Annotated in this window: 54 protein-coding genes and 1 riboswitch (2 of these 55 cut by a window edge); of the genes, 6 read left to right on the top strand and 48 right to left on the bottom strand. The window is 44.9% G+C overall.

Annotated elements, in window-relative coordinates; all coding sequences use genetic code 11:
* The 13 genes in view from ftsZ to mraZ are tightly spaced (at most 33 nt apart) and all read right to left on the bottom strand, a layout consistent with a single transcriptional unit that may run on beyond the window.
* A protein-coding gene (ftsZ, locus tag PO830_RS04835) for a cell division protein FtsZ (protein WP_272852399.1) crosses the window boundary here: on the bottom strand, positions 1 to 1,296 show its 5' portion. Its footprint begins 723 nt before the window's first position; only the first 1,296 of its 2,019 coding nucleotides appear in the window; the start codon lies at positions 1,294 to 1,296; its stop codon lies off the left edge, out of view.
* Between the two features lie 33 nt (positions 1,297 to 1,329).
* Entirely contained in the window at positions 1,330 to 2,658 is a 1,329-nt protein-coding gene (gene ftsA / locus PO830_RS04830; protein ID WP_272852398.1) for a cell division protein FtsA, read from the bottom strand.
* Between the two features lie 2 nt (positions 2,659 to 2,660).
* Complete coding sequence (locus tag PO830_RS04825; RefSeq protein ID WP_272852397.1) at positions 2,661 to 3,380, bottom strand: cell division protein FtsQ/DivIB; 720 nt, start codon at positions 3,378 to 3,380, stop codon at positions 2,661 to 2,663.
* Complete coding sequence (gene murC / locus PO830_RS04820) at positions 3,377 to 4,726, bottom strand: UDP-N-acetylmuramate--L-alanine ligase (RefSeq protein ID WP_272852396.1); 1,350 nt, start codon at positions 4,724 to 4,726, stop codon at positions 3,377 to 3,379. The genes PO830_RS04825 and murC overlap by 4 nt, the downstream gene beginning before the upstream one ends.
* Positions 4,723 to 5,817 carry an undecaprenyldiphospho-muramoylpentapeptide beta-N-acetylglucosaminyltransferase gene (murG, locus tag PO830_RS04815; RefSeq protein ID WP_272852395.1) on the bottom strand — a complete coding sequence of 365 codons (1,095 nt, stop codon included), beginning with the start codon at positions 5,815 to 5,817 and terminating at the stop codon, positions 4,723 to 4,725. The genes murC and murG overlap by 4 nt, the downstream gene beginning before the upstream one ends.
* Positions 5,804 to 7,000 carry an FtsW/RodA/SpoVE family cell cycle protein gene (locus tag PO830_RS04810; RefSeq protein ID WP_272852503.1) on the bottom strand — a complete coding sequence of 399 codons (1,197 nt, stop codon included), beginning with the start codon at positions 6,998 to 7,000 and terminating at the stop codon, positions 5,804 to 5,806. The genes murG and PO830_RS04810 overlap by 14 nt, the downstream gene beginning before the upstream one ends.
* Positions 7,001 to 7,009: 9 nt before the next feature.
* Positions 7,010 to 8,344: a UDP-N-acetylmuramoyl-L-alanine--D-glutamate ligase gene (gene murD / locus PO830_RS04805; RefSeq protein WP_272852394.1), complete on the bottom strand. Its 1,335-nt coding sequence runs from the start codon at positions 8,342 to 8,344 to the stop codon at positions 7,010 to 7,012.
* On the bottom strand, positions 8,345 to 9,577 hold the full coding sequence (mraY, locus tag PO830_RS04800; RefSeq protein WP_272852393.1) for a phospho-N-acetylmuramoyl-pentapeptide-transferase: 1,233 nt from the start codon (positions 9,575 to 9,577) through the stop codon (positions 8,345 to 8,347).
* Position 9,578: 1 nt separating this feature from the next.
* Positions 9,579 to 11,045: a UDP-N-acetylmuramoyl-L-alanyl-D-glutamate--2,6-diaminopimelate ligase gene (locus PO830_RS04795; RefSeq protein ID WP_272852392.1), complete on the bottom strand. Its 1,467-nt coding sequence runs from the start codon at positions 11,043 to 11,045 to the stop codon at positions 9,579 to 9,581.
* On the bottom strand, positions 11,042 to 13,039 hold the full coding sequence (locus PO830_RS04790) for a penicillin-binding protein (protein WP_272852391.1): 1,998 nt from the start codon (positions 13,037 to 13,039) through the stop codon (positions 11,042 to 11,044). Before PO830_RS04790 ends, PO830_RS04795 begins: the two co-directional genes overlap by 4 nt.
* Positions 13,040 to 13,043: 4 nt before the next feature.
* Positions 13,044 to 13,364 (bottom strand): FtsL-like putative cell division protein, encoded by a 321-nt coding sequence (locus PO830_RS04785; RefSeq protein ID WP_272852390.1) that lies wholly within the window; start codon positions 13,362 to 13,364, stop codon positions 13,044 to 13,046.
* Complete coding sequence (rsmH, locus tag PO830_RS04780) at positions 13,365 to 14,261, bottom strand: 16S rRNA (cytosine(1402)-N(4))-methyltransferase RsmH (RefSeq protein WP_272852502.1); 897 nt, start codon at positions 14,259 to 14,261, stop codon at positions 13,365 to 13,367. It abuts the gene before it with no gap.
* Positions 14,248 to 14,718 (bottom strand): division/cell wall cluster transcriptional repressor MraZ, encoded by a 471-nt coding sequence (mraZ, locus tag PO830_RS04775; protein ID WP_272852389.1) that lies wholly within the window; start codon positions 14,716 to 14,718, stop codon positions 14,248 to 14,250. Before mraZ ends, rsmH begins: the two co-directional genes overlap by 14 nt.
* Before the next feature lie 271 nt (positions 14,719 to 14,989).
* Here mraZ and PO830_RS04770 point away from each other — a divergent pair, with 271 nt between their 5' ends.
* Both PO830_RS04770 and yihA read left to right on the top strand, forming a co-directional pair.
* Complete coding sequence (locus PO830_RS04770; protein WP_272852388.1) at positions 14,990 to 15,754, top strand: alpha/beta fold hydrolase; 765 nt, start codon at positions 14,990 to 14,992, stop codon at positions 15,752 to 15,754.
* 9 nt (positions 15,755 to 15,763) lie between these two features.
* Positions 15,764 to 16,366 carry a ribosome biogenesis GTP-binding protein YihA/YsxC gene (gene yihA / locus PO830_RS04765; RefSeq protein WP_272852387.1) on the top strand — a complete coding sequence of 201 codons (603 nt, stop codon included), beginning with the start codon at positions 15,764 to 15,766 and terminating at the stop codon, positions 16,364 to 16,366.
* Here yihA and gldC read toward each other — a convergent pair.
* Both gldC and gldB read right to left on the bottom strand, forming a co-directional pair.
* On the bottom strand, positions 16,363 to 16,695 hold the full coding sequence (gldC, locus tag PO830_RS04760; RefSeq protein ID WP_272852386.1) for a gliding motility protein GldC: 333 nt from the start codon (positions 16,693 to 16,695) through the stop codon (positions 16,363 to 16,365). The genes yihA and gldC overlap by 4 nt on opposite strands.
* Position 16,696: 1 nt before the next feature.
* The gene (gene gldB / locus PO830_RS04755) at positions 16,697 to 17,677 is read right to left on the bottom strand and encodes a gliding motility lipoprotein GldB (RefSeq protein WP_442870048.1); all 981 of its coding nucleotides are present in this window, start codon (positions 17,675 to 17,677) and stop codon (positions 16,697 to 16,699) included.
* Between the two features lie 89 nt (positions 17,678 to 17,766).
* On the opposite strand from gldB, the gene nadE reads away from it, so the two are divergent.
* Positions 17,767 to 18,555: an NAD(+) synthase gene (gene nadE, locus PO830_RS04750; protein ID WP_272852384.1), complete on the top strand. Its 789-nt coding sequence runs from the start codon at positions 17,767 to 17,769 to the stop codon at positions 18,553 to 18,555.
* 166 nt (positions 18,556 to 18,721) lie between these two features.
* A complete protein-coding gene (locus PO830_RS04745) occupies positions 18,722 to 19,354 on the top strand; it encodes a response regulator transcription factor (protein WP_272852383.1) in 633 nt (210 codons plus the stop codon).
* Here the strand turns inward: PO830_RS04745 and dnaG are convergent, their stop codons facing one another.
* The 5 genes from dnaG to PO830_RS04720 form a co-directional block, all read right to left on the bottom strand.
* Entirely contained in the window at positions 19,355 to 21,325 is a 1,971-nt protein-coding gene (dnaG, locus tag PO830_RS04740) for a DNA primase (protein WP_272852382.1), read from the bottom strand. It lies immediately after the preceding gene.
* An 85-nt stretch (positions 21,326 to 21,410) separates the two neighbouring features.
* Positions 21,411 to 22,469, bottom strand: coding sequence for a hypothetical protein (locus PO830_RS04735; protein ID WP_272852381.1), 1,059 nt, complete (start codon positions 22,467 to 22,469; stop codon positions 21,411 to 21,413).
* A gap of 48 nt (positions 22,470 to 22,517) precedes the next feature.
* Positions 22,518 to 23,309 carry a hypothetical protein gene (locus PO830_RS04730; protein ID WP_272852380.1) on the bottom strand — a complete coding sequence of 264 codons (792 nt, stop codon included), beginning with the start codon at positions 23,307 to 23,309 and terminating at the stop codon, positions 22,518 to 22,520.
* Positions 23,296 to 23,862 (bottom strand): RNA polymerase sigma factor, encoded by a 567-nt coding sequence (locus PO830_RS04725; protein ID WP_272852379.1) that lies wholly within the window; start codon positions 23,860 to 23,862, stop codon positions 23,296 to 23,298. The genes PO830_RS04730 and PO830_RS04725 overlap by 14 nt, the downstream gene beginning before the upstream one ends.
* Before the next feature lie 77 nt (positions 23,863 to 23,939).
* Entirely contained in the window at positions 23,940 to 24,917 is a 978-nt protein-coding gene (locus tag PO830_RS04720; RefSeq protein ID WP_272852378.1) for a polyprenyl synthetase family protein, read from the bottom strand.
* A gap of 98 nt (positions 24,918 to 25,015) precedes the next feature.
* Between PO830_RS04720 and PO830_RS04715 the strand changes: the two genes are divergently transcribed.
* The gene (locus PO830_RS04715) at positions 25,016 to 25,903 is read left to right on the top strand and encodes a T9SS-dependent choice-of-anchor J family protein (RefSeq protein ID WP_272852377.1); all 888 of its coding nucleotides are present in this window, start codon (positions 25,016 to 25,018) and stop codon (positions 25,901 to 25,903) included.
* A 50-nt stretch (positions 25,904 to 25,953) separates the two neighbouring features.
* On the opposite strand, the gene rlmN is transcribed toward PO830_RS04715, so the two are convergent.
* The 12 genes from rlmN to PO830_RS04655 all read right to left on the bottom strand — a co-directional run bounded on the left by rlmN (position 25,954) and on the right by PO830_RS04655 (position 39,097).
* The gene (rlmN, locus tag PO830_RS04710; RefSeq protein WP_272852376.1) at positions 25,954 to 26,994 is read right to left on the bottom strand and encodes a 23S rRNA (adenine(2503)-C(2))-methyltransferase RlmN; all 1,041 of its coding nucleotides are present in this window, start codon (positions 26,992 to 26,994) and stop codon (positions 25,954 to 25,956) included.
* 65 nt (positions 26,995 to 27,059) lie between these two features.
* Positions 27,060 to 28,727 (bottom strand): T9SS type A sorting domain-containing protein, encoded by a 1,668-nt coding sequence (locus PO830_RS04705; RefSeq protein ID WP_272852375.1) that lies wholly within the window; start codon positions 28,725 to 28,727, stop codon positions 27,060 to 27,062.
* Between the two features lie 129 nt (positions 28,728 to 28,856).
* A complete protein-coding gene (gene queA / locus PO830_RS04700; protein ID WP_272852501.1) occupies positions 28,857 to 29,906 on the bottom strand; it encodes a tRNA preQ1(34) S-adenosylmethionine ribosyltransferase-isomerase QueA in 1,050 nt (349 codons plus the stop codon).
* A gap of 81 nt (positions 29,907 to 29,987) precedes the next feature.
* The gene (locus PO830_RS04695; protein WP_272852374.1) at positions 29,988 to 31,223 is read right to left on the bottom strand and encodes a 3-phosphoshikimate 1-carboxyvinyltransferase; all 1,236 of its coding nucleotides are present in this window, start codon (positions 31,221 to 31,223) and stop codon (positions 29,988 to 29,990) included.
* A complete protein-coding gene (locus tag PO830_RS04690) occupies positions 31,220 to 31,462 on the bottom strand; it encodes a hypothetical protein (RefSeq protein ID WP_272852373.1) in 243 nt (80 codons plus the stop codon). The genes PO830_RS04695 and PO830_RS04690 overlap by 4 nt, the downstream gene beginning before the upstream one ends.
* Positions 31,462 to 31,788 (bottom strand): nucleotide pyrophosphohydrolase, encoded by a 327-nt coding sequence (locus tag PO830_RS04685; RefSeq protein WP_272852372.1) that lies wholly within the window; start codon positions 31,786 to 31,788, stop codon positions 31,462 to 31,464. The genes PO830_RS04690 and PO830_RS04685 overlap by 1 nt, the downstream gene beginning before the upstream one ends.
* A gap of 2 nt (positions 31,789 to 31,790) precedes the next feature.
* Positions 31,791 to 33,767: a DUF3857 domain-containing protein gene (locus PO830_RS04680; protein WP_272852371.1), complete on the bottom strand. Its 1,977-nt coding sequence runs from the start codon at positions 33,765 to 33,767 to the stop codon at positions 31,791 to 31,793.
* Positions 33,764 to 35,668 (bottom strand): DUF3857 domain-containing protein, encoded by a 1,905-nt coding sequence (locus tag PO830_RS04675; RefSeq protein ID WP_272852370.1) that lies wholly within the window; start codon positions 35,666 to 35,668, stop codon positions 33,764 to 33,766. The genes PO830_RS04680 and PO830_RS04675 overlap by 4 nt, the downstream gene beginning before the upstream one ends.
* Before the next feature lie 69 nt (positions 35,669 to 35,737).
* The gene (gene dtd / locus PO830_RS04670) at positions 35,738 to 36,190 is read right to left on the bottom strand and encodes a D-aminoacyl-tRNA deacylase (RefSeq protein ID WP_272852369.1); all 453 of its coding nucleotides are present in this window, start codon (positions 36,188 to 36,190) and stop codon (positions 35,738 to 35,740) included.
* Positions 36,187 to 37,137: a ribosome small subunit-dependent GTPase A gene (gene rsgA / locus PO830_RS04665; RefSeq protein ID WP_272852368.1), complete on the bottom strand. Its 951-nt coding sequence runs from the start codon at positions 37,135 to 37,137 to the stop codon at positions 36,187 to 36,189. The genes dtd and rsgA overlap by 4 nt, the downstream gene beginning before the upstream one ends.
* Before the next feature lie 21 nt (positions 37,138 to 37,158).
* The gene (locus PO830_RS04660) at positions 37,159 to 38,241 is read right to left on the bottom strand and encodes a bifunctional 3-deoxy-7-phosphoheptulonate synthase/chorismate mutase type II (RefSeq protein ID WP_272852367.1); all 1,083 of its coding nucleotides are present in this window, start codon (positions 38,239 to 38,241) and stop codon (positions 37,159 to 37,161) included.
* Positions 38,231 to 39,097, bottom strand: a complete 867-nt coding sequence (locus PO830_RS04655; RefSeq protein ID WP_272852366.1) for a prephenate dehydratase — start codon at positions 39,095 to 39,097, stop codon at positions 38,231 to 38,233. Before PO830_RS04655 ends, PO830_RS04660 begins: the two co-directional genes overlap by 11 nt.
* A 245-nt stretch (positions 39,098 to 39,342) precedes the next feature.
* On the opposite strand from PO830_RS04655, the gene gldA reads away from it, so the two are divergent.
* Positions 39,343 to 40,239: a gliding motility-associated ABC transporter ATP-binding subunit GldA gene (gene gldA / locus PO830_RS04650; protein ID WP_272852365.1), complete on the top strand. Its 897-nt coding sequence runs from the start codon at positions 39,343 to 39,345 to the stop codon at positions 40,237 to 40,239.
* Here gldA and PO830_RS04645 read toward each other — a convergent pair.
* The 16 genes from PO830_RS04645 to PO830_RS04575 form a co-directional block, all read right to left on the bottom strand.
* A complete protein-coding gene (locus PO830_RS04645) occupies positions 40,226 to 40,990 on the bottom strand; it encodes a head GIN domain-containing protein (RefSeq protein WP_272852364.1) in 765 nt (254 codons plus the stop codon). The two genes, gldA and PO830_RS04645, sit on opposite strands and share 14 nt — an antisense overlap.
* On the bottom strand, positions 40,987 to 42,102 hold the full coding sequence (locus tag PO830_RS04640) for an acyloxyacyl hydrolase (RefSeq protein ID WP_272852363.1): 1,116 nt from the start codon (positions 42,100 to 42,102) through the stop codon (positions 40,987 to 40,989). Before PO830_RS04640 ends, PO830_RS04645 begins: the two co-directional genes overlap by 4 nt.
* A gap of 25 nt (positions 42,103 to 42,127) precedes the next feature.
* Positions 42,128 to 42,871 carry a head GIN domain-containing protein gene (locus PO830_RS04635; protein WP_272852362.1) on the bottom strand — a complete coding sequence of 248 codons (744 nt, stop codon included), beginning with the start codon at positions 42,869 to 42,871 and terminating at the stop codon, positions 42,128 to 42,130.
* Between the two features lie 10 nt (positions 42,872 to 42,881).
* Complete coding sequence (locus PO830_RS04630; RefSeq protein WP_272852361.1) at positions 42,882 to 43,922, bottom strand: acyloxyacyl hydrolase; 1,041 nt, start codon at positions 43,920 to 43,922, stop codon at positions 42,882 to 42,884.
* Between the two features lie 68 nt (positions 43,923 to 43,990).
* Entirely contained in the window at positions 43,991 to 44,944 is a 954-nt protein-coding gene (locus tag PO830_RS04625; RefSeq protein WP_272852360.1) for a pyridoxal-phosphate dependent enzyme, read from the bottom strand.
* 17 nt (positions 44,945 to 44,961) lie between these two features.
* Complete coding sequence (locus PO830_RS04620) at positions 44,962 to 45,594, bottom strand: phosphoadenosine phosphosulfate reductase domain-containing protein (RefSeq protein WP_272852359.1); 633 nt, start codon at positions 45,592 to 45,594, stop codon at positions 44,962 to 44,964.
* Positions 45,595 to 45,671: 77 nt separating this feature from the next.
* Positions 45,672 to 46,082 (bottom strand): RrF2 family transcriptional regulator, encoded by a 411-nt coding sequence (locus tag PO830_RS04615; protein ID WP_272852358.1) that lies wholly within the window; start codon positions 46,080 to 46,082, stop codon positions 45,672 to 45,674.
* Positions 46,079 to 46,501 (bottom strand): OsmC family protein, encoded by a 423-nt coding sequence (locus tag PO830_RS04610; RefSeq protein WP_272852357.1) that lies wholly within the window; start codon positions 46,499 to 46,501, stop codon positions 46,079 to 46,081. The genes PO830_RS04615 and PO830_RS04610 overlap by 4 nt, the downstream gene beginning before the upstream one ends.
* Before the next feature lie 30 nt (positions 46,502 to 46,531).
* A complete protein-coding gene (gene metF / locus PO830_RS04605) occupies positions 46,532 to 47,488 on the bottom strand; it encodes a methylenetetrahydrofolate reductase [NAD(P)H] (RefSeq protein ID WP_272852356.1) in 957 nt (318 codons plus the stop codon).
* Positions 47,485 to 50,160 (bottom strand): methionine synthase, encoded by a 2,676-nt coding sequence (gene metH / locus PO830_RS04600; protein WP_272852355.1) that lies wholly within the window; start codon positions 50,158 to 50,160, stop codon positions 47,485 to 47,487. The genes metF and metH overlap by 4 nt, the downstream gene beginning before the upstream one ends.
* A complete protein-coding gene (locus PO830_RS04595) occupies positions 50,157 to 51,176 on the bottom strand; it encodes a homocysteine S-methyltransferase family protein (RefSeq protein WP_272852354.1) in 1,020 nt (339 codons plus the stop codon). The genes metH and PO830_RS04595 overlap by 4 nt, the downstream gene beginning before the upstream one ends.
* Positions 51,173 to 52,339, bottom strand: coding sequence for a trans-sulfuration enzyme family protein (locus PO830_RS04590; protein WP_272852353.1), 1,167 nt, complete (start codon positions 52,337 to 52,339; stop codon positions 51,173 to 51,175). The genes PO830_RS04595 and PO830_RS04590 overlap by 4 nt, the downstream gene beginning before the upstream one ends.
* Positions 52,340 to 52,342: 3 nt before the next feature.
* Positions 52,343 to 53,485 (bottom strand): aspartate kinase, encoded by a 1,143-nt coding sequence (locus PO830_RS14815; protein ID WP_336375861.1) that lies wholly within the window; start codon positions 53,483 to 53,485, stop codon positions 52,343 to 52,345.
* Entirely contained in the window at positions 53,463 to 54,461 is a 999-nt protein-coding gene (locus PO830_RS14810; RefSeq protein ID WP_336375860.1) for an alpha/beta fold hydrolase, read from the bottom strand. The genes PO830_RS14815 and PO830_RS14810 overlap by 23 nt, the downstream gene beginning before the upstream one ends.
* 65 nt (positions 54,462 to 54,526) lie before the next feature.
* Positions 54,527 to 55,819 (bottom strand): O-acetylhomoserine aminocarboxypropyltransferase/cysteine synthase family protein, encoded by a 1,293-nt coding sequence (locus PO830_RS04580; RefSeq protein WP_272852352.1) that lies wholly within the window; start codon positions 55,817 to 55,819, stop codon positions 54,527 to 54,529.
* 116 nt (positions 55,820 to 55,935) lie between these two features.
* A riboswitch (SAM riboswitch) is annotated at positions 55,936 to 56,045 on the bottom strand.
* A gap of 106 nt (positions 56,046 to 56,151) precedes the next feature.
* On the bottom strand, positions 56,152 to 57,671 hold the 3' portion of the coding sequence (locus PO830_RS04575) for a hypothetical protein (RefSeq protein WP_272852351.1). Its footprint extends 34 nt past the window's final position; the window shows 1,520 of its 1,554 coding nt (coding positions 35-1,554); the start codon falls outside the window, past its right edge — the gene reads right to left on this strand; the stop codon is at positions 56,152 to 56,154.

Below are 57,671 nucleotides of genomic sequence, written 5' to 3'. Positions count from 1 at the left end.
GATATCGATCACTTCTGAACTTACTTCAATATTCTTGATAAAATCGGTGGTAGGAATATAACCTTCAAACGGAAGTTCTTTCTGCTGTGGTTTTTTCGCTTCGGAAGCAGGTATCGCGGTCGCTTCGGGTTCTTCAAACAGGGTATGCCGAATCACGGGTTCCTTCTTTGGTGCTGCTTCAGAAGTAGACTTCTTCGGAAGCTCGACCGGAGTCGCACCCGGCTTTACACTCAGCTGCTGCTCGGCGCGCTGTTCTTCCTCTAAAGTGTGAATGATCTTCTTCGACTCGGTATTGACAATATCGTCTTGCTGTTCAGCATTAAAACCGGTAGCAATTACCGTAATAGAAATGGTACCTTCCAGCGATTCGTCTTCTCCAACTCCCATGATGATATTGGCGCTGTGTCCGGCTTCATCCTGAATATGGTCACTGATCTCTCCAATTTCATCAATGGTAATTTCTTCGGTTCCCGAAACGATAAGCAACAATACGTTTTGAGCTCCTTTGATTTTATTATCATTGAGTAACGGCGAATCCAAGGCTTTGGTGATCGCTTCTTTGGCCCGACTAGCTCCGCTGGCACTAGAACTTCCCATAATGGCCGTACCGCTGTTAGCAAGTACTGTTTTGGCATCCCGAAGGTCAATGTTTTGAGTGTAGTGATGTGTGATTACTTCAGCGATACCACGAGCAGCCGTGGCTAACACCTCATCTGCCTTTGAAAATCCGGCTTTAAAACCGAGGTTTCCGTAGACCTCACGCAGTTTATTGTTATTAATAACGATAAGGGAATCAACATTCTGACGGAGCTTCTCCACGCCTATTTGGGCTTGTTCAGAACGCGTTTTTCCTTCAAACTGAAACGGAATGGTCACGATGCCCACCGTTAGTATGTCCAACTCCTTCGCCATACGGGCAATAATTGGAGCCGCACCGGTACCGGTACCGCCGCCCATGCCCGCGGTGATAAAGATCATTTTGGTATTGGTGGTCAACATGTTCTTGATCTCTTCCATACTCTCTACTGCTGCCTGTTCTCCGATGGAAGGGTTGGCACCTGCTCCAAGTCCCTCAGTGAGGGATACCCCTAGTTGAATTCGGATGGGGACCGAACTGTTCTCTAAGGCCTGTGCGTCTGTATTGCAAATCACGAAATCGACACCCTTAATCCCTTGATTAAACATGTGATTGATCGCATTGCTTCCCCCGCCGCCTACGCCAATAACTTTAATGACGTTGCTTTGGTTCTTCGGCATGTCGAACGAAATATTGTCAAATTCTGTGTTGCTGCTCATATATATTCTATTTGTGAGGTTCGTTGTTTCTTTTTATTCTGCGTTGTCCAAAAACTCCTTGAACTTTTCCGCCCATTTATCAAAAAATCGCTTGCGTTCCTTCGGCGGCGCTTCAGTGGGTTCTTCTTCGGTTTCTTCCAACGTAGTTTCCGTGCTCGCTGATTCCTCCGCGACCATAGTATATTTGGTTTCCGATTTGGTTTGATTCCGAAGACTATTTAGTACCAATCCTACTGCCGTTGCGTACATCGGACTCGTGGTTTCGCTATCGCTGTCGCCCGCAAGATGCTCATTGGGATAGCCTACGCGGGTATCCATTCCCGTGATGTACTCCACCAATTGTTTTAAATGCTTCAACTGGGAGCCGCCTCCCGTAAGGACAATCCCTGCGATCAACTTTTTCTTCTGCTCTTCATGCCCGTAGTTCTTGATCTCCAAATACACCTGTTCAATGATCTCTACCACTCGGGCATGGATGATCTTTGATAAGTTTTTCAGGGTTATTTCTTTAGGTTCTCTGCCTCGTAATCCGGGAATGGAAACAATCTCGTTGTCTTTGTTCTCTCCCGGCCAGGCCGAACCAAACTTTATCTTCAATAGTTCTGCTTGTTTCTCAATAATGCTACACCCTTCTTTGATGTCTTCCGTGATCACATTGCCTCCAAAAGGAATAACCGCCGTATGCCGAATGATCCCGTCTTTGAAAATAGCCAGATCGGTGGTTCCGCCCCCAATATCAATCAACGCCACACCGGCCTCCTTTTCTTCCTGACTTAACACGGCGTGCGCCGAAGCCAGCGGTTCGAGGGTAATTCCGGAGAGTTCTAAACCCGAACTTTTCACGCAGCGACCAATATTTCGAATGGAAGACACCTGCCCCACAACCACGTGAAAATTGGCTTCGAGTCGGCCTCCGTACATTCCGATGGGTTCCTTGATTTCAGCCTGACCGTCCACTTTAAAATCTTGCGGTAGCACATGAATAATTTCTTCCCCAGGAAGCATCACCAATTTGTGTACCTGGTTGCACAAGCGGTCTATATCATCGCCATCAATCACCTCGTCGCTATTGGTTCGTGTGATATAGTCGCTGTGCTGCAAACTGCGAATATGCTGTCCTGCAATGCCTACCACCACTTCTGAAATTTCCATCCCCGAAGAGGTTTCAGCCTCCTGTACGGCTTGCTGAATTGACTGAATGGTTTGCGTGATATTGTTCACCACACCACGATGGACGCCCAGACTCTTGGATTTTCCAATGCCCAGAATTTCCATCTTACCGTATTCATTGCGCTTCCCTATCATGGCAACGATTTTAGTCGTTCCAATATCCAATCCTACTGCAATCTTGTCCTGTTCCATGATTATTCTTTTTTTGTGGCTACCACTTGATTTCCAAATTCTAGATGAATGTCTCTATAGCCGTGTAATACCTTCTTCTCTTTTGCTTTTTTATAAAAGGCTTTTAAGTTCTGAAACTTCTGCGCTCGCTCAGAGGCTTTTCCGAAGTAGACAATCCCGTCGTACTCCCGAAGTCGCAGCTTTATATGTCCCTTTTTGGCGACCTCCACTCCTACCACACTGCTCTTCAAAAATGGATCGTTTTCAATATCCAACAGCACCGCCGTCAGTTGCTCCAGATGCTCTTTTGCTGGTCCCGTGATCAACGGTACTCTGGCAGCATACACCGGGGAGAGCGGCATGATCGCCCCATCAGCATCCAGATAGACCTGCGGAGATCCGGCAATTCTACCAATCGGATTGCGTTGTGTGATCTGCACACCTACCCCTCCTTCGACATCCATAAAGACCTGCGCCCCTCTAATCATAGGGTGTTCCGACAAGCGGGACTCCATCTCTTTCAAAACTACCTTTTCTTTGGTGATGCCCGTAAGGCTGTCGTAATTTTGTATTAACAATTTATTAACGGCAGAACGCGTGATAAACGGCTCATTTTCATCCATAAACTCAATCGTAGGCCCTGTTAAATAACGTGCTGAATTCCGTTTTTGTGTAAAGCCGAACAATCCACCTATCAGAAGGATTGCGGTCACTACCAAAATGACGTGTTGATATCGTTTCATGCAATGCGTTTTTTAATGACATTTTTCACTTCAGCGCCAATATCTCCGGCCCCTACGATAAGCTGTACACGACAGCTAGAATAGCTCATCTGGTCTGCCATCGCTTGCTTCGTGATCAATCCCTTCTTTTCTGAAGAAATAAGCGCTAACAATCGCTCTGAAGAGACTCCGGCGATAGGCGCTTCTCTGGCAGGGTAGATAGGCAATAACAATACTTCATCAAACTGGGATAAGCTTTGGGCGAATTCGGCCTCAAAATCTCGGGTGCGGGAGAACAAATGAGGCTGAAATACAATCAATTTCTGATCTTCCGGAAACATCTCTGCCACCGCCTGAAAAAGCGCATTGAGTTCTGTAGGGTGATGCGCATAATCATCTATCACCACGAGATCTTCCCGCTTGATACGGTATGAAAATCTGCGTTGTACCCCTTGAAAACTAGCTAAAGCCTTGGGCAGCTGCTGGGTTGGGGAACCCGCTAACAACGCCATACCCAAGGCTGTAATTGCATTCTGTAGGTTGTGGTGTCCGGGGAGCGAAAACCGCAAGTCCCGAAAATGCGTTTGTGGTGTTTTCAAATCAAAAACATACACACCGTCTTCTATGCGAACATTCCTTGCTTCATAATCGGCTGACGCATCGATTGCTACGGTGTGTCCGCCAAGAGGAACTTCCACAGGATGTAACAATTGTTTTTTATCTGAAACCAAGTTTGAAAATTCATGAAAAGCCGATTCGATCTCTGCGCTTTCTCCGTAGATATCCAGATGATCTGCATCCATCGAAGTCACGCAAGCGATATTAGGATGAAGTTGTAAGAAGGATCGGTCGAATTCATCGGCTTCTACCACCGTGATCTCGCTTCCTTTGTGTATAAAATTAGAATCGTAGTTTTCAGCAATTCCTCCTAAAAAAGCGGTAACCGGCATATCACAGGCGGCCAACAAATGACCCAAAATGGCCGAAGTGGTGGTCTTCCCGTGCGTGCCGGCTACTGCCAAACATAAAGTGTGCTGTGTCACCTTTCCCAACAAAGCAGCCCGCTTCATCATCGCAACGCCGGCTTGCTGAAAATAGGTAAGTATGTTGTTCGAAGTTGGAATGGCTGGGGTATATACCACCAGCGTATCTGACGTATTCTCAATAGCCGCTGGAAGTTCAGAAACACGGTCTTCAAAGGTTATCTGTATTCCTTCTCGTTGCAGTGCATCCGTGAGTTCAGTGGCTGTTTTATCGTAGCCAAATACATCTTTGCCCTGCAACTTCATATAGCGCGCCAAGGCACTCATTCCGATTCCGCCAATGCCCACAAAGTAAACGGTTTGTATGTTTTGGAGTGCCTTCATTCTTTCGGCAGTAGTTTTACGATTTCGTCTACGATATGTTGCGTAGCTTCTGGCTTGGCCAGGCTTTTTATATTGCGTCCCAAGGCTTGGCTTCTCCCTTCAGTGTTGATCAGTTCCAACAGTTGGTGCTTAAAATTGGCGTGCGCCTCAGCTTCCGGAAGTACAATCGCAGCATCTTTGGAAGCTAGCGCTTCCGCGTTTTTTGTTTGATGGTCTTCCGCAACGTTGGGAGAGGGAATAAAAATGACCGGTTTTCCTACCAGGCACAGTTCGGAAACAGATAAGGCTCCCGCTCTCGAAATGATAATATCGGCGGCCGCGTACGCCAAGTCCATTCGATTTAAAAAAGCATGCACCTGCACTCCGTGTCTGCCCTTGTTTCCATAGGTCTCTTCATACAATTTGCCACATTGCCACACTAGCTGTAATCCCTGCTCTTTGAATACTTCGAGGTGCGCATCTATCAATTCATTGATCTTTTTAGCGCCTAGACTTCCGCCCAGAACTAAGACTGTCTTTTTGGTGCTATCGAGTCCAAAAAACGACAGTGCTTCGGTTCGTTTATTGGCTACGGAAAGCAAGTCCTTGCGCACCGGGTTTCCAGTGAGCACAACCTTTTCCGAAGGGAAGAAGCGATGCATCCCATCATAGGCTACACAAATTGTTTGCACGTTCTTGCTAAGCCATTTGTTGGTCACACCCGCATATCCATTTTGTTCTTGAATGAGACTGGGAATTCCATTCCCGGAAGCGACTTTTAACAAGGGAGCACTGGCATATCCGCCCGTTCCAATCGCCACATCGGGTTTGAATTTTTTGAGGATTCGTTTCGACTTTAATAAGCTCGCGATAAGCTTAAATGGAAACAGTAGGTTCCTGGCACTGAGCTTTCGCTGAATTCCAGAAATCCATAGACCCTCAATCGGGTATCCCGCCTGCGGCACTTTTTCCATCTCCATACGGTCTTGAGCTCCCACGAATTGAATATCCGATTCAGGAAAACGCGCTTTTAGCGCATCCGCAATGGCGATCGCCGGATATATATGTCCGCCGGTACCACCTCCTGATATGATGAATCTATAGGGTCTCACTTAAAATATCTAAGGGGTTTTCTATGGTTTCTGTTTCTTCTTCGATCACCGCTTGGCGCTTCGCACTGACGCTCAGCACCATTCCCAGGGCCAAACACGTCATCCAAATGGAGGTTCCTCCACTGCTAATCAACGGGAGCGTCTGACCGGTAACCGGAAAAAATTCTACGGCCACCGCCATATTGATCAAGGCCTGAAAGACAATAGGCAAACCGACGCCTATGACCAGCAGTTTTCCGAAGATGGAATCGGATTTATGTGCCACGATCACTAGTCGGAATAACAAGAGTAAATACAGCGCCATTAAAAAATACGCGCCAATCATTCCAAATTCTTCTACGATCACCGCGTAGATAAAATCGGATGACGACTGGGGTAAAAAGTTCTTCTGAACGCTCTTTCCGGGCCCTAGTCCGGTAATTCCACCAGAAGCGATGGCGATCTTGGCTTGCTTGATCTGGTAATCTGCTTCGGTATCTTCTCCATCGGCAAAGTTTTCCACACGATTGATCCAGGTATCTACCCGGTTGGGAAAAACACCGGGAAAGGCTTTCGCGGTAAGGACAAATAGGGTGAGCAAGATCAAGCCTGCACCGAGAACGATTCCGAGGTATTTTAAAGGATACCCGCCAATAAAAACCAGCATGACGACCATACAAAAGATGATGGCCGTGGTTGAAAAGTTCGCCGGAAGGATCAACGCCAATACTACAAATACGGGCAGCCAGAGCGGCAATAAGGTTTCTTTAAAGGAAACCTGCTTGTCTTTAATACGAGATAAGTAACGCGCTACATAGGTCAATAATACTACCGCGGCCAGTGTAGACGTTTGAAAAGTGACGCCAACGAAGGGCACCCGAATCCACCGACTCGCATTGGCGCCCTCTATGGTCGCTCCCTGCGATAATGTCACTAACAATAACACCACCACCACGGGCAGCACCAAAATGGAAAGTCCTTTGAAATAGTGAAACGGTATTTTATGTACTCCGTACATAATGGCAAACCCCAACAGAAGATGCGCAGCGTGTTTTAACAAATAGGGCAAGGTGCTTCCATCGCCATAGAGATAGGCCAAATTGCTACTGGCACTGTAGACGGGCAAAAAGGAAAACACTGCCAATAGCGCTGCTACCGCCCAGATGGCGCGATCTCCTTTTAGATTTTTGAACACTCCTTGCATCATTTCACTTTATAGGTGTCGTACTGCTTCTTTGAACTGCCGACCGCGGTCTTCGTAATTTTTAAATAGATCAAAACTGGCGCAGGCCGGACTCAACAGTACCGTCTCCCCACGCTCTGCCAATCGATAGGCGACTTGTACCGCCTCATGCATCGAATCGGTCTCAACCATCATATCGACCACATTTGAAAACTGCCGAATAATCTTTTCATTATCTACCCCAAGACAGATAATGGCTTTTACTTTTTCATTGACCAAGGGAAGCAGCGACGTGTAATCGTTGCCTTTATCAACTCCTCCTACAATCCATACGGTAGCGGTTTCCATACTGTCTAAGGCATAGAACGTAGCATTCACATTGGTGGCTTTGCTATCGTTTACATACATTACGTTGTTGATCTTCAACACTTTTTCCAAACGGTGTTCAACCCCTTGAAAATTGGATAGCGATTCGCGTATGGTGGCCTTCCTTATTTTGAGAAGGGTGGCCACGGTAGCTGCCGCCATAGCGTTTTTAGTATTGTGCTGCCCTTGTAATCCGAGTGCGTTAATTGGCATGATATGTTGTTTTTGTTGTAAGGTTATTATTAGTTGATCGTTTTCTATATAGGCGCCTTGTTCCAGCGGTTTTGACACCGAAAAAGGCAACAGTTGAGAGCGAATGGAATGGTGTTCTAGGGCTTCGGAAATAACCGCATCATCGGCATCGTAGATAAAATAATCTTCTGGCCCCTGATTCATCGCGATCCGGAACTTTGCGGCGATGTACTTGCTGAAGTCGTGATCATACCGATCTAAGTGATCGGGTGTGATGTTCGTGAGCACGGCAATATGCGGTCGAAATTCCACAATACCGTCTAATTGAAAACTGCTCAATTCCAGCACATAGTGCGGAGTGTCCTTCACGGCAATCAAGCCCGCAAAACTTGTCCCTACGTTTCCGCCCAAGGCGACGTCTAATCCGCCGTCTTTTAGCAACTGATGCGTTAGGGTGGCCGTGGTGGTTTTACCATTACTTCCTGTAATTCCCACCAACACCGCTTCCGTAAACTTCGCAGCAAATTCAATTTCAGAAATCACCAAAATGTTCGCTTCCAGCAACTTCTGAACAATAGGAGCCGTATCTGGAATTCCCGGGCTTTTCATCACCAGGTCTGCGGAAAGCACCTTGGCTTCCGTATGCCCATTTTCTTCCCATTCAATCTCAAGATGTGTCAGAACGTCTTTGTTTGTCTCCTTAATTTTTCCGAAGTCGGAAACAAATACTTCGTACTTTTTCTGCTTTCCCAATAGCGCGGTTCCCATTCCGCTTTCACCGGCCCCCAACACCACCAATCGTTTCATTTAGCGAATCTTTAGGGTTACAATGGTGAGGATGGCCAGAAAAATTCCGACGATCCAAAAGCGGGTAACGATCTTACTTTCGTGAAACCCGCGTACCTGATAATGATGGTGCAAGGGCGACATCCGAAAAATTCTTCGGCCTTCTCCAAATTTCTTCTTGGTATACTTGAACCAACTCACCTGAAGCACGACGGATAGGTTTTCCACAAAGAAGATTCCGCAAAGCAAGGGTATTAATAATTCCTTCCGCGTAGCGATAGCTATTACCGCGATGATTCCGCCAATGGTTAAACTACCGGTATCCCCCATAAAAACTTGTGCGGGATACGCATTGTACCACAAGAATCCTATTAAAGCTCCCACGAAGGCCGTGATAAAAATGGTCATCTCGCCGGTGTTAGGCAGATACATGATATTGAGATAATCGGAAAACACCACGTTACCCGACACCCAGGCAAACAGCGCCAGGGTAATCGCAATAATGGCCGAGGAGCCGGCTGCGAGTCCGTCGATCCCATCGGTAAGATTCGCACCATTTGACACTGCAGTGATAATAAAAATCACGATAGGGATAAACAACAACCAGATATAGTCTTTATAGTTTTCACCCGCCCACTCAATTAACGTTTCGTAATTAAATTCGTTTTGCTTGACAAAAGGGATGGTAGTGAGCAAGGATTTTTCTTCGGGATAGAACTCGCGAGGAGAATTTTGAGTGATCTCTTCGGTTTCATACACTGGATTGATCTTTTCTCGTTTGATGGTTACGTCTGGGTGAAAATACATTACGGCACCTACAAACAGTCCTAATCCTACTTGCCCGATCACCTTAAATTTTCCCGGCAAGCCAGCTTTGTCATTTTTAAACTTTTTTAGGTAGTCATCAATAAATCCGATCGTTCCCATCCAAAGGGTGGTTACAATCAACATGATGACGTAAATATTCTCGAGCTTTGCAAACAACAGCACTGGAACGAGGGTTGCCAGAATGATAATGATACCTCCCATGGTGGGCGTACCCGCTTTTTCACTCTGACCTTCGAGTCCGAGATCCCGAATGGTCTCCCCCATTTGTTTGCGCTGCAAGAACCCAATGATCCGCTTTCCGAAGATGGTGGCGATGATCAATGAAAGGATCACAGCCATAGCGGCGCGAAAGGTGATGAATTGAAACAAGCCAGCCCCGGGGACATTGTACAGCGAATCTAATTTTTCGAACAAGTAGTAGAGCATCTTATTTATGTAATTCGGTTAGTAGCTTCTGAAGCGTTTCAAAATCATCAAAATGAGTGCGTTCTCCATTGATCTCCTGATAGGTTTCGTGTCCTTTTCCGGCCACCAAAATGATGTCATTTGCTTTTGCTAACTGACAAGCCGTCTTTATGGCTTGCTCACGCTGGGTGATAGACAAGGTCTTTTTATAGTGTTCGGCGGGAACACCGACTTCTATTTCCTGTATGATTTTATCTGGATCTTCGGTGCGCGGATTATCACTCGTAAAAATCACCTGATTGCTCAACATCGCCGCGATCTTTCCCATTTTAGGACGTTTGGTGGCGTCGCGATCGCCCCCGCATCCCACGACGGTGATCAACGATTCATTACCCGTACGAATGTCATTGATGGTTTGCAATACGTTCTTCAACGCATCCGGTGTATGCGCATAATCCACGATACCGGTGATGCTGTCTCTTTCCGAAACCAAATACTGAAACCGTCCTGCCACACTTTCCAATGCGCTTACATAGGGTAAAACCTCCATGGGTTCGAGTCCGAGTTGAATAGCCACTCCATAAATCGCAACGAGGTTGTAGGCATTAAAACTACCAATGAGTTTCACCCAGACTTCCTGCCCATTGATCTTGAGCAATAGACCATCGAATTGATTTTCCAGGATCTGTCCTTTGAAGTCCGCCTGAGTTTTTAGGGCATAGCTCAACTTGGTCGCCTTGGTATTCTGTAGCATCACGCTTCCGTTCTTGTCATCGCTATTGACGAGCGCAAAGGCGTCTTTTGGCAATTCGTCGAAGAATTTTTTCTTCACATCTCGGTATTCTTTAAAATCTTTGTGATAATCGAGATGATCGTGAGAAAGGTTCGTAAACACCCCTCCCTTAAAACGCAGCCCTTCGGTTCGCTTTTGGTGAATTCCGTGTGAGCTCACTTCCATAAAACAGTAGGCAACCCCGGCATCGGCCATCATACGCAGGTATTTGTTGATGGTTAGTGAATCGGGCGTGGTATGGGTCGCCTTAAAATCGTTCGATCCTACCTTAATGGTTACGGTAGAAAGGAGGCCGCAGGCAAAACCGGCATTCGTAAACAATTGATACAAGAGGGTAGCGATGGTGGTCTTCCCATTAGTTCCGGTAACGCCTATGAGTTCAATTTCTTCGGAAGGATTCTCATAAAAATTAGCGGCCATGCGTGCCAAGGCAGCTTGTGTATCTTCTACTTTCACATAGGTGATTCCGTTCACACGTTCTTTCGGGAGCGCTTCTGCCACAATAGCGATGGCCCCCTTATCAATGGCTTGTTTTATGAAATTGTGTCCATCGGAAACCGTTCCGCGTATGGCCACAAAAACATCGTCGAGTCCTAATTTTCGCGAATCAAATTGAATATCGCGAATCGCGGTATGGGTGGTACCCACCACTTCTTCTAGAGCCACTTTATAGAGTATGTCTTTTAACTGAATCACGATAATGTTAATATAATTTCTTGACCTTCAATGACAGGGCTACCCGCTTTCACCGATTGATCTATTACTTTTCCGCTTCCGTTGAAACGCACCTGGAATCCAATATTTTCTAAGAGGGAAACGGCGTCCATTCCGGCCATTCCCAAAACATCCGGAACTTTTGAATAACGGGCTTGGGCTTTGGCATAATAGGATTCAAATTTCTTTTGTAGCTGGGCATCCAACTCAATATTTTCAACCGCGTCTAATTGCGGGGCATCGGTATAAATCTTTTGGGCGATGCGCTTGAATACCGGCCCAGTTACATCGGCCCCGTAATACCCTTTTTTGGTACTAGGCTTGTGAATGACGACGATGCAGGAATACTTGGGATCTTCTGCAGGGAAATATCCCGCGAAAGAAGAAATATAACGGCGATCCGCTTCCCAGTCGGCCATCCAGTACTCGGTTCGTGCCGTTCCTGTTTTACCCGCCATACTGAAGTTGGGCGAATAGAGCGAGGTTCCGGTGCCGCGTCTTACAACATTCTTTAAAATATCCTTGATCTCTAGCAGGGTTTCTTCGGAACAGATCTTGTCTATCAACACCTCAGTTTCAAAGGTCTCTACCTCATCATTCCAGGCGCGAATTTCTTTGATGAATCGCGGCTTTACCATGGTGCCATTATTGGCGATCGCATTGTAAAAGGCCAAGGTTTGAAGCGGCGTTAACCGAAGGTTATACCCATAGGCCATCGACGGCAACGCGTTGCGGCTCCACAGTTCATGACCCGGTTCTGGGATAACAGGTTTTCCTTCTCCCTTGATGGTAATACCTATAGGCTCATTGAGGCGCCAGGCTTTCAAGCGATCTGTAAATTTCGTAGGATTCTCGGCGTAGTGATCATCTACGATAGACGCCAATCCAATATTTGACGAGACTTCCAACGCCTTCGCAGCCGAAATTTTTCCGTAGCCACCTCGTCGGGAATCGTGAATATTCCGACCGTAGAATCGTTTTCGACCGTCTTTTGTATCTACCACGGTTGCGGTGTCGATCACCTTATCCTCCAATGCCGCCATCAACGCCATTACTTTAAATGTAGATCCGGGTTCGTGACTTTCCCCCACCGCATAATTGAGCTTTTCGTAATAGGTTCCAGCAGAAGTTCTGCCCAAATTGGAAACCGCTTTGATCGCTCCGGTCTTCACCTCCATGACGATCACGCTACCGTGTTCCGCCTCGTAGTATTCCATTTGTCGCAGCAAAGCGTGATGCGCAATATCTTGGATGTTTACATTAATTGTAGAGATCACATCGAATCCGTCTTGCGGCTCAATTTGATTTTCATCCGTCACCGGTTTCCATTGTCCTTTGGCTATTTTTTGCTTGAGGCGACGTCCTTTTTTACCGCTCAAATACGCATCGAAGGCCCCTTCAAAGCCCACCTCATAAACACCCGGTTGATTGCGCTGTTGATTCCCTACCAACCGCTCGGCAACCTTGCCCATAGGATGCTCCCGAACCACACTTTGTCGCACGATGATTCCACCTTTGTAGGGCCCTTTATTAAAAAGCGGAAACCCTTTGATCTTCACGTAGTCGGAATATCCAAGATTCTTTGCCACTAGGAGATAGCGATTCTTGTTGGCTCGAGCTTTTCGGAAGAGGTTTTGATAATAGGAAGAAGGACGCCCCAGCAGTTCACTCAATGCGTTGGAAAGCGGAACCAGTTGTTCTTTAAAATCTTCAGAAGCCACCGTTACCGCGTCAAAACGGATCTCGTATTTGGGGACCGAGGTCGCAAGCAAGCTTCCATCATCTGCGTAAATATTTCCTCGGTTCGCAGGAATGGTAAAATTTTTGACGGTGCTTTTCTCTGCCAGATCACGATACTTTTCCCCTTCACTCACTTGAATGTTGAGCAACTTAACACCTACGGCAATCGCGAAGATGAACATACATCCGGCGATAACGTAGAGGCGGTTGAGTATGTTTTTCTCTGCAATAGCCACCGCGTTACTTTTTATCGGTTACAATTCTTATTTTCTGCGGCGGTGTTTCCGAAGGCTGTAATCCGCGACCTTTCATCGCCGCAATTACTTTGCTTTCCATTTTGGATTGCATCACCTTCATACGAACATCCACATATTCACTTTTCAACTCTTTCACTTCATTGCTCAGTTGAGCGATCTCATGTACCTTTTTATCTGCCGTATGCGAGCTAGCGATCATTACCAATGCCAACACCGACAAAAAAATGATGAACCTCCAATTTTTGAAAGCATCGTCGCTCACCAAAAACCTACCTTTTAGAATATGATAGAGTTTGTCTTTCATTTATAGCTTTTCTGCCACTCGAAGCTTCGCACTCCGGGCTCGATTATTCGTTTTTATTTCTTCTTCGGAAGGCAATACAAATTTCCCCACCGGCTTAAATGGCACTTCTACTCTTCCGAAGACATCCTTTTCGGGCTGCCCTTCAAACAAACCATCGCGCATATAGCGTTTTACCAATCGGTCTTCAAGCGAGTGATAACTAATCACGCTCAAACGCCCACCGGGCTTTATCACCTCTTGCGTTTGCATTAAGAATTCCTTGAGCGCCTCTAATTCTTGGTTGACCTCAATTCGAATTGCCTGATACACTTGCGCCAGAATCTTGTTCTCCTTATGCGCGGGCAAAAACTTACCAAGTGCTTTTTTTAGGTCGCTACCATTCTCAATCGGCTGGTGATGCCGAGCTTCCACGATAACGCGCGCCATGCCTGCAGCAGCACGCAGTTCTCCGTATTGCGACAAAATCGCACGCAATTGTTTTTCATCGTATTCGTTGAGTACGTGATAGGCAGACAGGCTGCTTTCGGGGTTCATACGCATGTCTAGTGCGCTATCGAAACGCGTAGAAAAGCCCCGCTCGGCCACATCGAACTGATGCGAAGAGACCCCTAGGTCTCCCAAAATACCATCCACTTCCCGATACCCGTGAAACCGTAAGAAGCGCTTGAGAAATCTGAAATTTTCATGGATTAACAAAAATCTCGAGTCGTCGATAGCATTCTCAAGCGCATCTGGATCTTGATCGAACGCCACAAGTCGGCCTTCGTCGCCAAGGTGTTTTAGAATCTCTCGGGAATGGCCGCCACCGCCAAAGGTCACATCCACGTACACGCCATCGGGTCGAATATTGAGACCCTCGACGGTTTCGGTAAGCAGTACCGGATTATGATATTCCATCACCTGCAGTTGCATCGCCCATTACTTCTTCTGCCAAATCCGCAAAGTCATTGGCGGCATCGCTTATGGCTTGTTCGTATTTATCTTTATCCCAAATCTCTACGATATTGATCGCCGTAGACAGGGTGAGTTCTTTTTGAATTCCAGCGAAGGAGGCCAGATCTTTGGGTATGTTAATCCTACCGTTGCTATCCAACTCTACGGTCTTAACACCGGCGGTAAATCTTCTGATGAAATCATTGTTCTTTCGATTGAATCGATTGAGCGTTGTCATCTTTTGCATCAAGGCATTCCACTCGGCCATAGGATATACTTCCAAACAGGGTTGAAACACCGCGCGTTTGATCACAAAGCCTTCTTGCGCTACAGGCGCCAGCTGCTTTTTTAAAGCAGCCGGTACCATGACGCGCCCTTTTACGTCGGCTTTACATTCGTATGTCCCAATGAGGTTGAGCATAAAAGGATTCCCAAATCTTAATTATAGTTTCAAATATAACTAAGATTTACCACTTTTTCCCACATTTTACCACTTTGTTGATAAGTTTTACCACCTGCTCCCATCCTACCGGAAGTGTTCTTTTCGCAGGAATCCGCAGCGCCAATACGAAAGCGTATATGTTCATCGGTTCAAAATGAAGCAGATACCGCAAGGCCTATTTCTATCCTGTTGATAACTCACAGGTTCATATAATTTTGTGTATTTTTGTTTCGATCAATAGCGACTTTGCATGGCAAATAATTTACGCGAGGAAGGAAAATTCAAATACTTAGAATTAGGCGAAGGCACCCCCATCGTCGTCCTTCATGGCCTCATGGGAGGTCTTAGTAATTTTGACGGGGTCTCTACCTATTTCCCGGATCAAGGATATCAAATCCTCATTCCTGAACTCCCTATTTATTCGATGCCAATTTTAAAAACCAACGTGAAGCGCTTCGCCGAATACGTGGCTGAATTCATTGCCCACAAACAATTTGAACAAGTGATCTTACTGGGGAATTCGCTGGGCGGTCATATCGGTTTACTCTGCACCAAGCTGTATCCCGAAAAAATCAAAGCGCTGGTAATTACGGGAAGCTCGGGCTTGTATGAAAGTGCCATGGGGGAAAGCTATCCTAAACGAGGCGACCGCGATTACATTCAGAAAAAAGCGGAAAACGTGTTTTACGATCCGAAAGTGGCCACTCCCGAAATCGTTGATGAAGTGTATGCCACGGTGAATGATCGAAACAAACTCATTAGAACCTTATCCATTGCGAAAAGTGCCATTCGCCACAACATGGCGAAAGACCTACCAAAAATGACCACTCCCACCTGTATCATCTGGGGAAAACAGGACACGGTCACGCCTCCGGAAGTGGCAGTAGAATTCGATAAGCTGTTGCCGGACTCCGATTTATACTGGATCGACAAATGTGGCCATGCAGCAATGATGGAACATCCAGACACCTTCAACACCCTATTACACGCCTGGCTGAAAGAGCGAGCATTTTAAGCAACTACCATGAAGATCAACTCGGCAGAATTCGTAATTAGCAATAGTGATGTTGCCAAGTGCCCCAATACACCCTTACCCGAATACGCATTTATAGGCCGTAGTAATGTGGGGAAATCATCGTTGATCAATATGCTCATGGAGCGTAAAAACCTCGCGAAAACTTCAGGTAAGCCTGGAAAAACCCAGTTGATCAATCACTTTTTGATCAATAAGAATTGGCATTTGGTAGACTTACCGGGTTATGGATATGCAAGGGTGTCGAAAAAAGATAAAAAAACCTTTCAGAAATACATCACCGATTATTTTCTGAAGCGCGAACAACTGGTCATGGGATTCGTACTGGTAGATTGTCGTCACGAACCACAGCCCATCGACCTTGAATTTATGCAGTGGCTGGGCGAACAACAATTACCGTTCGGTATTATTTTTACCAAGGCAGACAAGTTAAAGCCCAATGCCCTAAAGCGAAATATCGCGCATTATCAGGAAGTCCTGTTACAAACCTGGGAAAGTATGCCACCGTATTTTATAACCTCATCGAGCAAAGGCTACGGTCGCGAACAGCTACTCGATTATATTGACGCCGTAAATTCAGATCTGGGGCACTAATCCTTTTTTTTCAAGTCTAACTTTTCAGCAAAATAATCACAGAAATCACGCATGGTAGCTGCCATTTTATCGTCTCCGGTAGCGCGTTCGAACGTATCTGTCATGGCACTAAGGGTTTGGTGAAAGAATACCTTCATTTCATCCAGCGGCATGTCTTTTGTCCATAAATCGATACGCAAGGCTTCTTGTGCCTTATGATCCCAAACCGACAATAACACCGCCTTCGAGTCGGCCTCATTGACACCTCCGTCGGGTGCGGACCACCGCAAAGCTTCGGGAATCTTATTTTCGTCAAGGGCCACTTTTATTTTTATTTCTGAGGTATGCATATCAAGGTTGTTTATTCGGTTTGTATTTGGATTGTCGGAATAAGGTTTCCGGATCGAGTGTCATTAACTGGGCTAAAGGAATATCATTGTTTTCCATATAGGCGCGTACTATTTGCCAACCAATAAACGAGCCAATACGCCCCGGAGATTCATTGTCGATCTCCAGATAGAATTTTGAAAAAGGAGCGTCCACAATGAAGCGCGTAGCCAGTTTAGGGTCGGTGCTGTACAACACTTCTTCTTCAATAAAATACCGCCAAATTTCCTCTTCGTTTTCAATAGCCCATTGCCACTCGGCTTCCGTATAGCCTATCTTTTCGGCATCAGTAGCATCGGGAAGCCACAGATCTTTTAGATACAATTGCTTTCCGAAGTACAACAGCTGTGCTAAAAACGTTCGCTGCCGCGGTGTGGCGACCCATTGTTCTGCATAGACCGACGCCACATCAGGCGCCAGCTGCGACGGCCTTAAATTCTTGCTGATGTAATGTTTCACCCCTTCATAGAACGGATGTTCGGCCCCTAAGTAATTGTCTAGTCCAATCACAAGGACACTATCGGTTGCAATCACCTTATTTCGATAATCTACATCCGAGATGACGGTAACCACATCCGGCACCACAAAGTTGGGCCTATCATATTTAATATGCTGAAAAACAGAGTGCAATTCGCTTTCGATACTCGCTTCGGAAGGAAATACGGTTGCTACCGCTGCTGCCAATTGCTTCGGAAGGGTATCCTGCATACGCTGAAGCCAGAGGCTATCTGGAAACTGTTCCGGAAAGAAAGCGGGATACTTCTGCTTGAGTTTTGGCAATTCTGAAGGCTGTGCCTGGGCGAATTCCTGATCGAGTCGCGACACAGAAAAGGCTACCGGAATAGCTTCTATGGCTTCTTCCCGTTTGCTTTTGGAATTGCAAGAAACCAAAATAATAAGCCCTATAGCTAATAGCATATTTTTCACATCAATCCTTTTTAGCATCTGTTTAACGCAGGAGGTTTTTATAAATTTTGCAATTGCGTTACATTTGTGATGCAAAGGTATAGGAATAACCCAACAAAACCAGTTATATGAAAACCGAAAAAGTGATCGATCACATTGTCAATTGGCTTAAAGACTACATCACTCAAGCGGGACTGGAAGGTTTTGTTGTTGGCGTTAGTGGCGGTATCGACTCGGCTGTAACCTCTTCCCTTTGCGCCAAAACAGGATTGCGCACCCTTTGCGTAGAAATGCCGATCCATCAGGCAGCCAGTCAGGTGACTCGTTCCGAAGAGCACATTGCCCAATTAAAGCGACGTTTTGCCAACGTAAGCGATGTGCGTGTTGACCTTACTCCGGTTTTCGAATCGTTTAAAGGACAACTACCCGAAACCAAGGACGATGCTTTTTTAGATCTTTCTTTGGCGAATTCGCGCGCCCGATTGCGGATGACTACACTCTATTACTTTGCCGGATTACATCGTTATTTGGTCTGCGGAACCGGAAATAAAGTAGAGGATTTTGGCGTTGGATTTTTTACGAAATACGGAGACGGTGGGGTCGATTTGAGTCCCATTGCCGATTTGATGAAAAGTGAAGTGTACGAAATCGGGCGTGCGCTACAAGTACCAGACGCCATTTTAGCCGCAGCTCCTACCGACGGACTCTTTGGAGACAGTCGAACCGACGAAGACCAACTAGGTGCAAGTTACGATGAATTAGAGTGGGCCATGCACATGCAAGACCAAGGCAAGCAATCTGATGATTTCTCAGGGCGCCAAAAGGTCGTATTTGACACCTACTCAAGGCTTAATCGCATCAATCAACACAAAATGAAGCCTATCCCCGTTTGTGAAATCCCCGTAAACCTGAGGTAATACGTTGTTTTAACGAGTTTTCTGTACGTTGAACGAAATTTCCACGGTGCTTCCTACCTTTTTTTTAGCTTTGATTTTGTAGTATTTATATTACAAATTAACAAAACCTCACACTTATAACTGCCTCCCCTGTTGTTCTAAGTGGTTACTTAAAATATAGGAAGGAATGAAAAAAATCTTAATAGCAGATCATCATCCTGTTGTCCGTAAAGGGATTTCATGCATGCTGGATCAAGAAGGTAGCTTTGAAATTATCGCGAAGGCCAATAACGGGGACGAACTGTACAAATACCTTGAAAAGGAACAACCGGATATCCTTATTATGGAAATTGACATGCCGCAGATTAGTGGCATCAATGCATTGCGCAGTATAAAGACACAATTCCCGGAAACCAGAGTGTTGATCTTCTCCATTCATCCCGAAGAAATTTATGCGCTTCGTGCGATCAAGTCTGGGGCAGCGGGCTACGTTCCGAAGACCGCTTCTACGAAACTATTTCTGAAAGCGATTCGGCAGATCGCCAAAGGAGGTATCTTCCTGAACGAAGAACTCACCTCTACCTTTACCAAGCGCAATGTAGGAGAATCTTCTGCGATTAGCCGCTACAAAAAATTATCATCACGGGAAATTGAAGTGCTAAATTTGCTCTCTAGTGGTAAACGCAATAAGGATATTGCGAACGAACTCAACATCAATGAGAAAACGGTAAGCACCTACAAGACGCGGCTGTTGAAAAAATTGAAAGTTGATAATCTGGCCGATCTGATCCACCAATCCCGGATGTTTCAGTTTGGATAATTAAAGGACTCGATTGAGTTTTTCGGAAAGTAGTTTTTTCAAGGTTTGATAATCGATCACATCTTGCAGACTTTCTCGCTTTGCTTCTTCCGCTTCCAGTTCTTTCAGCTCTTCAGACAGTTCTTCTATCTTTCGATTTACCAAATACCGTCTAAAATTAAGGATGGTCTCGCTCACTACTTGAGAAATAGTGTGCTTTTTCTCTTTCACAAAAATATCTTTGCCTTCCCAATTGTGTAACCGGTGCCGCTCTTCCTCCATCAAGATGTGCGTTACGGTGGCTGCCTTCTCCGAAGGCAAGGTGTTTACAAATTGATCGACCGCTAATTCCTGTTGTTGGTTGAGCCGTTCGATGATGGCCGCATACAACTCGCGAAAGCCTTGATTGGCAAATTCGATTTCATCTTCCTGAAGATCCAAATAAACCTTCTCAAACACCTTGGCAGTCATTTGTTCGGGCTGAAAGGCGATATTGCCATCTTCATCAGCTTCTAATATCAATTCTTCAAATTCCTCCTCTTCAGAACCATACAGCAAGAGCAACTGAATAATTTTCTGCTCTAGCTCGTACTGCTCATCGATCTTGGTCGCCGGAGTGTGCTCTTGCGCAACCACATTCATAGTTTGTTGCGCCTTTTCTTTACGAGAGGTTCGGGCGGCATCGCGCTGTTCTTTCTGAAGCATTTGCGCTAACGAACTAAAGAGGACCTCTTCACTAATATCCATAATCCGCGCGCACTCTTTGATATACACTTCGCGTTTTATAACATCCGGAATTTTGGAAATACTCACCACCATATCCCGTATGGTTTCCGCTTTCTTGACCGGATCGTTCTTTGCTTCGGAAGCTAATAAGCTCGCCTTAAAATCGATAAAGTCGCGAGACTCGTTGGTAATGTATTCACGAATCTCTTCCCGCGAGTGCGAACGCGCAAAACTATCGGGGTCTTCCCCTTCCGGAAACGTACAAATACGCACGTTCATGCCTTGTTCCAAAATTAGGTCGACACCCCGAAGCGAGGCACGCAATCCTGCTGCATCACCATCAAACAATACGGTAATGTTGTTGGTGAGTCGATTGATGAGCCTAATTTGTTCGGGCGTAAGCGCCGTACCTGAAGAAGACACCACGTTCTCGACACCGCTTTGATGCAGCTGGATCACATCGGTATAGCCTTCCACCAAATAACAACGATCTTCTTTGGCAATGGCTTGTTTGGCTTCATAAATTCCGTAGAGAACCTTGCTTTTGTGATAGATATCGCTTTCAGGAGAATTAAGGTATTTGGCAACTTTCTTATCACTGGTCAGAGTTCTTCCTCCAAACCCAAGCGTTCTTCCGCTCATGCTTTTGATGGGAAACATCACTCTGCCTTTAAAACGGTCGAATTGCTTTTCTTCTTTAACAATGGTAAGACCTGTTTTCTCTAAAAATTCTAGCTGATATCCTTTTTTGATCGCTTCGGAAGTAAAGGCATCCCAAACATTGGGCGAATATCCTAAGTCGAATTTTTTTATGGTCTCGTCGGAAAAGCCGCGTTCTTTGAAGTAGGTAAGTCCAATCGCCTTTCCCGCTTCGGTCTTCAAAAGGGTTTTGTGAAAATATTCTCTAGCAAATTCGCTAACCAAATACAGACTTTCCCGTTCGGTGGCTTGCTGTTTTTGCTCGTCGGTTTGTTCGGTTTCTTCGATTTCGATCCCGTATTTTTTAGCCAAATATTTAATGGCTTCAGGGTAACTGAAATGCTCGTGTTCCATCAAAAAAGAAACCACGCTTCCGCCTTTTCCGCTGGAAAAATCTTTCCAGATCTGCTTTACCGGTGACACCATAAAACTGGGCGTGCGCTCATCGGTAAACGGACTCAGCCCCTTGTAGTTACTTCCGGATTTCTTCAGTTGCACAAAATCACCAATCACCTCTTCTACGCGAGCGGCATCAAATACGGCATCAATGGTGGTTTTGGATATCATAGGAAGTTTCTTGTCGTAAAAATACGATTTCAAGCAAAAAAAGACCTCTTGAAGGAGGTCTTTTTGCAGGTTCGGAAATCTCTGGCTAATCCATATCGAAACGGAGTCCGAGTGAAATATTGCGTTGTTCTACAGGATTGTCTTTAAAAATAGTGTTGAGGTCGTATTTCACATACAATGCGGTATCGCGCCAGCCCAAATAGGCACTTACCCCATAGATAAAGTTGTTGGTATTAAAACTGCTTTTTTGCTTCTCTTTAATATCCTGGCCGTCCACCTCGTACTTTAACTTTTGGCGTGCGCCCAATTTAATTCCGGCATACCCTCCCAATCCTACTTTAATTTGGTTGTGGGTATCGTAGCGGAAGTAATTTTCGCCTTCGATCTTTTTAGAGGGGCCAAATTCAAAGTGAATCGGCACCACTAAATTGTCTAAGCGGAATTTCGATTTATCCAGCTCGATGGGATAGGTCTGCAACTCGGTTTGAGACCCCGTATCTACCAAATATTGGTTATTTTCTGGTTTGAGACCATTGAATTGAAACGAAATCCCGTATTTGATGCGCAGCCAGTTCGATTCCTGAAAGACCCGGGTTTTCCAGGCCCAACCTAGTTCGGCAAAGCGACTTCCGCCTAACTTATAGGGAGAATCGTCTAAGGATTGCCCTTCGGTAATTGCATTGTTAAACCCCACCGCTAAGACAAAATCGCTGGTGGTGCGCCGATCATAGGGGCGTTGTCTATTTTTAGGTCCCAAGAATACGAAAGGCGAATCACCTCGATCTCCCCACCCTACCGATAGCACCAACCGATCGTCGTCATCCAACGAGGTATCGGTACCGTTTCGCTGCAACAGCTCAATCTTGTTATTGATGATCGCTAAACGATTTTCAATGTTGAGCGCGTGCTTTTCAGCCGCCTTCTTTTTCCGAAGCTCAGCTTCTTCAGCGGTAATCAGATTGCGCTCCTGCTGTTCGATAATGGCTTCAACTTCTACTTTTAGAGCGTCTTTCTCTTCTTGAGTAACCTTCTCTTTGGTTTGTTCCAAGATCTGTAAGGTCTCTTCATTCTTCTCCTGGGCTGCCGCGGTAAAGGCCGCAGTTACCCACATCGCGATTGCGATACTTAGCGTAATTAATTTCATACTGTTCGTGATTTAGTGCCCGGAACCGGGCGTGATTGATGTTTTGCTTTATTGATTCCGTTCGGCAACGGCGGTTCTAATTTTTTCAAATCCTTTGCCAAGCGCGTCAAATACTTTGTCTCTAAAACTGCGTTCTAATTCGGTTTCTACTTCCTGTAACAAGGCCGTGGCATCTACTTCAAAACCGCCTTCCTTAAACAGTTGGTTTGATTTAATTTCCTGTTGAGCGGCTGCCATCAAGGTTTCAATTTCGGCCGTTGTCACTGTTTTGTTCTGCTGCTGCAAAAGCTTCACCTGCGTAACAATTTCATCGATCTTTTGCTCCTCAAAGGTTACGTTTTGCGCTATCGATTCGGTGATCAAAGGTGTTTCCTTAGGTGCCTCTACAGCACTAGCGATCGCTTCCTTCGCTTCTGGCGACAGCATGATTTGTGACTGCTTTTCTTCGGAAGCGGTAGTGCTCATAGTGTTCGTGGTTGCTATTTCTTCGGAAGGTGTTGTCTTGATTTCCGCTTGCTTCTTCTCGACAACCGATTCCGAAGCTATGTCGCTATCCGGCGTCTGCAATATTTCTTTCTCAAACAACGGAGCTTCCTCTTGCACTTCAGGATTGGTTACCAAAGGAGTCGCCACTTCCGCCGTAGGGCGTAACCACCAAACACTTAACAATACGATGGTGATCACGGCTGCCGCAACCGCCCAAGGACGGATCAACGTTCTTGTTGGCTTTTCCTGAAGTGCCAGTTGCTGCTCCAGTTTGCTCCATGTTTCAGGATTTGGGGTGAGTTCCCGCTCTTGCAACTTCTCACGCATCTGTTTTTCAAAATCAACGGGTGCCATAATGGGTATTCTTTAATACGTTCAACTTTTCTTGTAATTCTTTGCGCGCCTTGTGTAGTTGCGATTTGGAAGTGTTTTCCGAAATCTGAAGCATTTCTGCGATCTCTCCGTGCTTATATCCTTCTATCGCATATAACACAAATACGGTTCGGTAGCCGTCCGGCAGGGCATCGATCAACTTTTGAATGACCTCTACTTCCAGTTCGGTTTCCATGTAACTTACATGTGCGGCGCTATTTTCAATACCTTCCGGTTCCTGGAAATGCAGGCGTTTTTCCTTCCGCAACTGCGAAATACATTCGTTCACCATGATCCTGCGGATCCATCCTTCAAAACTTCCTTCATGCTTAAACGAATCCAAGCGCGTGAACACTTTTAAGAACCCGTTGCTCATCACCTCTTCCGCTAGTTCCACCGACTTCAAATACTGTCTACACACACTTAACATTTTGGGAGCGAAGCATTGGTACAATTCGTACTGCGCGCGGCGATTGCCCTGCAATGCTCTTTTTATGTGCTTCTTGTAATTGGTATGTAGCGCTACAACTTTCACTAAAGGGTGTGTTATGAGATGCTTCTATTACTATAGACGCGCCTTTTTCATTAATGGTTGCCTGAGGCTAAAAAAAATTATTTATTTCGGTCTATGACGTAATTCACCATTATGATGAGCGACGCGCGATACGGACTCTCAGGATACGACTGGAGAATGGCCAGCGCTTCATCGCGATAGGATTTCATTTTCTGAACGGCATAGTCCAATCCTCCGGCATCTTTTACAAACTGTATCACTTCGTTTACCCGTTTCTTATCGGTATTGTGATTTTTTACGGAATTGATCACCCAGCGTTTTTCTGATTCTGAACAGTTATTGAGAGCGTAAATCAGTGGAAGCGTCATCTTTTGTTCTTTAATATCGATTCCGGTAGGTTTCCCGATCTTGGCAGTACCATAATCAAAAAGATCGTCCTTAATTTGAAAGGCGATCCCAATTTTTTCCCCAAAGAGCCGCATTTTTTCGACCTCCTCGGCCGGAGCGTCTACCGATTGCGCCCCCATCGCACAGCACGCAGCGATAAGGGTTGCTGTTTTCTGGCGAATGATCTCAAAATAAACGTCTTCGGTAATATCGAGTTTTCTCGCCTTTTCAATTTGAAGTAATTCGCCTTCGCTCATTTCCCGTACGGCTACGGAAATGATCTTCAGTAAATCAAAATCGTCGTTATCAATGGAAAGCAACAAGCCTTTGGAAAGAAGGTAATCCCCCACCAACACCGCAATTTTATTCTTCCACAATGCATTGATAGAGAAAAAGCCGCGGCGTCGGTTACTATCGTCTACCACATCGTCGTGCACCAGGGTAGCGGTGTGAATCAACTCAATAACGGAAGCCCCACGATAGGTGCGTTCTAACACTTCGCCATTGCCGGTCATTTTTGCGATCAAAAAGACGAACATGGGCCGCATTTGTTTTCCTTTGCGATTTACTACGTAATGTGTGATCTTGTTGAGAAGTGAGACTTTGGAAGACATAGCGCCCGAAAACTTTTTCTCGAATCGCTCCATCTCTACCTCAATGGGAAGTTTTATTTGTGATACTACCTTCATGCGGGGCATAAAAGTACATTATTTATGAAAATATTATATGCTAGAATCCTTTCATTTCCCTATCTTTAGCCCTTATATTAACTCTTACAAAAATAATTATGAAGAAAATTACTTTTTTAGCAGCCTTGTTTGCTGTTTTTACTATGAATGCTCAAACAACTGTTTGGGAAGAAGGATTTGAGTCTTACGATGATTTCGCGATTTCAGGAATTGGCGGATTCTCTCAAATTGATAACGACGGAGACAGCACCTACGGTTCAGCAGACTATGATTTTACGAATGAAGGATATACCGGAACTGGAATCGTATTCAACCCATCTGCTACTACGCCTCCGGCTACAGGTACTGCGTGGGATGCGAGAACAGGTGACAAAGGATTGTATTTTGTTGCAGCAACAGGAGACGTAAGTGGTGCGCCGCAGAACGATGATTACTTTATTACACCTGCGATTAATCTTACCGGTGCTTCTGGAGGAACTTCCTTCACAATGTGGGCAAAGTCGGTAACGGATGCGTTCGGACTTGAGCGATTTGAAGTACTACTTTCTACTACAGGAACTGCACAAGCTGATTTCACGGAAGATTTAACGGGTGGTGTACAAGAAGCTCCACTTGACTATACTGAGTACACTTTTGACATCTCTGCGTATGAAGGTGAAGTTGTTTACATTGCACTTCATTACTTAGGTTCAGATTCATTTGTCCTTCAAACTGATGATTGGAGTGTTGAAGCTACTACTTTCGGTGTAGAAGATAATGTATTCCAAAATTTTACACATTCTGTAACTGCTACAGATCTTGAATTGCGTTCAGGTGCTCCAATGAGCAACGTTGTTTTGTTCAACGTACTTGGACAGCAAGTAGTGTCTCAAAAGCTTTCAACATCTAGCGAAACTGTAAGTATTTCAGCTTTGAACGCTGGTGTTTACATTGCTAATGTTACCATCGAAGGACAGACTAAGTCATTCAAAATCGTTAAGCGATAAGCACTACAGCTTTTAAATAATAAAAAACGGCTTCAATTGAAGCCGTTTTTTTATTGCTTATTCGCTAGCTGCCCACAGGCGGCGTCAATATCCTTTCCGCGACTTCGTCGTACGGTCACCGGGATACGATTATGCTCCAAAGCCTTGATGTAATGATCTACACAAGAATCGGCGGCTTGTTGAAAATCGCCATCGTCAATGGGGTTGTATTCAATTAAATTCACCTTACAGGGCACATACTTGCAGAATTGTACCAAGGCGTCAATATCGTGTTGTTGGTCGTTAATTCCTTTCCAGACCACATATTCATAGGTGATGCGGCGTTTTGTCTTTTCGTACCAGTACTCCAGGGATTCACGTAAATCGTCTAATGTAAAGTTTTTAGCAAACGGCATGATCTGCTCTCTGGTTTCCTGAATGGCCGAATGCAGCGAAACCGCCAAATGGAATTTCACTTCGTCATCGGCCAACTTCTTGATCATTTTTGGCACTCCGGAAGTAGATAGTGTAATACGCTTTGGCGACATCCCCAGTCCTTCATCTTGAGTGATCTTATCAATACTCGCCAATACATTCTTATAATTCATCAAGGGTTCTCCCATGCCCATAAAGACGATATTACTTAAGGGTCTGTCGTGATATAACCTGCTCTCTCGATCGATAGCCACTACTTGGTCATAGATCTCATCTGGATTCAAGTTTCGCATCCGCTTCAAACGCGCCGTCGCACAAAATTTACAGTCTAAGCTGCAGCCTACCTGAGAGGATACACAGGCGGTAGTTCGTGATTTCGTAGGAATTAAAACCGACTCAACTACGAGTCCGTCGTGCAATTTCACCGCATTCTTTACCGTCCCATCCTGACTCTTCTGAAGGCTGTCCACCTCAATGTGGTTGATCACAAATTCGGCTTCCAGATGGGCGCGCATTTCTTTAGACAAGTTGGTCATGTCCTCAAAGGTGTGTATACCCTTGCTCCACAACCATTCATACACTTGGTTTCCGCGAAATGCCTTTTCCCCTCGGGAGATAAAGAAATCTCGAAGTTCTTGTTTTGATAGGGCGCGTATGTCTTTCTTTTGAGTTTTCACGATGCGCAAAAATACGAATAATCCCTGGGGGAATGGGTGCGTTACGGTAAAGGTTTATGATGCTCTTAGCGCGACTGAACAAGAATCTTCTTGGTGATGCTATCACCGCTGTCGGCATCGCGTAGGTGAAGAAAATACACCCCTTGAGTGAGGTGGGATACCGAGATGGCGCTTTGGGTGTTCGAGAGTGAACCCGAGTGTAGGGACTGCCCTACCACATCAAATAATGTATACTCCAATTGAGGGTAGCGCGTATTCATCACCTGAATAAAATCGGTTGCGGGATTGGGGTAGATTTCAAGCTGCCCCGGGGCCTCCACGTCATTCACATTTAATATGTTCTGTAAGGTGTTCATTCGGGTCAATCCTGTCGTATTCGGATCAAGCCAAAACGCAAGGTTTTCTTCGGAAGAGGTACCCGAATCCCAGGCAGGTCCAAACCTACCATACACGTCGTAATCGCCATTGTTGTTGGTGCCATCACAAAAGGCATTCCCGCCAAACAATTGCCCAATAATTCGCCCATTCTGATCGAACAGAGGCGATCCGGAAGAACCACTTTCGGTGGTTCCCAATTCCCAACCACCACCGGTACCTTCGCTCACACCGCCGATAAGCCACAAGGATACACCGTCGCTGTTTCTCTTTTCTGCGCCCGAATTATCGCGACACACCTTCATAATATCTCCGTTGGGATGATGAATTCCCACTTCAAATAAAGGAGGTGTATCCGAACGGTCCCAGCCCGCGAACGAGACATCCCATGAGTCTGGAATATCGCTGTACATTTCTACCAAAGCCACATCTGTAAGTTCATTCTGAACGCGTGTTTGCGCTCCGCTCAAGGTGAAGTTACTTTGAATATTGGTACTTTCTTCCCCGGTGGCACAAACGGGACTCGGACTCATCCAATTGAAGCGAACCGACCAAAGATCGGGATCGCTCACATCCAGGCAATGCTTCGCGGTAAGTAGGTAGGGTGTTTTATCTTCTAAAGCGTTATTTACCAGCGCCGCTGAACACAAGTATCCATTTCCTAGATTCAGCACAGCGACCGCTTTCTTAATTTCATCCTTGATACCGTCAAAATCGGCTCCCACGGGGCAATTCACATCATAATTACAGGCACCCGAATCGTTAAAGCCTCTTCCAGCACCACTCTCTCCTTCCATGAAGTCCATTCGATACCCGTGAATCACGCTACCAATTTGCAATGTTGCCGCTCCACGAACGGAAACGGGTTCGTAGTATTCAATCACCACGGTATCACCAAAAACAAACCACGCGCCAAGTTTGTTGTTGCTTCGGTTATCGGTGGAAGAATAAGCTTTGGAAATATCGGTTTGCGCTGTGTTGTAAAAGTGAAGTCGGCTTCCTTCGGGTAAATAAAAATCATCAAAGTTGATGCTCAGGTTTTGTGCTTCCGGAGAATGGATGGCCAACCGCCAGACACGATCGCCATTGGTAAGTTCTTCCCAACTACCCACTTCAGAAACATCAATCGCAACAGGTCGTGTAACACCATATCGATAAGGGATAGATTTATCGAGATCGTTGATCTCATCTTCGAGCATGATCGCTTCTAGATCAATAGCCGGCAAGCTAATCGTGGGAATTGTTTGCTTGAGCGGTTGGGACCAACTATAGGGTACCTCTTGAGAAACATCTTGCGCTCCTGCCGACGTAGCCAGCAGCAAACATAGTAAAAAAACAAGATGCTGTTTAAGGGTCATATCTGTTGGTTAGTTACGGTAACAAACATACTAATATAGGACTTTATCTGCTGATTCTAAAACCCTTTCGACAGAAATCAAAAAACCCCGCCACAGGGGCGAGGTTCTGTAGTTATATATAAACTTACCTTAGATGATCAACATCGCATCACCATAAGTATAGAATCGATACTTTTCTTTGATCGCTTCCTGATAGGCCTCCTTAATAAATTCATGCCCTGCGAAGGCGGAAACCATCATTAACAAGGTTGATTTTGGCGTATGGAAGTTCGTGACCATCGAGTTGGCAATGCTGAAGTCGTAAGGAGGAAAAATAAACTTGTTCGTCCAACCCTGATACGCGTTTAGTGTGTTGCTGGAAGACACCGAGCTCTCTAACGCGCGCATCACCGTAGTCCCCACCGCACAGACGCGGCGCTTCTCTGAAATCCCGGTATTGATAGCGCCCACAGCGCTTTCCGAAATTTCAATCTCTTCACTGTCCATTTTGTGCTTGGAAAGGTCTTCCACTTCCACCGGACTAAAGGTACCGAGTCCCACATGTAAGGTCACTTCCGCAAAATTAATTCCTTTGATCTCCAAACGCTTCATCAAATGCTTCGAGAAGTGCAATCCCGCCGTAGGTGCCGCAACAGCGCCCTCGTTCTTGGCAAAGATGGTTTGATAACGTTCGGCGTCTTCGGGCTCTACATCTCGTTTGATATACTTCGGAAGTGGGGTTTGGCCCAACTCAGTTAATTTGTTTCGGAACTCTTCGTACGACCCGTCAAAAAGAAAACGTAACGTTCTTCCGCGTGAAGTAGTGTTGTCGATCACTTCTGCCACCAAGGATTCATCTTCCCCGAAATACAGTTTATTCCCGATTCGGATCTTTCGTGCAGGATCTACCAAAACATCCCAAAGTCTGGTTTCCGGATTCAATTCGCGAAGCAAAAACACTTCAATACGCGCTCCGGTTTTCTCTTTATTTCCAAACAACCGCGCCGGAAAAACTTTGGTATTGTTCAACACCAAGACATCGTCTTCTTCAAAATAATCGATTAGATCTTTAAACATCTTATGCTCCCAGGTCTTCTCCTTTCGATTCAACACCATCAATCGCGCCTCGTCTCGGTTGGCAGCAGGATATTCCGCTAGTAAGTCATTTGGTAGATCAAAATTGAAGTTGGATAATTTCATTCCCATAGCAACGTCTGGTTTTTGGTGTAAAAAGATGCAAATATACAATCTCCAACTAGGGGTTGTCAAGTAAACCGGCAATTATTTTAGCCGCAGGACGATACCTAGTTTTTTTAGGTCGTTCCAGAAGCCGGGAAACGATTTAGAAACCACCTCCGCATCGTTGATGGTAAGCGGTATTTTTAAAGCCAAAGGAGCAAACGCCATGGCCATGCGATGGTCTTGATAGGTGTCGATGGCCACGTCTGACGGTAGCTTGGGGTTAGGTGCCAGGCGAAGACTATCTTCAGTGATCTCAACCTCTCCCCCTAGTTTATGGATCTCTTGTTGCAGGGCGACCAGCCGATCGGTTTCTTTGATCTTCAGCGTGTGTAAGCCGGTAAGTTGGCAACCTATGCCCAAGCCCAGACAGGTGACAGCAATCGTTTGTGCCAAATCGGGTGTGTGGCTAAGATCTTTTTCAAAGAAATGGGACGTTTCGACCGTGTCGGTTTTTGTGAGTGTAATAGTTTGCGCTACGCGATCGTAGGTCGTCGACACTCCCAGTTCAGCATAGTATCTTGCTACCGCTGCATCGCCCTGATGGCTTTCTTCACGATACTTCCCAAGTGTGATGGAAGCTTCTTCGGAAAGCGCTACCAAACTATAAAAATAAGAGGCCGAGCTCCAGTCACTTTCTACCACCATCGTTTTTGGCGGAAGGGTTTTCTGCGGCTTAACGTTCAAGGTTTCCCCCTCGATACTACCAGAAATCCCGCATGCATTCAGCAAATCTAAGGTCATGGTTAGATATGGCAAGGAAGTTATCTTTCCCTCTAGCTGAATGACAATTCCTTGAGGCAGTGAAGCACCTATTAAAAGAAGCGCAGAGATATACTGACTACTTACATTGGCTTTAATACTCACTTTGTTGGTTACAAAGTTCTTTCCCATGATATGAAGCGGTGGGCATCCTTCCTTTTGCGTATAGGCAATAGAAGCACCCATGGCCCGTAAGGCTTCAACCAGCACGGCGATAGGCCGTTCTTGCATGCGCGTACTTCCTGTTAAAAGCACCTCAGCGTTGGGCCGACTCGCATAATAGGCTGTTAGAAAACGCATCGCCGTACCGGCATGGTGAATATCTACTGTACCCCTGGTTTGTTTCAATGCTTCTTGTAAGGCCACCGTATCATCACTTTCAGACAAGTTTTCTATAGAAATCGTCGGAAACAGTTGTTGCACGATCAACAGCCGATTCGATTCACTTTTCGATCCGGTGATCTTCAGGTGGTTCTCATTAGAAAGGTTTTTTGTATGGGAAAGGACCGCTTTCATGAGCGATGTTCGTTACGTTTTATCTTCGCCCAAAATTTTGCATAGGTTACGGAAAATCCACAGACGAGAATCCCCCCTAGAAAAACCAGAAGGGTCACCCAAACAGGGCGCGCGGACAAGAACCGAAGATCGAAGCCCAGAAACATCCACTGCAGGAAAAATAGCACCAACATATAGATGATTCCCAACAGTATCACAGACCTCCAAAAGCCCGGATGGGAAATTACTTTTTGTAACATTAGCGCAGTTTTTTGTTGCTATGATGTCGGTCGTGATCGCGTTTGGTCTTCAACTCGAGTTTCTTTGCGAACGCTTCTTCGAGCTTTACTCCCGTTTGATTCGCTAAGCACAGCACTACGAATAAGACATCGGCGAGTTCTTCCCCTAAGTCTTTATCCTTATCGCTTTCCTTTTCACTTTGCTCGCCATAGCGTCGCGCTATAATGCGCGCCACCTCTCCCACTTCTTCGGTGAGTTGCGCCATATTAGTGAGTTCATTGAAATAACGTACGCCGTGCTCCTGAATCCAGATGTCTACTGCTTTTTGCGCATTTTCAATATTCATGCTTACACTTTTGAAAGCACCACCTTTTCATTTTCCTTATCTACTCGTTGCTTGTAGAATTCTTTGATATAAGGGTAGTGAAAAGAAGGCACAATACTCTTATTGATGGTAAAGGTAGTACGAATATTGATATTTCCCTGTGCATTTTGCACCATAAAACGGAAGGTTCCCATTCCTTCCGGTAGGGCAAGGTTGATAGGTTCCGGTAAGGAGGTGACTTCATACCCTTCCGGAATCGTGACCGTAACCATGGTTGTCTTGACAAAGGGATGGGCATAGTCGATGGGGTATTCTCTGGTTTCTTGCACAAACGGATTGTTGTCCATTTTCAGAAAAAACAAAGGGGAGAAATAGATATCATTTCCAATCACTTCTGCCGCCTCGTCAATTTCAAATTCAAAGGATTCGGTTACCGGTTGATAGGGGTCGTCCATATTATCAACTTCCCAGGCTGATACATCACTCATGCCATAGGCTTCCATCAACGATTCGGTCTTCTGTGTTTGGGGCGCGCCTTCGTTCACGGCTCTAAACTGCAAGGCTTCAGAAAGCGTATAGTTTACACGCTGCTGTCCGTGCAATCCGCCTTCCTCGTCCAAACTGGCATTCATCATGATGCTTTGCTTGCTCTTTTCCGCAGGATACAAGGTCATTTGACGCGAGCTTCCATCCTCATTAACCATAAACCCGAACCAATTCAACACACGGGTAGGGAGTACATTGGGCGCCGCATACTTTTCGGTGGCATCCAATAAATAATACGTATTATTGATATTCGCAGCTGCGACCACATAGTTAAAGCCTTCGCGCGTTGGAAATAAGGGAATACCGTGATCTTTGGTGCTTACTAGCACCGGACTCGCATCCAGGCCACATTCTTTTAATAACCCCACCAGCATTAAATTGATATCTGCAGAATTTCCCGTCTTTTCTTTATAAGCATTCACCACTCCGTTGTAGGAGTACAATCGAGCACTACCGTTCCAGGTCATATGATTCTTAACAAAATCGAAGGCCGCGTACATACGCTCCATAGCCCCTGTATGAGCAGCTTTGATGGCTTCGGCATCATCTTTTAGCAAGCGGGTTCTTTTAATTTCATCTCCAAAATACTTAGAGTCATTAATGGTCTTAGCCACCTCTTCCCAGGTCGTGGCCAATTTCTTGATGCCCCCACTATAATTTTCCACCGAAATAATTTCATAGGCAATGCTGTAGCGATAGTTGTTGATATTGTCTACGTAACTCTCTTCCTTTAGGGCCGGAATATCCTTATAGCGATATTCGTGAACGGTTTCATTCACCGCAATGTTGGCGGTACCTCCACCCGACTTAAAACTTACGTTTCGTCGGCGCTGAGAATCATTAGGATTGACGTTGAAGTTTCCTTTGACCATTCGACGCGTATTAAAATACTGCGGAATTTTGATCTCGGCATGGTACGACAAGGTTGGTATATCTTCTTGTATGATTACATCATCAATCGAACTCGCAAAGGGCGACACCAGAGTATAGCTGATCTCTACCACCGAACCTTCTTTCACATTAGGCATACTAATCGCCATTTGATCCCAGCTATCACTTACTTCGGTCTTAAAACGGTTTTCACGTTTCATTTTATAATCTTCTACCTTGCCATTCTCCAGATTGTAGGTGTAGGCACGAAGACGGGATAATTCTTCTTCAGTACTTCCTGATTTGTACAAATTGATCTTAAAGGTTCCGTAGTCTAACCCTTCTTTGTCTAAAATCTTGATGCGTTTGTGGACTTCGGTATACAACACCCATCCGGTATTCTGCTCATAGTCGTAGTAGGTGTTTCTGTAGTTCCGAAGGATTAAAGCATGGGCAGTACTGTCTTTGGCATAAGTAGTCATTTCCAGTTCTTCTTTGGAAACTTCGCCAAATTCATAGTCTTGCGCGTGTGCGGAAGTGGAGACAATTAAACCAAGGAAAAACAGGATAGTAAAAGGCTTCATAAGGATTTCTTTTTTAAAACTAATTTTTGATGATCGTATTTTTTAATGGCCTTTCGAAAATCTCGATAGGCCGTATAGTCGGATGCTGAATAATCGCCTTTTTCCAGGCGAAGTGACCGTTGGTATAATAAAGTGCCCTCTTCGGTAACCGCTACGGAAGCGGTATACGAGCCAAAAGGAGTCTCTATAGAAGCATCTTCCGGAAGAAAGTCAATTTCAAATCCGTCTGGAATACTCAAGTAAACTTCGTCGGTTTCTGCATAATGACGTCGTACCTCAAAGTCTAGTTTGCGACGTTTGTATTTCTTCGGAACATACGAAGCGGCGCGAAAGGCGTTCGGCTGAATGATTAGTTTGTCATTAATGCGACGCGCATACGCATCGGCCGTAACGGCTACTTTCTCATGAAAAACGATGGCGTCCTTATCATTCGAATACTCGAAATTCTTGAATTCCGGTTTCTTAATATCCGAAAAAGAACTGCTGTAATGTTCGCGTAGGTCGGTTTCGTCCATTCGCTCTAGTCTCGAAGCATTATAGTATGCGATACCTTGATATTCCACCGCTAGGGTAGCCTCCAAATTTCCTTCCGAATCAATGGTGAGCTTTGATTTCCCCTCACGTTGTATGCCTTCGTCATAGCGTGTTGTTCGCTTGATAGTTCCTCCTTCTGGCGTGAGTACTAACACATTTCTGTCGTCTGTACCACCACCTAAATAATTGAACGGAATCTCCTGATTGGTGCATTCCAACCAAATATCTTTTTCTTCCAAAGGCACGTTTAAAATAACGTGATTGCCCTGCATGGAGGCGAATTCTGAATCAATATTCTGCTGCTCTTCTCCGGCATGAACCACCGTGTAATAGGACGTAATCCCCTGGCTTTTTAGCAGCGCTTTGGTATAATTAGTGAGTCCTTTACAATCTCCATAACCAAGTCGGTCTACTTCTGCTGCAGGATACGGCCGCCATCCTCCAATTCCCAACTGCACGCTAATGTAGCGGGTTTTATTTTGCATGTACTCGTACACCCGTTTTACCTTTTCTTCGGTGGTCTGGGCGTCTTTGATATACGCTGTTACTTCGGAAATAGTCTCCGGCGGAAGCGCATCAAGACCTGCTACCAAATGATCGTATTGCCACTTTCCAAACGTCTTCCAATCGGTGGCACTCCCAGCAACATCTACCAACGAAAACTCATTCAAGGCTACCTTCACAGAGGGGGTAAAGGTTTCCACTTCGGGGGCTCTCGCTTCTCGAGCAATAGCCGGAATAGACGATACGCTAAAAGACAAGGACGTTTCGGTACTCGATTCAGACACCTTATAATCGGCGAGGTTGTTTCGCTGAACCCGAATGGGAATATTCTTTTCGTTGTTCAATTTGTAAGCGCTATTTTGCACGCTAACATAGTGTTCTGTAATAGGTTTCCATGGCATGACAAACGCCGTTTCCGAGGTTTCAACTTCGGAAATATAATGTAACGTGTAGGGATATTGTTGCGGGGTAAGATTCAGGTATTTGATCCTGTTATCGGTATACAGATCGTTAGAAGAGATCGCGCTTCTGTCGACAAAATCACTTCTTCTGAATCGTTCGATCTCTTTCCCATTAGCATCGTACATGGTAGCTTCCTGCGAACGTATGTTGCGCGTATCATCGTAAAACTCGTAGGCGGACACATGGCGATCTCCGTTCTCATTGAAAACGGTAATAATTTGCTCGTGACGAATATGCATCTTGCTCGTATGCTTGACGTCGATAGTTACCACTTCATTGCGAATCACGGCATTTGCCTCTGTTCTCAACTCAGCAGGGATCGTTCCCACAGCATACAAATCTTCTTGAGAATACCCAATAGATTGACACGCTATGAGAAGAAATAATAGAAAAATTCTCATATAAGAAATGCGTAAATAAAAAAGAATGCCACAGCCGCTAAACTAAAAAAAAAGATATTTCTTACAAATTTATTCGCGACTTTTTGAATCGATCCAAATGGTGACAGGCCCATCATTTACGAGGGATACTTCCATCATAGCACCAAAGACACCTGTAGCTACGTCACCCGAAATTTCGCTACCCAATTGATGCACAAAGGTTTGATACATCTCCTTTGCTAGTTGTGGAGATGCTGCCTTCATAAAGGAAGGCCGATTCCCTTTTTTGGTAGCGGCGTGCAAGGTAAATTGACTCACCACCAAGATACTGCCGTCAATATCGAGAAGGGAGCGATTCATCGCGCCATTTTCATCAGAAAAAATGCGCAGATTCACAATTTTCCGAACCAACCAATCCAGGTCTTCTTGAGCATCATCCTGCCCTACTCCCAGCAATACCAACAACCCCTGATCGATCTGTCCTACCACTTCATTTGAAACGGTAACAGACGCTTTTTTGACACGTTGTAGCAAGACTCTCATGAGGTGGCGTACGGATCTTTTCGGTAGGGTTCGTCTTCTCCTTCTAACAGTTGTAAGTAACTTTTGTAACGAGACCATGAAACGGCTTCCTCTTCCAACGCATCTTTAACGGCACACTTAGGTTCGTTGAGATGCAGGCAGTTATTAAATTTGCAGTCCTCTTTCAGCGCGAAAAATTCCGGAAAATAATCACCAATTTCTTCAGGTTCCATAGCTACCATACCAAAACCTCGAATACCGGGAGTGTCGATGATCTGTGCGCCGAACGAAAGGTCGAACATCTCAGCAAAGGTGGTCGTGTGTTGCCCCTGCTGGTGTTGTTCGGAAGTTTCCGCAGTTTTTAAGTCCAGATCGGGCGCGATGGCGTTGATCAAGGTTGACTTCCCCACGCCGCTGTGCCCGGAGAACATGCTGGTCTTCCCTTTCATGAGTGCCACTACCTGATCTACATTCTTTCCGGTTTTAGCAGAAATACCCACGCAGGTATATCCAATACTTCGGTACAGCGCCGCAAGGTATTTGACCTCTAACAATTCTTCTTCAGAATAGGTGTCAATTTTATTGAATAGTAATACGGCCTCTACATCATAGGCTTCCGCAGTGACCAAAAAACGATCGATAAAAGTGGTAAAGGTAACGGGGTTCACCACCGTCACAACTAGAAATGCAATGTCTATGTTTGCCGCGATAATGTGCGTTTGCTTCGAGAGGTTCACCGACTTACGAACGATGTAATTATCACGCTCACCGATTTCCTTGATCACCCCAATGGTTTCATCGCCCGTAGTTTCCAGTTCGAACTGAACACGATCGCCCACGGCTACAGGGTTAGTACTTTTAATACCATCTATCCTGAATTTTCCCTTAATCCGACATTGATAAAATACGCCCTCATCGGTCTTTACCGTATACCAACTTCCGGTGGATTTATAAACAATGCCTTTCATGCTCACAAAGGTGCAAAACTTTTAGGTATTGATCACTTGTTTTTGGTGGTTGATAGATTCCTGGTGAATGGCCTTAAAGATCTTTAAGATGAATTCTTCGCTTAGGTTCTGTTCTTCCCCTTGTAGAATCATTTTTCCGAGAATCTCATTCCAGCGTTTGGTTTGCAGAATGGCGACATTATTCTTTTTCTTCAGCGAACCAATCTCATCACTAATACGCATCCGTTTTCCTAAAATTTCTAGCAATTGATGATCAACCACATCGATCTTAGTTCGAGCGGTAGCCAGTTTATTTTTGAATTCTACCGCGTCCCCCTCTTCTTTTCGTATCCGAAGATCGACGGTCATTTGATCGAGGGTTTCCGGCTTGATTTGCTGCTTGGCATCGCTCCATGCATTATCGGGATCAAAATGTGTTTCCACCATGAGTCCGTCGTAATTTAAATCTAATGCCGTCTGACAAAGATCAAAAATGATATCGCGTCTTCCGGCAATATGTGAAGGATCTAGAATTAGTGGTAGGTCTGGAAATTTATTCTGAAGATCAATCGGGATCTGCCACTCGGGATTATTCCGATAGCGCGTCTTTTCGTAGGTAGAAAACCCACGATGAATCACTCCAAGGTTTTTGACATCCGCGTGATAAAAGCGTTCCACAGCACCCAACCACAAGGCCAAATCGGGATTCACAGGGTTCTTTACCAGCACCGGTTTATCGGTTCCTCGTAAGGCATCGGCGATCTCCTGAACAATAAATGGAGAAACTGTGGTACGCGCCCCGATCCACAGAATATCGATATCGTGCTTCATGGCCAGATCCACATGATTCGCATTGGCAACTTCGGTGGTCGTTAACATGCCTGTTTCTTCCTTCGCACGTTGCAACCATTTGAGGCCGAGTGCCCCTACCCCCTCAAAATTCCCGGGCCGTGTTCGGGGCTTCCAGATACCGGCTCGCAACACCGTGGCATCGGTATCTTTTAATTGATGAGCGATCTTTAATACCTGGTCTTCGGTTTCAGCGCTGCAAGGCCCCGCAATGACCAAAGGGTGATTGAGTGCCATGGCATCCAACCAATGACGTAATTGTTTGTTATTTTTCATTGGACATGGGCGTTAATTTACTGGGAATGTTTTCTTTGTTACTGGCGTAAGCCCCCAACACCTTGCAATTATGAACATGAGGCTGCAAGGCTTCCACCGCTTGATAGAAGGTTTCGACATCATTAAAAGTGACGTCCATAAAAAATGCGTATTTCCAAGGTTTTCCTAAGACCGGTAACGACTGAATTTTAGTGAGATTGATGTCGTTAGCCGCTAGAATTTGCAGCGCATTACTCAAGGTACCTACTTCATGCCCCAGTTGAAACTTGAGACTGGCTTTGGTGGCTTCCTTATTATTTAACGTACTGCCACGGGCACCGATTAGCACAAAACGCGTTTGATTTTCTTTAATATCCTGAATATGGCTATCCAGAATTTTCAGACCGTAACGTTCAGCTACTTGTTTTCCAGCAATGGCGGCTACCCCTTTGAGATTGTTCTCTTTAATGCGTTTTGCTTCGGAAGCGGTATCCTTTCCTTCAATAATCTTGAATTGCGGCGGAAATTTCCGTAGATAATCCTTACACTGAAGCAATGCCACCGGATGCGAATGCACCTCGAAAACATCGATAATCGATTCGGTTTCTAAAGCCATCAAATACATCTGAATGTTCAAAAACACCTCATCATACACTTCAAAATCGTGGGAATCAATAAGATTGTAATTGGGCAAGATAGAACCCGCGATGGAGTTCTCAACGGCAATGACCCCGTATTCGGCTTTTCCTTTTTTGACGCTTTGGGCAACCGCATCAAACGAATCGCAAGTAATTAAGGAGACTTCTTCATTTGGGAAGAGCTGCTGCACCGCTTCATCGTGGAAGGAGCCTTCGATACCTTGAATAGCAATTTTCATACGTTTCAGTTTTTCAGATTATAAAATAAAAAACCCGGAAAAAATTCCGGGTTTTCTGTATATGTTTGACGTGTTATTTCTTACATACCGGCCCCGGATCCCTCTGTACCATAGAAGAACCAAAAGTTGAAATATGTAAAAAAATGCGTCATTGATCTCTGTTTGTATTGCTAAAGTAACCAATTACAGACAACAACAAAATTTTTTCGTCGTTTTTTTAAATACGTACCTTTACGACCTACAGTATGTCATTAGAAATTCAAAATATTAGCAAGCGATATGGCGATCAACTAGCGCTAGATTCGGTAAGCTTTGCGGTGCAGAAAGGGGAGATCGTCGGTTTTTTAGGCCCTAATGGTGCCGGTAAATCTACCTTGATGAAAATCCTCACCACCTATTTGCGCCCCTCTTCGGGTGATGCTCAGGTGAATGGGCACGGTGTTTCCGAAGAAAAACGGAAGGTGCAGCGAAGTATCGGGTATTTACCCGAACACAACCCCTTGTATACCGATATGTACGTACGAGAATATCTGGCCTTTACCGCCAAAACCTATGGCGTTTCCAAAGAACGTGTGGATAAGGTGGTACAGCAAACCGGACTCACTCCTGAGGTACGCAAAAAAATCGGGCAGCTTTCCAAAGGGTATCGACAGCGCGTAGGACTGGCGGCCGCGCTCATCCACGATCCTGAGGTCCTTATTTTAGATGAGCCTACCACCGGACTCGACCCCAACCAATTGATTGAAATCAGAGAGCTGATTAAAACCATTGGGAAAGAAAAAACGGTACTCCTTTCTACCCATATTATGCAAGAGGTCGAGGCCATTTGCGATCGTGTCATTATTATAAACAAAGGGTCGATTGTCTTAGATCAATCGCTTTCAGAATTAAAAGGAGGGCAACAACAAATTGTGACCGTAGCCTTCGATTATCGCGTGGAAACGGTAGCGCTTCAAGGCTTACCTAATGTCGATAAAGTGGAGAATCCAGGAGGGTTTCAGTATGACATCTATTTCAACACCAAGACCGATATGCGAAGTGAGGTTTTTGATTTTGCACATGACAATGGCTTGAAGATCTTACAGCTTCACCAACGCAACACCACCTTGGAAAAGTTATTTTCGGAACTTACTCAAAAATAAGGCGGCCTTCATACGGCTGTCGCACATCTACTTGGGGCGGTCTGTTAACAGAAATAACATTTCCTACACTTACGATATCTCCCACAATCGAGCGTTGTGGATTGACGATCATATCCTGACTACTGCGGTGAAACAAATTGATGTAATCAATTATTAAGTCCCGTGCCTCCACCCGGCAATCTCCGGCATACAGTCGGAAATTCGCCACCGTTGCCGAACCTGAGAGAAAAAAGTTTGAAAGTCCGTTTGCCACCACGTTCAGCTCATCTACGTCCAGGCGCATCTGAAAATCACCATCAATATGAAATTCGTCTTCGTCGGCACCGTCTTCTGAAAGCAAAGTGAGCTTCGGAAAGGCTAGCGTACCACGCCCCTCCACCATGAGACCTGAGCTATTTCGAATTTCGGTGAGATTAGGAACGGTAACAAAAACACGGGTCACGCCGTAATCCCGAACCAAATTACAGCCATTGTTATTGACAATAGAAAGTTGGCCGTCTGCTACGGTTAATTCGATGTCATTCAATAAATTTTCTCCGGTCTCTACAAACACCTTTTGTTCGGGTCCTTTCTGAACGATCAATTGGGTTCGTTCAAAAACTGTTACACGCGTAAAAGGCGGCACCACCATCTCCTCGAGCACCAAGTCTCCCGTCGCCTGAAAACAATTCAACCCTTTATCTGAATCGCACCCCAACAAGAGAACGAACAGCAATAGTGATAGATACCAGTGTGTTTTCAGTTTCATCATAATCGTATGCCAATTCCAAATTCAACACCTTCTGCTTTTGCCCAGTGGGCTTTTACCGTCACCGAAGCGTAAAATTGGTCTTTTATAAAATACCGCTTAAGACCCAATCGGTTATACACGCGGTTTTCAAACGCATAGGGCCAATATACGTAATAGCCAAGGTGACTTACAAATGCTACTTTATTAAAGCGTAGCTCATGCCCAACAAAAACTCCTACCCGCATAAAATCTTCGTCTCCGCTCAGACCGTCTTCAGGATAGGCAATGGAGCGAAATTTAATAAGTTCTTTCAGAAACATGGCTGCAAACACATCGACGCCTCCTACGAGGGTGCTTTTATAGTTGATTCTTTTGTCGACAAATCCCGAAAACACGTAAAAAGGCTCTTGACCCAACCCAATGACATCGCTTTCGTTCATTCCAAAGCGAAAGGCAACGTTATACTTCAGGCGCTCGGCATGACTGCTACTGGGCGGATCGTCTTTTTCGATAAACTCAGGCATGTTCTCGTGATCGATCAAGTAACTAACTCCCGCATTGAAAGCCCAGGTATTGGTACTATTATTGGGTGCCCGAAGGTTTGCATTGCTGTAGTGAATAATACTAAAACCGGCATGTACCCCCAACCCTTCCCAAATGTTTTCTTTTACGAAATTTGCCTTGAGGAAGGTGGTGCTCATAAAGCGAGTACCGTAGGCGTTGTTGATAAAATTTTCTTCTCTGTCGTAGGGTTTGGTTGTGTAGGCAACTCCCTGCCCCAGCCGAATCACCAAATGTCGTTTGAAGAAGTAAAAATTATAGTGTCCGTACAATCCGTAATTCTCTCCCAAGTATTGATTTACCATGTCCTGGTACGTGAACGTAACCCCCCAATCGGGATAGCGATGACGACGTTCCCATTCATTGAATCCGTAGGTTTTACGATTGTAGGTTAAGATAAGTCCGTAGGGATGGTCGGTAATGAGGTGAGCGATATCCGGATTGTGCTCTAGTATGCTTCCGTAAAAATAATCGACTTCAAGAGAGACCGGCTTCTGTTCTTTTGCATCTTGAGCCACCATAGCCGGAAAGCTTAAAATAAAACACAACAGGGGCAAAAAAGATGGTCTCATATTTTCAAGGTCGCGTAAAGATACATTAATCCACGAAAATGAGGCGGCCGGTATAAAATTCTTCTACTTCCACTACCGGCGGGCGATAATGCGACACTACATCTCCTACCCCTTGAATGTCTCCCCGCAACACTTGCAACGGATTTATAATCATTTTGTTAGCGCTACGCTGTTGTATTTGGAGTGTATCCACCAACAAATGTTCACCTTCTAAACGCGGAAATTCATCCGTAAAAGCAAACCGACCGCGACTTGCATTTCCATTCAAATAAAAAACGCTTTGTCCGTTGGCGGAAATAATTAATTCATTCACGTCGAGGGACAGTACAAAATCACCACTTTTTCGTGCGATGGAAACATTCCCTGAGGTATTGCTTAAGAGTCGGATTGACTCGAACCGCAACACCCCATCACTCTGCACCGCGTAAATAGAACTATTTCTAATCTCAGAGAGTTCCGGTACCGTTACAAAGGCCCGTACCGGTGCATAGTCTCGAACCAGATTGCAAGTGTTGGTATTTACAATAACAAGGGTATTCGCTACCACTGAAACCGAAACATCGGGTAGCACATTGGTTCCTGTTTCAATCGTTATACTCGCTTCAGGACCTTGACGCAAGATTAGTGATACTTCATTTTCTATTTGAATAGCATCGAAAAAAGGCATGATAAACTCTTGTTGCACCGTGTCTCCCGACGTTTGAACACAGTCCCAAGCGCTTTCAGAAGTACATCCGAAGCATCCCAGCATCAATAGTATGTAGTACATTTTTCTCATATCACATTCTAACCCCTATTCCAAATTCAACCCCTTCAACCTTGGCTCCATGAGATTTCAAGGTGATTGCCCCAAACCATTTGGGGTGAAATCGATACTTCAAACCGGCCCGAATATAGGTTCTTCCTTCAAAATCATAGGGATAGTACACGTAATATCCAAACTGCGAGAGCACCGAAAGCGCGTTAAAGTGCAGTTCGTGCCCTACAAAGACACCTACTCGTTTATAATCTTCCTGGCCGCTGAGCGTAGGATCAAGACCCGAACGATGTAAATAGCGAATCTCTTCTTTCAGAAAATAGGCGACAAAAAGATCGGCTCCCGCCTGCAGGCTACTTTTATAAGAAAGTCGCTTGTCTGCAAAGGCGGAAACAACCCAGAAGGGGTGCGATCCCAACCCCACATAATCACTTTGATTGCTCCCTCCACGCAAGACCACGTTCATGTGAATGGGTTCTTTGTATGGTTCATACACCGAATCCATACGCTGTTCGGCATTCGATTCCTTATGGTATCCCAGGGCGGCATGAAAGATCAAGGAGTTCATGCTGCTGTTCGGAGCTTTAAAGTTTCCGTTGGAGTAATGCAACAAACCCACACCCACTTGCAACTCCCATGGGTTCCATAGGCGAAAGCGAGCGGTGCTAAGCTGTAAATAGGTGGTGCTCAGCAAATGACTTCCGTAGGCGTTATTCTTAAAGTTAGTTTCGAGATCGAAGGGGTTTGTGGCATAAGCAACACCTTGGCCAATGCGCATTCGTAAATTTCTTCGGAAAAAATAGAAATTGAAATGTCCGTAGAGTCCGTAGGTATCCCCTAAGACCTCATTACCCGAAAACTGCGTGACCAGTGAAACTCCGTAGTCAGGATAGCCGTATTCCTGCTGCCATCGCTTCTTACCGTAGGTGGGTTTATTATATGCGAGCACAAGGCCAGTAGGATGCGTTCGCACCAGATGCGCAATGTCTTTATTGTGCCGCAATAGGGTGCCGTAATAGTACTGTCCCTCTATCCAGAAGGAAGGTAATACCGATTGTGCCATGCCAAGAAAGCCGCACAACATCAAGAAAAGACATGGGGCCGTTTTCACCTTGCAAAGAACGGAAATCTTCAGGAAAACGGCAGCTCCGAAAGCGTAACATTTCCGCCTGATAGCACAATCCCGATCTCGGTGTCCCGGAACCGTTGCTTTTCTTTGAGAACCGCTGCCAAAGCAACGGCACTGGAGGGTTCAACGACGATCTTCATACGTTCCCAAATGAGCTTCATAGCGAAGATAATTTCTGCTTCGGAAACACAAATAATATCACTCACGTGACGCTGAATGATCGGAAAATTTTGATCTCCTAAATGCGTTCGCAATCCGTCGGCCAGGGTTGCGGTGGTGGTATTGACTTGTATAGCGCCAGAATGAAATGACCGATACGCATCATCTGCTTCTTCAGGTTCGGCGCCAAAGGTGGTACATGAATTCCCAAAATAGTGGCCGGCTAAAGCGGTCCCGGCTAGGAGTCCGCCCCCGCCCACCGGGGCACAAAGCACAGTGACCCCCGGCTGATCCTCCAACAATTCCATGGCTGCCGTGGCATTTCCCAAAATGACGGGTAGGCTATTAGAGGGGTGTAGTGAAGTGGCGCCAGTCTCTTTCTGAATGCGGGCTGCGGCAGCTTCCCGTGCTTCGAGGGTCGCTTCACATTCGGTGACGGAAGCTCCATACCCTTTAACGGCTTCCTTTTTCACCTGAGGTGCGTTCTTCGGCATGACCACATACGCAGGAACGCCTAATTCGTTAGCCGCTAGTGCGACCGCCTGACCAAAGTTCCCAGAAGAATGCGTCACCACGCCACGTTCACGTTGTTCTTCCGATAATTGCAAAATAGCGTGAGCGGCTCCGCGCATTTTAAAGGCGCCCATTCGTTGGAAATTCTCACATTTAAAAAACAAGGAAGCGCCACTTATTCGATTGAGAGTTTTGGAGGTCCAAATTGGAGTTCGATGAATATACGGCGCAATTTCGCGCTGCGTTTGCTGAAGTTCTTTTTCCGTAGGAATGACCGTGTCCATACCACGAAAATAGGAATTTATCCCGGTAAATGTATGCCGCACTCCCGGTTTTCTAAAGCCTTTATCGGATCGTAATAAGCTGTCGCTTTGGGCAAGTGATATGTTTTCAAATAGTCGTCCATTTCTTCATCCGAAAAATGATAGAAGGGGCACACTTTTAAGATACCTTCTTCTGTAAACGACAGTATATTCAATTGATCTCTATGCGCCGTCTGCCCCTTCCGAAGATTCGTAAACCATAAGTCGGGAGCCAATCGATCGATGGCACTTTTGAAAGGTAAAGTTTTCATAAGGGTTGAAATCCTTTCGTGGTTGGGATTGTCAATGCTAGGTGCTCCTAGCCATGCGTTCATATAGGCGGTAGTATACGGCGGTGTAGCGATTTCAAGTTGTAATGAGAATCGCTCTTGCAACTGCTGTGCATGGGCATATGTTTCCGGAAGGTTGTACCCGGTATCGCACCACAATACTGAAAGGTTGACATCTTGTTGGTAGGTTGCATGCAGTAAGGCGGCAGAATAGGTGCCGAAACTAGTGCTTACTAAAGGACAATTAGACAGTCCCAAGGTAAAAGAAATAATCTCTTCAGGGGTTTCATAGCGTAGGTTTTCATTAAAGAGCGCTATATTCTTTGGGGATATCTTCGTCATTACTTAAATCCTATAGGTTTACTAGATTTTACAAATATACAGTTTCTAAGAAGACCCCACATCTCGAACGTACAAGTTTATATAACCAAGTCGGCTAAGGTAGTGTTGCTCAGTATTTTTAGCGTATTGTCCCGAACCTGAATCATCACCTTATGGATGCCACAGCTGGATTCATCTTTACAGTCCTCACATTTTTCATAGAAATTTAAACTAACACAGGGAACCATGGCAATGGGACCTTCCAAAATTCGATAGACATGCGTAAGGGGTATATCTGCAGCCTGTTTTCGCAAATAATAGCCACCCCCTTTTCCTTTTTTGGAACCGAGATACCCAGCTTTCCGAAGACTCAATAGAATACTTTCTAGAAATTTCCGTGAGATATTTTCAGCGTCGGAAATTTCAGCAATGGCAATCGGCCCCTTTCCCGTGCGTTTTGCCAGGTAGGCCAAGGCTTTAAATCCGTATTTGGTCTTCCTTGAGATCATGAGATCACAGTACCATTTAGGGTAAGGTCGTAGGTTATAGCCACCGATTTTTCTAAGGTGATGGAAACGGAACAATATTTTTCAAAACTGAGTTTCGCAGCTCGCAAGGCTTTGGCGGGATCAATTTCCCCTTCCAGATGAATGGCCACATGCATGGCTTCAAAAGGTTTGGCACCCTTCACTTCTTTTCGGTCGCCGCGTACTTCAACCCCGTAATGGGTGATAGTTTGCCGCTGCTTTTTTAAGATCATGATCACGTCTATAGCGCTACAACCCCCAATTCCCATAAGCAATAATTCCATCGGACTAGCGCCTTTTGGGGACACATCGGTTTTATTATCAATATAAACCGGCACCTCACTTCCGCCGGTGCCTTTGAACAAGTATTCATCGTTAATTCGCTCTAAGGAAACCTCCATATCAAAAATTTTCCTTAAAGATACAGTATCCTAAAAAACCGACTGTGCTATGGCCTTAATATTATCGCTTTTTCCCATCGAATAATAATGCAGGATTGGAACCCCGGCAGCGATTAATTCTCGGCTCTGCTGAATGCACCATTCGATTCCGATAGTTCGTACAGCGGAATTGTCTTTCGCTTTGATTACTGACATTACGAGTTCATCGGGAAGGCCCACACTGAAACGGTGCGGAATTAAATTAAGTTGCTTTTTGGTAGCGATTGGCTTTAAACCGGGAATGATAGGAACGGTAATCCCCGCCTCTCGACAAGCACTTACAAATTGAAAGTACTTCTTATTATCAAAAAACATTTGGGTCACTACATAGGTAGCACCTTCCTTTATTTTCTTCTTCAAAAAATGAATATCGCTCTCCATACTAGGCGCCTCCAGATGCTTTTCGGGGTATCCGGCCACTCCAATGCAAAAATCGGTGGGAGTACTGTTTTGCAATTCTTCATCTAAATACACTCCCTGATTCATATGCGAAATTTGCCCTACCAGTTCATTCGCATAGCGATGCCCTTCTTTTTCTGCGGAAAAATAAATTTCACTCTTCACGGCATCACCTCGTAAGGCCATTACATTATCGATCCCTAAAAATCCTAGATCTATAAGGAAATTTTCGGTATCTTCTTTACTGAAACCACCACACAGTATGTGGGGAATCGCATCTACGTCATATTTGTTCTGAATAGCGGCACAAATCCCTACAGTGCCCGGGCGCTTGCGTACCACCTTTTTCTCCAGCAAGCCGTTCTTTAACTCTTTATAGACATATTCTTCTCGATGATACGTCACGTCAATAAAAGGTGGATTAAATTCCATAAGGGGATCAATATTGTCGAAAATAGACTGAATATTCTGCCCTTTTAAAGGGGGAAGTATCTCAAACGAGAATAAGGTGTTTCCATTCGCTTCTTTGATATGGTCGATTACTTTCATGGGGTATCTGCAATTGTGGGTGACAGCCACTGTTGGGCTTTTTCTATGGTGATATTTTTTCGGTTTGCATAATCGGCAACCTGGTCTTGTGTAATTTTTCCAACGCCAAAATAACGTGCTTCAGGATGCGCGAAGTAATAGCCTGAAACGGAAGCCGCCGGCCACATAGCCAAACTTTCTGTGAGGGTGACGCCAATGCGCTCTTCCACTTGTAGTAGCTTCCAAATGGTTTCTTTTTCAAGATGGTCGGGACAGGCAGGATAGCCGGGAGCGGGGCGAATTCCGTTATATGCTTCTTTAATAAGTGCGTCGTTATCGAGGTTTTCTTCGGAAGCATAGCCCCAATGCCTTTTCCGAACCTGCTCATGAAGGTATTCTGCGGAAGCTTCCGCAAGACGATCCGCCAGGGCTTTTATCATGATCGCATTGTAATCGTCATGAGCCGTTTCGAAGGCTTTGGCTCGTTGTTCGGTTCCGAAGCCAGCACTCACGCAAAAGGCCCCAATGTAATCTTGAATTTCCGAATCTTTCGGAGCGATATAGTCGGCGAGCGCGATATTGGGTCTCCCCGAACTTTTTTCTTTCTGCTGGCGTAGCGTTCTAAAATGGTAGGTTTGTGTTCCGGAGCAAACTTCAATATCGTCGTGGTTCACCTGATTGGCGGGGAATAACCCAAAGACCGCTTTTGCCTGCAACCATTTTTCGGAAATCACTTTCCGAAGCATCTGCTGGGCATCCGAAAACAGCTCGGTTGCTTGAGGGCCGACTACGGCATCGTTCAAAATTTCAGGATATTTTCCATGGAGGTCCCAACTTCGGAAGAAGGGCGTCCAGTCGATATACGGCACCAGTATCTCTAAAGGAATGTCATCCATTTGTTGGACGCCAAGCTCCTTGGGAGTTAACATATCCGAAGCGTCCCAATCGATCTGTAATTTGTTGGCTCTCGCAGCTTCAAGAGAGACATAACTCTTTTCTGTTTGCCGATTGAGAAAACGATCTCTAAAATGGGCATATTCGCTTTTCAGATTTTTCTGGTAGTCCGCTTTTCGATCTTTTTGAAGCAGTTCTCCCACCACGGTAACAGCGCGTGAGGCATCATTTACATGCACTACCGCATGGGCGTATTCGGGATCGATCTTTACAGCGGTATGCGCTTTGCTCGTGGTAGCACCGCCAATGAGCAAGGGAACCTCAAAGTTCTTTCGCTTCATCTCTTTAGCAACAAACACCATTTCGTCAAGAGAGGGCGTTATGAGTCCGCTTAGCCCAATAATATCTACTTGTTCCTCTTGTGCCGTAGCAAGAATCTTTTCCGGCGGCACCATGACCCCCAAGTCAATGATCTTGTAGTTATTACAAGCTAAAACAACGGAAACAATATTCTTCCCAATATCATGCACATCGCCCTTAACGGTAGCCAACAATACCTTTCCCTGCGGTTGAGAATGTTCGTCTTTTTCTTCTTCGATATACGGAAGGAGATATGCTACTGCTTTCTTCATCACACGGGCACTTTTCACCACTTGCGGCAGAAACATTTTTCCACTTCCGAAGAGATCGCCCACCACGTTCATTCCGGTCATTAAATGACCTTCAATCACTTCGATGGGACGGGCAACGGATTGCCTCGCTTTCTCCACGTCGGTTTCAATAAACGCATCGATTCCTTTCACCAGCGAACGTGTAATTCGGTCCTGCAGCGGCTCTTCACGCCATGACAGGTCTACTGTGCTTTTCTTTTCGGCACCTTTCACCGTTTCAGCGAACTCCAGCAAACGTTCGGTAGCGTCATCTCTGCGATTAAGAATAACATCTTCCACATGCGTCAATAAATCCTTCGGAATATCATCATAGACTTCCAAAAGCGTCGGATTGACGATCCCCATATTCATTCCCGCCTCAATAGCATGATACAGAAAAACCGAGTGCATGGCTTCTCGCACCGTATTATTTCCGCGGAAACTAAACGACACATTGCTCACGCCACCACTCACGCTGCAATGCGGCAAGTTGCTACGTACCCATCGGGTTCCTTCGATAAAATCGGTTGCATTTTTTCGATGTTCGTCCATGCCCGTAGCCACGGGAAAAATATTTAGGTCAAAAATGATGTCTTCCGGCGGAAACCCAACACCATTGACCAAAAGATCGTAGCTGCGTTTGGCAATTTCAATACGGCGTTCGTAGGTATCGGCTTGCCCCGTTTCATCAAACGCCATCACAATAACGGCCGCTCCGTAGCGCCTGATTAGAGTAGCCTGACGAACAAATTCTTCTTCGCCCTCCTTCAGACTGATCGAATTCACGACACATTTTCCTTGAACGACTTGCAGTCCCGCCTCTATGATGTCCCATTTCGAACTGTCAATCATTATAGGAACACGCGCTATATCGGGTTCAGCTATTACCAAATTCAGAAAGGTGACCATGGCTTCTTTACCATCGATGAGACCGTCGTCCATGTTAATATCGATAATTTGCGCCCCGTTCTCCACCTGTTCGCGCGCAATGGCCAGCGCCTCCTCGTACTGTTTTTGTTCAATCAAGCGCAGAAAGCGACGAGAGCCGGCCACATTGGTACGTTCCCCAACGTTTATAAAATTACTTTCGGGGGTAATGACCAGGGGTTCAAGCCCTGATAATCGCAAATATCGTGCTTCCCTACTCATACTGATTTCAGGGTGTTAGTGCGTAGTGAAAAAGATCGTGGCGAATACTTTTCGACCAAGGTTGCGATGGCTTTGATGTGCTCGGGAGTCGTTCCGCAGCAGCCCCCGATGATATTGATCAAATTCTTATCGAGGTAGGTTTCAATCTGTCGCGCCATTTCGGTGGGGGTTTCATCGTATTCTCCAAAGGCATTTGGCAAGCCGGCATTTGGATAAGCGGAAACCGCCAAGTTTGAATGTCTTGCCAACACTTCCAAATGCGGCGTGAGTTGTTTTGCCCCTAATGCACAGTTAAAGCCAATGCTCAACAAGGGTACGTGAGATACCGAGATCAAAAAGGCCTCTGCCGTTTGCCCTGAAAGCGTTCTTCCGGAGGCATCGGTAATGGTTCCACTGAGCATCACGGGCACTTGTTGGTTTCGCTCTTCTTTTAGTTCTTCAATGGCAAACAGTGCTGCTTTTGCATTCAATGTATCAAACACCGTTTCCACCAGTAACACATCTACGCCGCCATCCAGCAAGGCTGCGGCCTGTTGTTTGTAGGCCACACGGAGCTCCTCGAAGGAAATGGCTCGAAAACCAGGATTATTCACATCGGGAGACAAGCTTGCCGTTTTATTGGTAGGCCCCATCGCTCCGGCAACAAACCTAGGTTTTTCGGGTGTTTTTCGAGTAAACTCACGCGCTACTTCTTTAGCGATTTTAGCCGACTCATAATTTAATTCGTACACCAAATCTTCCATACCGTAATCGGCCATAGCGATGGTGGTGCCTGAAAAGGTATTGGTTTCTACAATATCGGCTCCTGCTTCAAAATAGTTGGCATGTATTGTAGCGATAGCTTCAGGCTGAGTGAGACTTAATAAATCATTATTACCCTGTACCGGATGACGGTGATCTTTAAAACGTTCCCCTCGAAAATCAGCTTCTGTAAAATGATAGCGTTGTAACATGGTGCCCATGGCGCCGTCTAAGACTAGAATTCGATTTTGTAATGCTTTCTCTAAAGTGGTCATAAATTATTTAGGGCTTGTTTTATATCTTGAATAATATCTTCTATGTGTTCCAATCCTACGGAAATTCTAATGAGACCATCCGTTATCCCAACCTCCCACCGCTCTTCTTTTGATAATTTATGGTGCGTTGTGGAGGCCGGATGGGTCACGATAGTTCTTGTGTCGCCCAAGTTAGCCGAGAGCGAACAAAGCTGCAAGCGATTCAAAAAATTCCGTCCAGCTTCTAATCCACCCTTCAACTCAAAGGCAACAATGTTTCCGCCTCGTTTCATTTGTTTTTTGGCAATCGCACATTGCGGATGTGTGGGTAAGAACGGATAGGCAACATGTGCTACCTTGCTGTTACCGCTTAAAAAGTGAGCCACTTTATCAGCACTATCGCAGTGTTGTTCTACACGAACTGCGAGGGTCTCGAGACTTTTAGATAAGACCCATGCATTGAAAGGTGATAATGCCGGACCCGAATTTCGGGAAAACAAATAAATTTCGCGTATTAGATCCGCGCGACCCACGGTCACACCTCCTAACACTCGTCCTTGTCCGTCGATCAACTTGGTAGCTGAATGAATGACCAAATCAGCACCAAAGGTAATGGGTTGTTGTAAATAAGGAGTCGCAAAACAATTATCAATGATTAAAATAAGGTTGTGTTTTTTTGCAATACGTCCTAACAAGGCCAGATCTAAGATCGCCACAGCCGGATTCGTGGGTGTTTCCGCATATAAAACTTTTGTGTTAGGTTGAATCAGAGATTCCAACGTCGCTGTTTCATTCACCTTAAAATAGGTGGTATTGATACTCCATTTTGGGAGGAATTTAGTAAATAGTGTATGGGTTGATCCAAAAACGCTTCGGCATGAAACAATGTGGTCTCCACTATTCAACAAGGCAGCCAAGGTGGAAAAAACCGCACTCATTCCTGTGGCAAAAGCATAACCAGATTCTGCACCTTCTAAGGCGCACATCTTTTCGACAAACTCAGTATTATTAGGGTTGGTAAACCGACTGTAAATGTTTCGTTCTTTTTCCTCTGAAAAAGAAGCTCTCATATCTTCTGCATCTTCAAAGACAAAACTCGAGGTTAGGTACAAAGGCGTAGAATGTTCCAAATACTGGGAACGATCTATTTGCCTGCGAATAGCTGCTGTTTCCATATGTTTCATCTCCTAGACAATTCTTTCCGAAAGTCGTAACACATCGCCCAATACACCTCTAGCCGTTACTGCTGCTCCGGCTCCGGCTCCTTGAATCACAATAGGGTGATTTCCGTAGTTCTCGGTATAAATCTCAAATATAGAATCACTACCCTGCAAATGTCCCAATGCACTACTTTTAGGGACCGAAACCAAGGAAACTTGCAATTTTGCACCATCAACTTTTGAAAGGTCGCCATGCAAATCACCAACATATCGAAGCACCTGATTGGAACCCAGATTCTTCCGTTTGATTTGAAACCCCACGTTGAATTCTTCTAAACGATCCATAAATTCATTATTAGGGATGTCTCGTAAGTTCTCCGGGATTAAATTTTGAATGGAAATATCTTCAAACTCATTGTGTAAATCGAGCTCACGTGCTAGAATCAACAACTTTCTTCCTACATCATTTCCACACAAATCCTCGCGAGGATCGGGTTCGGTATATCCTTTTGAAATAGCCTGTCGTAAGACCTCACTAAAAGGTAAATTACCTTCAGAAAAAGTATTAAAAATATAGCTCAGCGATCCCGAAAACACGCCTTTGATTCGAGTAATATTCTCTCCAGAAAGATGCAATAGTTGAATTGTATCTACTAAGGGGAGACCGGCTCCAACATTGGTTTCATACAAGTACTGCTTTCGTTTTTCAAACAACAGCTTCCTCAAGGACTTATAGGAATCGAAGGCCAAGGTATTGGCTATTTTATTCGATGAAACCAAATGAAACCCATGTTTTACCAAGGTTTGGTAATCGGATACAAAGGTGGAACTCGCTGTATTATCAATGGCAATTACATTTGATAAGTTCTTCGATTTTGAAAAATTAATTACATCCCGAATATTGTAGGGTTGACCTTTCGTTTTCTTTTCATCACGCCAATTTTCGCTGATTCCTTCTTCGTTTAATATCAATCGAGTGCTGTTGGCAATGGCAAATACGGTCAATTCGATATCACGGCGACGGGAAATTTCACTTTTGGAGCTTATGATTTGATCAATCAGTATCGCCCCCACATTTCCGTGACCAAAAATAGCAAGATGTACGCGTCGTTTCCTTATAGATTTTAAGTCAATCAGTGATGGTTGACTATTCAATAGTTGCACACTCATACTGTTGTTTTTTAGGGGTTATTTGCTGGAAAATTGGAGATAGAATAGTTGATAATTGGTCAAACTCGATCAAAAACGCATCGTGACCATGTATCGAGTTAATTTGATGGTAGTACAAATTAGTTTTGATTTTACTGAAAAGCTTATAGGTGTCAAGAATTTCATCATTAGTATAAAAACCATCGGTATTGATCCCAATTAGATGCACGGAAGCAGCTATATCTTTCACAGATGCGATGAAGTTTCCGGTCTGTCGAGCTATGTTCGCTGTTGTCAATAAGTGGTTCATTAATTGGTATGCCTGCAATTGGAATCGAGTTTCCAATCGCTTACCATGATAAAACAACCAGCTTTCAACGGCGTAGATAGAAGTACTTTCTTGACGTCGTCGATTAAATTTTTCTCCTAGCGACTGCGGCGTTCGGTAGAAGGTCATGGCATGCATTCGAGCGTCCTGTAAAGGTTTTTCAGAATGTTTCAGGATTTGCTTCTGGATTCGGCATTGAGCAATCACCCAATCACTGGCCTTCCAATCACTGGCAATTGGAATTAAATGCTGAACCAGCTGCGGACGCAACGCGGCCAATTGCCATGCGATAGTTCCGCCCAAGGATCCTCCAATCACAGCAAAGAGCGACTCAATTTGTAGTATATCAATGCCCTTTAAAAAAAGTTGAGCTACGTCCAAAACTGAAAGATCGGTGTAGTTCTCAATTAGAAATCCATTGTAACCATTTCCGGGAACATTAAAGCAGAGCACCGAAAATTGGGTAGTATCGATGCATTTTCCCTCACCAATGAGGGTGTTCCACCATCCGTCATCGCCTGCGATGTGGCTATTTCCTGTTAGAGCATGATTAACCAAAACCACGGGGGCTTGGTTGAGCGGTCTTCCGAAGCATTCATAGCTCAGCGGAATATGATCAAAGACAAATCCCGATTCGGTTTTGTAGTGAGATATATTGATTGTTTTCATCATCCTTCGTTTTTCAGAAAAAGGAGTCGACTCATAGCTGGAGTCGACCCCTACTTCTCCTGTTTCTATACAAATTCAGGTTTTCTAATGGCAGCGAAGGCATGTTCAAGATCGTCGATTAGATCTTGTAGACTTTCAAGTCCTACGGAAAGTCGAATTAAGTCCTTGGAAACCCCTGCTTTCAATTGATCTACATCACTTAATTGTTGGTGCGTTGTGCTGGCCGGATGAATTATTAATGATTTGGTGTCTCCAATATTCGCCAGCAGAGAGAATACTTGTGTTGTATCAGCCACAACTTTGGCAGCCGCATACCCTCCTTTCAAGCCAAAGGTAACAATCCCACTCTGCCCATGAGGCAAATATTTATCGGCGAGCGATTTATACTTGTTGCATTCAAGTCCCGGATATTGTACCCAGGCTACCTCTTCGTGTTGCTGTAACCATTGGGCTAATGCCAAAGCATTTTCAGAATGTTTCTTAATTCGAACTTCCAACGTTTCCAACCCTTGAATAATCTGGAATGCGTTGTAGGGACTCAAAGCCGCTCCAAAATCACGTAGGCCCTCCACCCGAATCTTAGCGATAAATGCGGCTTCGCCCAAGGCATCAGAATAAACTAACCCGTGGTAGCCGGGTGAGGGCTCTGTGAATTCAGGGAATTTTCCGTTGGTCCAATCAAAGGTACCTGCATCAATAATTGCACCTCCGAGGGAAGTTCCGTTTCCACAGACGTATTTCGTCAATGAATGAATTACGAGATTGGCTCCGTATTTAATTGGGTTTAATAAATAAGGGGTCGCTACCGTATTATCAACTATCAAGGGGATTTTATAGGCTTTCGCTTGCTTGGAAATGGCTTCAATATCTAGCACATCTAACTTTGGATTCCCAAGGGATTCTACAAATACAGCACGGGTATTTTCCTGAATTGCGGTTCCGAAATTTTGTGGGTCTGACGCCTCAACGAAGGTCGTTTCTATACCTAATCTTCGGAGGGTGACATTTAAAAGATTAAAGGTCCCTCCATATAAACTATTCGAAGCTATGATGTGATCACCACTACGTAATAGCGTAAGAAGTGTCGTGGCAATGGCCGACGTTCCCGAAGCGGTAACTACAGCTCCTATACCCCCTTCCAAAGCTGCCAAGCGCTGTTCGAGGATGTCGTTGGTTGGATTGTTTAACCGTGTATAAATAAAGCCGGGAGTCGCCAAACTGAATAGATCAGCGGCGTGCTTGCTGTCATTAAATACATAACTTGTGGATTGATAAATAGGAACCGCTCGGGTGCCCTTGTTGTCTTGGACGGTGTGTCCTGCGTGCAACGCTTGCGTTGCAAATTTGTGTGTACTCATTTTCTTCTATTTTGAGTTGAACAATAGTTAAACTCAAAGCCAAAATGCGTCTTGCGACGTATCTACCAGAAGAATGTTATAAGAATTTAGAAGACAACTCAGAAAGAATTGTCGTTTCGTTATCTATTCCCGATTTGCGGGATAGAATGTAGCACCTTCACCGATTGGAATCGGAGGGTTGCTAAGGCTTCGCAGGGTCTATTCCCTCCACCTTTCTTGATAACATCACAGTAAAAGTTTGAACTTTGATTGTTACAAAGGTTATAAAACAAATTCATAACCTCCAAATAATTTCCATCTTTTCAGAAAATTAAATGACAAAAATGGCTGCTTTATTTGTGGAGAGAAGGATGGCGAGCCGCTTTTTCGCGAATGATCTCCGGAATGGATTTACCGCTTATATGACTCTCCAACCACGATAGAATATCCAAATACAAAAAGCTTCGCCTTTCGTAGGGATCATCTTCATAACTTTTTAGTTTCGTGTATAAGTTTCGGAATTCCTGCTTCAGATCATGGGGATAGATATTACCTAAGTTTCGCAAGAACCTAATCATTTCCTTCTGAACTTGATACAGATCTTCTGTTTTCCGCAGAAATTTATACGTGCTCTTAATTAAACGGTCCAAGTGATAATCCTCCCCCGCCTCATAATGCGCCACCAAATTCAATATTCTGGAATAACACAATAAATCTTCACGCATCTCTAACGACTTATTGGAAATGATCTTATCAAGGTATTCAATACATTTTTTATTCTGTCCTGCACCGAAATAGAGACAGGCAATTTTGTAATAAAACAACATGACGTGATGATCATCCAGTCGCTGCTTATGCTCGCGGATTCCCGTAAGTACTTCCGACTCTAGTGCAAGGCCGTCTTCAAAAGTTCCTTCCATGAAATGGAGATTTATCTTATGGGAATAACGATGTAGGAATATGAGTGACTTGACATTGTCGTCTCTGGGAAAATCAGGTTTTTCCACAGTCGCTTCAAACCGTTCCAGCGCTTCTTTAAAACGAGAAATGTCTTGAATGTAGAACAGTGCTTCTAACAAATATTGTTGTCCGCGTAAAAAGAACACGGGATTTAAGGTAATCATCTCGGGATGTTCGTAAAACAGGTGAACCCATTTTAAGGCATAGCGATAACAAGCTTTGAAATCCTGACTTAAAAAACTGTACCACAAATAGGCCTTATTGAGCCATAATTTCTCTCGAAACCCTAAACTTTCTATATCGTATTCGGGCATACGATCGTGAAAATATTGCGAGATGTTTTGAAACTCAGCATCACTTTTTACATAGCCGGTTTTCAGGAAAATTCCGTAGAGCTGTAAAGACAAATTACTCAATTTACTCGCCAACACATTTAACTTACTCAAATGGGCAGCTTGAACGGTCAATTCGTCGGCTCTATTGCTGATACTTCTGGTGATGTATTGCGATTCGATCACCTTTTCCAGTTCAATGATCTCATAAGCACTATTTTTTTCTTCATACTGCAGCGCTAAGTTTTTTGCCTTGTCCAAGATTTTCAGACTTTGGTGGTACAATCCCTTATGATATAAAATGCTCGCAAAATCTAATTGTTCTCGAATCTGAACGCGAATATTTTGATGCGCCGGACTCAATCGTAAACTGACCAGCAGCTGCTTGTAGAGATGTGCTTTTAAGTTGGAGAGCTGTCGCTTTTTAATACTTCCGTTTTTGAGAATTTCCGCTTCATCATAGGAAGGAAGTTTTTCTAAAACATCGAAAAGTGCCATGAACTTGGCATCTTCATTTACGCCCAAGCGACCTACGTACAACTTGAATTGTCGTTTTTCAGATTTGGTCAACGACTGTACCA

The organism is Altibacter sp. HG106, from assembly GCF_028561755.1.
Taxonomy (GTDB): domain Bacteria; phylum Bacteroidota; class Bacteroidia; order Flavobacteriales; family Flavobacteriaceae; genus DFVG01.
The sequence above is the reverse complement of the archived record's forward strand: the minus strand, read 5'-3'. Positions and strand labels throughout refer to the sequence as shown.

Excerpts from the sequence above, each read along its gene's own strand:
- ftsA (WP_272852398.1), bottom strand. The coding sequence starts at position 2,658 with ATGGAACAGGACAAGATTGCAGTAGGATTGGATATTGGAACGACTAAA.
- PO830_RS04825 (WP_272852397.1), bottom strand. The coding sequence starts at position 3,380 with ATGAAACGATATCAACACGTCATTTTGGTAGTGACCGCAATCCTTCTG.
- murC (WP_272852396.1), bottom strand. The coding sequence starts at position 4,726 with ATGAAGGCACTCCAAAACATACAAACCGTTTACTTTGTGGGCATTGGC.
- PO830_RS04810 (WP_272852503.1), bottom strand. The coding sequence starts at position 7,000 with ATGCAAGGAGTGTTCAAAAATCTAAAAGGAGATCGCGCCATCTGGGCG.
- murD (WP_272852394.1), bottom strand. The coding sequence starts at position 8,344 with ATGAAACGATTGGTGGTGTTGGGGGCCGGTGAAAGCGGAATGGGAACC.
- mraY (WP_272852393.1), bottom strand. The coding sequence starts at position 9,577 with ATGCTCTACTACTTGTTCGAAAAATTAGATTCGCTGTACAATGTCCCC.
- PO830_RS04785 (WP_272852390.1), bottom strand. The coding sequence starts at position 13,364 with ATGAAAGACAAACTCTATCATATTCTAAAAGGTAGGTTTTTGGTGAGC.
- rsmH (WP_272852502.1), bottom strand. The coding sequence starts at position 14,261 with ATGGAATATCATAATCCGGTACTGCTTACCGAAACCGTCGAGGGTCTC.
- mraZ (WP_272852389.1), bottom strand. The coding sequence starts at position 14,718 with ATGCTCAACCTCATTGGGACATACGAATGTAAAGCCGACGTAAAAGGG.
- PO830_RS04770 (WP_272852388.1), top strand. The coding sequence starts at position 14,990 with ATGGCAAATAATTTACGCGAGGAAGGAAAATTCAAATACTTAGAATTA.
- yihA (WP_272852387.1), top strand. The coding sequence starts at position 15,764 with ATGAAGATCAACTCGGCAGAATTCGTAATTAGCAATAGTGATGTTGCC.
- gldC (WP_272852386.1), bottom strand. The coding sequence starts at position 16,695 with ATGCATACCTCAGAAATAAAAATAAAAGTGGCCCTTGACGAAAATAAG.
- gldB (WP_442870048.1), bottom strand. The coding sequence starts at position 17,677 with ATGCTAAAAAGGATTGATGTGAAAAATATGCTATTAGCTATAGGGCTT.
- nadE (WP_272852384.1), top strand. The coding sequence starts at position 17,767 with ATGAAAACCGAAAAAGTGATCGATCACATTGTCAATTGGCTTAAAGAC.
- PO830_RS04745 (WP_272852383.1), top strand. The coding sequence starts at position 18,722 with ATGAAAAAAATCTTAATAGCAGATCATCATCCTGTTGTCCGTAAAGGG.
- dnaG (WP_272852382.1), bottom strand. The coding sequence starts at position 21,325 with ATGATATCCAAAACCACCATTGATGCCGTATTTGATGCCGCTCGCGTA.
- PO830_RS04735 (WP_272852381.1), bottom strand. The coding sequence starts at position 22,469 with ATGAAATTAATTACGCTAAGTATCGCAATCGCGATGTGGGTAACTGCG.
- PO830_RS04730 (WP_272852380.1), bottom strand. The coding sequence starts at position 23,309 with ATGGCACCCGTTGATTTTGAAAAACAGATGCGTGAGAAGTTGCAAGAG.
- PO830_RS04720 (WP_272852378.1), bottom strand. The coding sequence starts at position 24,917 with ATGAAGGTAGTATCACAAATAAAACTTCCCATTGAGGTAGAGATGGAG.
- PO830_RS04715 (WP_272852377.1), top strand. The coding sequence starts at position 25,016 with ATGAAGAAAATTACTTTTTTAGCAGCCTTGTTTGCTGTTTTTACTATG.
- PO830_RS04705 (WP_272852375.1), bottom strand. The coding sequence starts at position 28,727 with ATGACCCTTAAACAGCATCTTGTTTTTTTACTATGTTTGCTGCTGGCT.
- queA (WP_272852501.1), bottom strand. The coding sequence starts at position 29,906 with ATGAAATTATCCAACTTCAATTTTGATCTACCAAATGACTTACTAGCG.
- PO830_RS04695 (WP_272852374.1), bottom strand. The coding sequence starts at position 31,223 with ATGAAAGCGGTCCTTTCCCATACAAAAAACCTTTCTAATGAGAACCAC.
- PO830_RS04690 (WP_272852373.1), bottom strand. The coding sequence starts at position 31,462 with ATGTTACAAAAAGTAATTTCCCATCCGGGCTTTTGGAGGTCTGTGATA.
- PO830_RS04685 (WP_272852372.1), bottom strand. The coding sequence starts at position 31,788 with ATGAATATTGAAAATGCGCAAAAAGCAGTAGACATCTGGATTCAGGAG.
- PO830_RS04680 (WP_272852371.1), bottom strand. The coding sequence starts at position 33,767 with ATGAAGCCTTTTACTATCCTGTTTTTCCTTGGTTTAATTGTCTCCACT.
- PO830_RS04675 (WP_272852370.1), bottom strand. The coding sequence starts at position 35,668 with ATGAGAATTTTTCTATTATTTCTTCTCATAGCGTGTCAATCTATTGGG.
- dtd (WP_272852369.1), bottom strand. The coding sequence starts at position 36,190 with ATGAGAGTCTTGCTACAACGTGTCAAAAAAGCGTCTGTTACCGTTTCA.
- rsgA (WP_272852368.1), bottom strand. The coding sequence starts at position 37,137 with ATGAAAGGCATTGTTTATAAATCCACCGGAAGTTGGTATACGGTAAAG.
- PO830_RS04660 (WP_272852367.1), bottom strand. The coding sequence starts at position 38,241 with ATGAAAAATAACAAACAATTACGTCATTGGTTGGATGCCATGGCACTC.
- PO830_RS04655 (WP_272852366.1), bottom strand. The coding sequence starts at position 39,097 with ATGAAAATTGCTATTCAAGGTATCGAAGGCTCCTTCCACGATGAAGCG.
- gldA (WP_272852365.1), top strand. The coding sequence starts at position 39,343 with ATGTCATTAGAAATTCAAAATATTAGCAAGCGATATGGCGATCAACTA.
- PO830_RS04645 (WP_272852364.1), bottom strand. The coding sequence starts at position 40,990 with ATGATGAAACTGAAAACACACTGGTATCTATCACTATTGCTGTTCGTT.
- PO830_RS04640 (WP_272852363.1), bottom strand. The coding sequence starts at position 42,102 with ATGAGACCATCTTTTTTGCCCCTGTTGTGTTTTATTTTAAGCTTTCCG.
- PO830_RS04635 (WP_272852362.1), bottom strand. The coding sequence starts at position 42,871 with ATGTACTACATACTATTGATGCTGGGATGCTTCGGATGTACTTCTGAA.
- PO830_RS04630 (WP_272852361.1), bottom strand. The coding sequence starts at position 43,922 with ATGGCACAATCGGTATTACCTTCCTTCTGGATAGAGGGACAGTACTAT.
- PO830_RS04625 (WP_272852360.1), bottom strand. The coding sequence starts at position 44,944 with ATGGACACGGTCATTCCTACGGAAAAAGAACTTCAGCAAACGCAGCGC.
- PO830_RS04620 (WP_272852359.1), bottom strand. The coding sequence starts at position 45,594 with ATGACGAAGATATCCCCAAAGAATATAGCGCTCTTTAATGAAAACCTA.
- PO830_RS04615 (WP_272852358.1), bottom strand. The coding sequence starts at position 46,082 with ATGATCTCAAGGAAGACCAAATACGGATTTAAAGCCTTGGCCTACCTG.
- PO830_RS04610 (WP_272852357.1), bottom strand. The coding sequence starts at position 46,501 with ATGGAGGTTTCCTTAGAGCGAATTAACGATGAATACTTGTTCAAAGGC.
- metF (WP_272852356.1), bottom strand. The coding sequence starts at position 47,488 with ATGAAAGTAATCGACCATATCAAAGAAGCGAATGGAAACACCTTATTC.
- metH (WP_272852355.1), bottom strand. The coding sequence starts at position 50,160 with ATGAGTAGGGAAGCACGATATTTGCGATTATCAGGGCTTGAACCCCTG.
- PO830_RS04595 (WP_272852354.1), bottom strand. The coding sequence starts at position 51,176 with ATGACCACTTTAGAGAAAGCATTACAAAATCGAATTCTAGTCTTAGAC.
- PO830_RS04590 (WP_272852353.1), bottom strand. The coding sequence starts at position 52,339 with ATGAAACATATGGAAACAGCAGCTATTCGCAGGCAAATAGATCGTTCC.
- PO830_RS14815 (WP_336375861.1), bottom strand. The coding sequence starts at position 53,485 with ATGAGTGTGCAACTATTGAATAGTCAACCATCACTGATTGACTTAAAA.
- PO830_RS14810 (WP_336375860.1), bottom strand. The coding sequence starts at position 54,461 with ATGAAAACAATCAATATATCTCACTACAAAACCGAATCGGGATTTGTC.
- PO830_RS04580 (WP_272852352.1), bottom strand. The coding sequence starts at position 55,819 with ATGAGTACACACAAATTTGCAACGCAAGCGTTGCACGCAGGACACACC.